This is a genomic window from Prescottella agglutinans (assembly GCF_004011865.1).
GTDB classification, from domain to species: Bacteria; Actinomycetota; Actinomycetes; order Mycobacteriales; family Mycobacteriaceae; genus Prescottella; species Prescottella agglutinans.
The window spans coordinates 170,970-226,775 of record NZ_RKLP01000012.1; the positions used below are offsets into that span (position 1 = coordinate 170,970).

60 protein-coding genes and 1 pseudogene (2 of these 61 running past the window's edge) are annotated in these 55,806 nt (G+C 69.7%); 22 read left to right on the plus strand and 39 right to left on the minus strand.

The features are described 5' to 3' along the window. The 3 genes from EGT67_RS21580 to EGT67_RS21590 form a co-directional block, all read right to left on the minus strand. A protein-coding gene (locus tag EGT67_RS21580) for a thioesterase family protein (RefSeq protein WP_127918150.1) crosses the window boundary here: on the minus strand, window positions 1-558 show its 5' portion. Its footprint begins 210 nt before the window's first position; 558 of the gene's 768 nt are visible here — the first part of the coding sequence; its start codon is at window positions 556-558; the stop codon falls past the left edge of the window. 163 nt (window positions 559-721) lie between these two features. Next, window positions 722-1,450 (minus strand): bactofilin family protein, encoded by a 729-nt coding sequence (locus EGT67_RS21585; protein ID WP_127918151.1) that lies wholly within the window; start codon window positions 1,448-1,450, stop codon window positions 722-724. Between the two features lie 53 nt (window positions 1,451-1,503). Then, entirely contained in the window at window positions 1,504-2,175 is a 672-nt protein-coding gene (locus tag EGT67_RS21590; RefSeq protein ID WP_127918152.1) for a TetR/AcrR family transcriptional regulator, read from the minus strand. A gap of 263 nt (window positions 2,176-2,438) precedes the next feature. Between EGT67_RS21590 and EGT67_RS21595 the strand changes: the two genes are divergently transcribed. Together EGT67_RS21595 and EGT67_RS21600 are read left to right on the plus strand one after the other, a co-directional pair. After that, window positions 2,439-3,695, plus strand: a complete 1,257-nt coding sequence (locus EGT67_RS21595) for an MCE family protein (RefSeq protein WP_127918153.1) — start codon at window positions 2,439-2,441, stop codon at window positions 3,693-3,695. A gap of 188 nt (window positions 3,696-3,883) precedes the next feature. Continuing rightward, complete coding sequence (locus tag EGT67_RS21600; protein WP_241566166.1) at window positions 3,884-4,060, plus strand: hypothetical protein; 177 nt, start codon at window positions 3,884-3,886, stop codon at window positions 4,058-4,060. Between the two features lie 39 nt (window positions 4,061-4,099). Here the strand turns inward: EGT67_RS21600 and EGT67_RS21605 are convergent, their stop codons facing one another. From EGT67_RS21605 to EGT67_RS21620, 6 genes are all read right to left on the minus strand, one after another. After that, on the minus strand, window positions 4,100-4,768 hold the full coding sequence (locus EGT67_RS21605) for a DUF3239 domain-containing protein (RefSeq protein ID WP_127918155.1): 669 nt from the start codon (window positions 4,766-4,768) through the stop codon (window positions 4,100-4,102). A 12-nt stretch (window positions 4,769-4,780) separates the two neighbouring features. After that, a complete protein-coding gene (locus EGT67_RS21610; RefSeq protein WP_127918156.1) occupies window positions 4,781-6,439 on the minus strand; it encodes a DNA repair helicase XPB in 1,659 nt (552 codons plus the stop codon). 134 nt (window positions 6,440-6,573) lie between these two features. Next, window positions 6,574-6,735: a hypothetical protein gene (locus tag EGT67_RS25170; RefSeq protein WP_164877632.1), complete on the minus strand. Its 162-nt coding sequence runs from the start codon at window positions 6,733-6,735 to the stop codon at window positions 6,574-6,576. Then, window positions 6,732-6,968: a hypothetical protein gene (locus EGT67_RS21615; protein WP_127918157.1), complete on the minus strand. Its 237-nt coding sequence runs from the start codon at window positions 6,966-6,968 to the stop codon at window positions 6,732-6,734. Before EGT67_RS21615 ends, EGT67_RS25170 begins: the two co-directional genes overlap by 4 nt. 11 nt (window positions 6,969-6,979) lie before the next feature. After that, a complete protein-coding gene (locus tag EGT67_RS25505; protein ID WP_277750166.1) occupies window positions 6,980-7,105 on the minus strand; it encodes a hypothetical protein in 126 nt (41 codons plus the stop codon). 92 nt (window positions 7,106-7,197) lie between these two features. Then, window positions 7,198-9,498: a helicase-associated domain-containing protein gene (locus EGT67_RS21620; protein ID WP_127918158.1), complete on the minus strand. Its 2,301-nt coding sequence runs from the start codon at window positions 9,496-9,498 to the stop codon at window positions 7,198-7,200. A 60-nt stretch (window positions 9,499-9,558) separates the two neighbouring features. Here EGT67_RS21620 and EGT67_RS21625 point away from each other — a divergent pair, with 60 nt between their 5' ends. Continuing rightward, window positions 9,559-9,747, plus strand: a complete 189-nt coding sequence (locus tag EGT67_RS21625; RefSeq protein WP_031937314.1) for a hypothetical protein — start codon at window positions 9,559-9,561, stop codon at window positions 9,745-9,747. A gap of 76 nt (window positions 9,748-9,823) precedes the next feature. On the opposite strand, the gene EGT67_RS21630 is transcribed toward EGT67_RS21625, so the two are convergent. The 3 genes from EGT67_RS21630 to EGT67_RS21640 form a co-directional block, all read right to left on the minus strand. Continuing rightward, entirely contained in the window at window positions 9,824-10,465 is a 642-nt protein-coding gene (locus tag EGT67_RS21630; protein WP_127918159.1) for a resuscitation-promoting factor Rpf1 domain-containing protein, read from the minus strand. 486 nt (window positions 10,466-10,951) lie between these two features. Then, the gene (locus EGT67_RS21635) at window positions 10,952-11,356 is read right to left on the minus strand and encodes a YccF domain-containing protein (protein WP_127918160.1); all 405 of its coding nucleotides are present in this window, start codon (window positions 11,354-11,356) and stop codon (window positions 10,952-10,954) included. Between the two features lie 11 nt (window positions 11,357-11,367). Continuing rightward, the gene (locus EGT67_RS21640) at window positions 11,368-11,607 is read right to left on the minus strand and encodes a hypothetical protein (protein ID WP_127918161.1); all 240 of its coding nucleotides are present in this window, start codon (window positions 11,605-11,607) and stop codon (window positions 11,368-11,370) included. 115 nt (window positions 11,608-11,722) lie between these two features. Between EGT67_RS21640 and EGT67_RS21645 the strand changes: the two genes are divergently transcribed. Further along, window positions 11,723-12,346: a hypothetical protein gene (locus EGT67_RS21645; RefSeq protein WP_127918162.1), complete on the plus strand. Its 624-nt coding sequence runs from the start codon at window positions 11,723-11,725 to the stop codon at window positions 12,344-12,346. A gap of 291 nt (window positions 12,347-12,637) precedes the next feature. On the opposite strand, the gene EGT67_RS21650 is transcribed toward EGT67_RS21645, so the two are convergent. Further along, window positions 12,638-13,234, minus strand: a complete 597-nt coding sequence (locus EGT67_RS21650) for an alternate-type signal peptide domain-containing protein (protein ID WP_241566167.1) — start codon at window positions 13,232-13,234, stop codon at window positions 12,638-12,640. 88 nt (window positions 13,235-13,322) lie between these two features. Continuing rightward, a complete protein-coding gene (locus EGT67_RS21655) occupies window positions 13,323-13,526 on the minus strand; it encodes a hypothetical protein (RefSeq protein ID WP_127918164.1) in 204 nt (67 codons plus the stop codon). A 94-nt stretch (window positions 13,527-13,620) separates the two neighbouring features. On the opposite strand from EGT67_RS21655, the gene EGT67_RS21660 reads away from it, so the two are divergent. Continuing rightward, window positions 13,621-14,409 (plus strand): hypothetical protein, encoded by a 789-nt coding sequence (locus EGT67_RS21660; RefSeq protein ID WP_164877633.1) that lies wholly within the window; start codon window positions 13,621-13,623, stop codon window positions 14,407-14,409. Window positions 14,410-14,446: 37 nt separating this feature from the next. On the opposite strand, the gene EGT67_RS21665 is transcribed toward EGT67_RS21660, so the two are convergent. The 7 genes from EGT67_RS21665 to EGT67_RS21695 all read right to left on the minus strand — a co-directional run bounded on the left by EGT67_RS21665 (window position 14,447) and on the right by EGT67_RS21695 (window position 20,063). After that, entirely contained in the window at window positions 14,447-14,905 is a 459-nt protein-coding gene (locus EGT67_RS21665) for a signal peptidase I (RefSeq protein WP_421958153.1), read from the minus strand. A 134-nt stretch (window positions 14,906-15,039) separates the two neighbouring features. Continuing rightward, window positions 15,040-15,633: a SipW-dependent-type signal peptide-containing protein gene (locus tag EGT67_RS21670; RefSeq protein ID WP_164877634.1), complete on the minus strand. Its 594-nt coding sequence runs from the start codon at window positions 15,631-15,633 to the stop codon at window positions 15,040-15,042. Window positions 15,634-15,646: 13 nt separating this feature from the next. After that, window positions 15,647-16,285 (minus strand): signal peptidase I, encoded by a 639-nt coding sequence (locus tag EGT67_RS21675; RefSeq protein ID WP_127918168.1) that lies wholly within the window; start codon window positions 16,283-16,285, stop codon window positions 15,647-15,649. A gap of 1 nt (window position 16,286) precedes the next feature. After that, window positions 16,287-16,832 carry a hypothetical protein gene (locus EGT67_RS21680; protein ID WP_241566168.1) on the minus strand — a complete coding sequence of 182 codons (546 nt, stop codon included), beginning with the start codon at window positions 16,830-16,832 and terminating at the stop codon, window positions 16,287-16,289. Between the two features lie 4 nt (window positions 16,833-16,836). Further along, on the minus strand, window positions 16,837-17,358 hold the full coding sequence (locus EGT67_RS21685; protein WP_127918169.1) for an alternate-type signal peptide domain-containing protein: 522 nt from the start codon (window positions 17,356-17,358) through the stop codon (window positions 16,837-16,839). 291 nt (window positions 17,359-17,649) lie between these two features. Further along, entirely contained in the window at window positions 17,650-19,290 is a 1,641-nt protein-coding gene (locus EGT67_RS21690; RefSeq protein WP_127918170.1) for a thiamine pyrophosphate-binding protein, read from the minus strand. Further along, window positions 19,287-20,063: a cyclase family protein gene (locus EGT67_RS21695; protein WP_127918171.1), complete on the minus strand. Its 777-nt coding sequence runs from the start codon at window positions 20,061-20,063 to the stop codon at window positions 19,287-19,289. The genes EGT67_RS21690 and EGT67_RS21695 overlap by 4 nt, the downstream gene beginning before the upstream one ends. Window positions 20,064-20,313: 250 nt before the next feature. On the opposite strand from EGT67_RS21695, the gene EGT67_RS21700 reads away from it, so the two are divergent. Then, the gene (locus tag EGT67_RS21700) at window positions 20,314-20,727 is read left to right on the plus strand and encodes a cold-shock protein (RefSeq protein WP_127918172.1); all 414 of its coding nucleotides are present in this window, start codon (window positions 20,314-20,316) and stop codon (window positions 20,725-20,727) included. A gap of 78 nt (window positions 20,728-20,805) precedes the next feature. Here the strand turns inward: EGT67_RS21700 and EGT67_RS21705 are convergent, their stop codons facing one another. The 3 genes from EGT67_RS21705 to EGT67_RS21715 form a co-directional block, all read right to left on the minus strand. Beyond that, window positions 20,806-21,303, minus strand: coding sequence for a DUF2771 family protein (locus EGT67_RS21705; protein ID WP_241566169.1), 498 nt, complete (start codon window positions 21,301-21,303; stop codon window positions 20,806-20,808). A gap of 27 nt (window positions 21,304-21,330) precedes the next feature. Then, the gene (locus tag EGT67_RS21710; protein ID WP_127918174.1) at window positions 21,331-23,073 is read right to left on the minus strand and encodes an MFS transporter; all 1,743 of its coding nucleotides are present in this window, start codon (window positions 23,071-23,073) and stop codon (window positions 21,331-21,333) included. Between the two features lie 90 nt (window positions 23,074-23,163). Beyond that, window positions 23,164-23,982: a glutaminyl-peptide cyclotransferase gene (locus tag EGT67_RS21715; protein ID WP_127918175.1), complete on the minus strand. Its 819-nt coding sequence runs from the start codon at window positions 23,980-23,982 to the stop codon at window positions 23,164-23,166. Between the two features lie 51 nt (window positions 23,983-24,033). On the opposite strand from EGT67_RS21715, the gene EGT67_RS21720 reads away from it, so the two are divergent. Genes EGT67_RS21720 through EGT67_RS21730 form a run of 3 tightly spaced genes read left to right on the plus strand, consistent with a single transcriptional unit; the run spans window position 24,034 to window position 28,234 of the window. Beyond that, entirely contained in the window at window positions 24,034-24,912 is an 879-nt protein-coding gene (locus EGT67_RS21720; protein ID WP_241566176.1) for a DUF3027 domain-containing protein, read from the plus strand. After that, a complete protein-coding gene (locus EGT67_RS21725) occupies window positions 24,909-27,674 on the plus strand; it encodes a sacsin N-terminal ATP-binding-like domain-containing protein (protein ID WP_127918217.1) in 2,766 nt (921 codons plus the stop codon). Before EGT67_RS21720 ends, EGT67_RS21725 begins: the two co-directional genes overlap by 4 nt. A gap of 5 nt (window positions 27,675-27,679) precedes the next feature. After that, window positions 27,680-28,234 carry a phosphatase PAP2 family protein gene (locus EGT67_RS21730; RefSeq protein WP_206612462.1) on the plus strand — a complete coding sequence of 185 codons (555 nt, stop codon included), beginning with the start codon at window positions 27,680-27,682 and terminating at the stop codon, window positions 28,232-28,234. 46 nt (window positions 28,235-28,280) lie between these two features. Here EGT67_RS21730 and EGT67_RS21735 read toward each other — a convergent pair whose 3' ends face one another. Next, window positions 28,281-28,529, minus strand: coding sequence for a DUF2530 domain-containing protein (locus EGT67_RS21735; RefSeq protein ID WP_127918178.1), 249 nt, complete (start codon window positions 28,527-28,529; stop codon window positions 28,281-28,283). A gap of 81 nt (window positions 28,530-28,610) precedes the next feature. Here EGT67_RS21735 and EGT67_RS21740 point away from each other — a divergent pair, with 81 nt between their 5' ends. Together EGT67_RS21740 and EGT67_RS21745 are read left to right on the plus strand one after the other, a co-directional pair. Continuing rightward, window positions 28,611-30,101 carry an NCS2 family permease gene (locus EGT67_RS21740; protein ID WP_127918179.1) on the plus strand — a complete coding sequence of 497 codons (1,491 nt, stop codon included), beginning with the start codon at window positions 28,611-28,613 and terminating at the stop codon, window positions 30,099-30,101. A 35-nt stretch (window positions 30,102-30,136) separates the two neighbouring features. Then, a complete protein-coding gene (locus tag EGT67_RS21745; protein ID WP_127918180.1) occupies window positions 30,137-30,565 on the plus strand; it encodes an Rv0880 family HTH-type transcriptional regulator in 429 nt (142 codons plus the stop codon). A gap of 65 nt (window positions 30,566-30,630) precedes the next feature. Here the strand turns inward: EGT67_RS21745 and EGT67_RS21750 are convergent, their stop codons facing one another. The 3 genes from EGT67_RS21750 to EGT67_RS21760 are packed head-to-tail and all read right to left on the minus strand — an operon-like array spanning window position 30,631 to window position 34,412. Next, on the minus strand, window positions 30,631-31,635 hold the full coding sequence (locus tag EGT67_RS21750) for a winged helix-turn-helix transcriptional regulator (RefSeq protein ID WP_241566170.1): 1,005 nt from the start codon (window positions 31,633-31,635) through the stop codon (window positions 30,631-30,633). Window positions 31,636-31,643: 8 nt separating this feature from the next. Beyond that, window positions 31,644-33,176: a carotenoid oxygenase family protein gene (locus tag EGT67_RS21755; protein ID WP_127918181.1), complete on the minus strand. Its 1,533-nt coding sequence runs from the start codon at window positions 33,174-33,176 to the stop codon at window positions 31,644-31,646. 18 nt (window positions 33,177-33,194) lie between these two features. Beyond that, window positions 33,195-34,412 carry an acetyl-CoA acetyltransferase gene (locus EGT67_RS21760; RefSeq protein WP_127918182.1) on the minus strand — a complete coding sequence of 406 codons (1,218 nt, stop codon included), beginning with the start codon at window positions 34,410-34,412 and terminating at the stop codon, window positions 33,195-33,197. 101 nt (window positions 34,413-34,513) lie between these two features. Between EGT67_RS21760 and EGT67_RS21765 the strand changes: the two genes are divergently transcribed. Together EGT67_RS21765 and EGT67_RS21770 are read left to right on the plus strand one after the other, a co-directional pair. Further along, window positions 34,514-35,704: a thiolase family protein gene (locus tag EGT67_RS21765; RefSeq protein ID WP_127918183.1), complete on the plus strand. Its 1,191-nt coding sequence runs from the start codon at window positions 34,514-34,516 to the stop codon at window positions 35,702-35,704. A 55-nt stretch (window positions 35,705-35,759) separates the two neighbouring features. Continuing rightward, a complete protein-coding gene (locus tag EGT67_RS21770; protein WP_127918184.1) occupies window positions 35,760-37,514 on the plus strand; it encodes a class I adenylate-forming enzyme family protein in 1,755 nt (584 codons plus the stop codon). Between the two features lie 73 nt (window positions 37,515-37,587). On the opposite strand, the gene EGT67_RS21775 is transcribed toward EGT67_RS21770, so the two are convergent. Then, window positions 37,588-38,130: a hypothetical protein gene (locus EGT67_RS21775; protein ID WP_127918185.1), complete on the minus strand. Its 543-nt coding sequence runs from the start codon at window positions 38,128-38,130 to the stop codon at window positions 37,588-37,590. 69 nt (window positions 38,131-38,199) lie between these two features. Between EGT67_RS21775 and EGT67_RS21780 the strand changes: the two genes are divergently transcribed. From EGT67_RS21780 to EGT67_RS21790, 3 genes are read left to right on the plus strand one after another with little or no spacing between them, the layout of a single operon-like run. Beyond that, window positions 38,200-38,805: a TetR/AcrR family transcriptional regulator gene (locus EGT67_RS21780; RefSeq protein ID WP_127918186.1), complete on the plus strand. Its 606-nt coding sequence runs from the start codon at window positions 38,200-38,202 to the stop codon at window positions 38,803-38,805. Between the two features lie 30 nt (window positions 38,806-38,835). After that, window positions 38,836-39,642, plus strand: a complete 807-nt coding sequence (locus EGT67_RS21785) for a TrmH family RNA methyltransferase (protein ID WP_127918187.1) — start codon at window positions 38,836-38,838, stop codon at window positions 39,640-39,642. Beyond that, the gene (locus EGT67_RS21790) at window positions 39,639-39,917 is read left to right on the plus strand and encodes a DUF2537 domain-containing protein (protein ID WP_127918188.1); all 279 of its coding nucleotides are present in this window, start codon (window positions 39,639-39,641) and stop codon (window positions 39,915-39,917) included. Before EGT67_RS21785 ends, EGT67_RS21790 begins: the two co-directional genes overlap by 4 nt. Window positions 39,918-39,923: 6 nt before the next feature. On the opposite strand, the gene EGT67_RS21795 is transcribed toward EGT67_RS21790, so the two are convergent. The 4 genes from EGT67_RS21795 to EGT67_RS21810 form a co-directional block, all read right to left on the minus strand. Continuing rightward, window positions 39,924-40,679 (minus strand): DUF6928 family protein, encoded by a 756-nt coding sequence (locus EGT67_RS21795; RefSeq protein WP_127918189.1) that lies wholly within the window; start codon window positions 40,677-40,679, stop codon window positions 39,924-39,926. A 5-nt stretch (window positions 40,680-40,684) separates the two neighbouring features. Further along, window positions 40,685-41,581 (minus strand): septation protein SepH, encoded by an 897-nt coding sequence (gene sepH / locus EGT67_RS21800; RefSeq protein ID WP_206612458.1) that lies wholly within the window; start codon window positions 41,579-41,581, stop codon window positions 40,685-40,687. 279 nt (window positions 41,582-41,860) lie between these two features. Continuing rightward, window positions 41,861-42,979 carry a phosphoserine transaminase gene (gene serC, locus EGT67_RS21805; protein ID WP_127918191.1) on the minus strand — a complete coding sequence of 373 codons (1,119 nt, stop codon included), beginning with the start codon at window positions 42,977-42,979 and terminating at the stop codon, window positions 41,861-41,863. Between the two features lie 44 nt (window positions 42,980-43,023). Next, window positions 43,024-44,151: a citrate synthase 2 gene (locus EGT67_RS21810; RefSeq protein ID WP_127918192.1), complete on the minus strand. Its 1,128-nt coding sequence runs from the start codon at window positions 44,149-44,151 to the stop codon at window positions 43,024-43,026. Window positions 44,152-44,426: 275 nt separating this feature from the next. On the opposite strand from EGT67_RS21810, the gene pdxH reads away from it, so the two are divergent. The 6 genes and pseudogenes from pdxH (at window position 44,427) to EGT67_RS25390 (ending at window position 49,389) form a co-directional block, all read left to right on the plus strand. Next, a complete protein-coding gene (gene pdxH / locus EGT67_RS21815; protein ID WP_127918219.1) occupies window positions 44,427-45,077 on the plus strand; it encodes a pyridoxamine 5'-phosphate oxidase in 651 nt (216 codons plus the stop codon). Beyond that, window positions 45,077-46,357 carry an MFS transporter gene (locus EGT67_RS21820; protein ID WP_127918220.1) on the plus strand — a complete coding sequence of 427 codons (1,281 nt, stop codon included), beginning with the start codon at window positions 45,077-45,079 and terminating at the stop codon, window positions 46,355-46,357. Before pdxH ends, EGT67_RS21820 begins: the two co-directional genes overlap by 1 nt. After that, window positions 46,350-47,270 (plus strand): carbohydrate kinase family protein, encoded by a 921-nt coding sequence (locus EGT67_RS21825; protein ID WP_127918193.1) that lies wholly within the window; start codon window positions 46,350-46,352, stop codon window positions 47,268-47,270. The genes EGT67_RS21820 and EGT67_RS21825 overlap by 8 nt, the downstream gene beginning before the upstream one ends. Window positions 47,271-47,327: 57 nt before the next feature. Beyond that, window positions 47,328-48,626, plus strand: coding sequence for a citrate synthase (locus tag EGT67_RS21830; protein WP_127918194.1), 1,299 nt, complete (start codon window positions 47,328-47,330; stop codon window positions 48,624-48,626). Between the two features lie 37 nt (window positions 48,627-48,663). Next, window positions 48,664-49,014 (plus strand): annotated as a pseudogene (locus tag EGT67_RS25385) (FKBP-type peptidyl-prolyl cis-trans isomerase); the annotation flags it as partial. Further along, window positions 49,009-49,389: an FKBP-type peptidyl-prolyl cis-trans isomerase gene (locus tag EGT67_RS25390; protein WP_277750167.1), complete on the plus strand. Its 381-nt coding sequence runs from the start codon at window positions 49,009-49,011 to the stop codon at window positions 49,387-49,389. The pseudogene EGT67_RS25385 and the gene EGT67_RS25390, both read left to right, overlap by 6 nt. A 59-nt stretch (window positions 49,390-49,448) precedes the next feature. On the opposite strand, the gene EGT67_RS21840 is transcribed toward EGT67_RS25390, so the two are convergent. From EGT67_RS21840 to EGT67_RS21865, 6 genes are all read right to left on the minus strand, one after another. Then, complete coding sequence (locus EGT67_RS21840) at window positions 49,449-49,904, minus strand: nitroreductase family deazaflavin-dependent oxidoreductase (protein ID WP_127918196.1); 456 nt, start codon at window positions 49,902-49,904, stop codon at window positions 49,449-49,451. 141 nt (window positions 49,905-50,045) lie between these two features. Further along, on the minus strand, window positions 50,046-51,131 hold the full coding sequence (locus EGT67_RS21845) for an alpha/beta hydrolase (RefSeq protein ID WP_127918197.1): 1,086 nt from the start codon (window positions 51,129-51,131) through the stop codon (window positions 50,046-50,048). Between the two features lie 154 nt (window positions 51,132-51,285). Then, a complete protein-coding gene (locus EGT67_RS21850) occupies window positions 51,286-53,676 on the minus strand; it encodes a lysylphosphatidylglycerol synthase transmembrane domain-containing protein (RefSeq protein WP_127918198.1) in 2,391 nt (796 codons plus the stop codon). Next, window positions 53,666-54,973 carry a sensor histidine kinase gene (locus tag EGT67_RS21855; RefSeq protein ID WP_127918199.1) on the minus strand — a complete coding sequence of 436 codons (1,308 nt, stop codon included), beginning with the start codon at window positions 54,971-54,973 and terminating at the stop codon, window positions 53,666-53,668. The genes EGT67_RS21850 and EGT67_RS21855 overlap by 11 nt, the downstream gene beginning before the upstream one ends. Continuing rightward, entirely contained in the window at window positions 54,970-55,710 is a 741-nt protein-coding gene (locus EGT67_RS21860; protein ID WP_127918200.1) for a response regulator transcription factor, read from the minus strand. Before EGT67_RS21860 ends, EGT67_RS21855 begins: the two co-directional genes overlap by 4 nt. Before the next feature lie 5 nt (window positions 55,711-55,715). Continuing rightward, on the minus strand, window positions 55,716-55,806 hold the end of the coding sequence (locus EGT67_RS21865; RefSeq protein WP_241566171.1) for a MarR family winged helix-turn-helix transcriptional regulator. 365 nt of this gene lie beyond the right edge of the window; 91 of the gene's 456 nt are visible here — the last part of the coding sequence; its start codon lies off the right edge, out of view; the stop codon is at window positions 55,716-55,718.

Consider the following 55,806-nt stretch of genomic DNA (forward strand, 5'->3'; position numbering starts at 1 on the left):
GTTGGCGAAGTCGAACATTCCGACCGCTCGCGCCAGGGGGCCGACCGGTTCTCCCTCGACCAGTGGCTGCGGGGTGCGGATCCAGAACGCGGCCCGGCCGGGCTCGGTCTGCTCGCGACGCACCTCGATGCTGGCAATGCAGTCTCCGGCCCAGACCTCGGTGGGGTCCCAGGGTGCCATCTCTTCGGGCCCCGGGATCCGGGGGAACGCAGTTCCCTGCAGGTTGCCGGTCTCGCCGGGTTGCATCAGCCAGGCGCGCATCCGTACGGCCGGGCGGCCGCCGTTGACGAGTGTGGCCTCCACCAGTTCGATGGTGCGCCCGGGTCGGACGACGTCCACCGAGGTCTCGACGGTGTCCATCGGCAGGGTGCCGAGGATGTCGAAGGAGAGTCGCCCGATCACGAGGCCGTCGTCGCGTCGTCGATCGCGGTCGCGTTCGACGACGTGCGTCAGCAGGCCGATGGCGGGGGCGATGTGCTGTTCGTCGGTGTTCCAGGCGCCACTGACATGCGTGGTGGGGTGGAACGCGTCGGCGTTCTCCCTCTTGAAGTAGGCCATTTCGCCGCCTCCTGCTCGTACCGGGGGGCGTTCCGCGCACGTCCCGACCGGGACCGTAACACGAAAACTCGACCACAGGGACGCCAGATCGACCCTCAGTTTCAAAATTCGACCGGCGGGTCGAATAACGGTGCGGTGGTCGCCGGCGTGGATGGTGCGCAGGTCATCGGGTCTCCCATCCCGCGATCCGTGCCTCGCACAGTGCCCGCAGCGCCCGGTACTCGGCGCGCCACCGGTCGTGATCGGCGGGCGAACCACGCCAGGATTCGGATCGGCGTTCGACCTCGGCGTCGAGCTGGTCGATCGTGCGGTCACGCCAGCACCACACCGAGAGTTGGTGTCCGTCCCTGGTTCGCGTGAGGGTCGCGGCGGCGGACTCGGAGCCGATGGGGTGGACGACGAGAATGTCCTGGCTGTCGGTGACGACGGCACTGCCGGACACCCACGCGTTGCCGGACACGTCCGCGCTGCCGGACAGCTCGGCGTCGCCGAACACCCGCGCGTCGCCCGACACCTTCGCGTTGCCGGACACCTTCGCGTTGCCGGACACGTCCGCGTTGCCGGACACCTCGGCGTCGCCGGACACCCGGGCGTCGCCGGACACTCCCGCGTCGCCCGACACCCTCGCGTTGCCGGACACTTCGGCGTCGTCGGACACCTGGGCGTTGCCGGACACGTCCGCGTCGCCCGACACCTTCGCGTTGCCGAACACCCACGCATTGCCGGACACCCAGGCGTCGCCGGACAGGTTGTCGACCGTCTCCACCCAGCCACCGAGATCGCCTTCGCGGACTCCGTGTCGCGGGAGGGCCGTCGTGGCCCGGATGCGGTGCAGGGTGCGACCGACGTGGTCGTGACTTTCGTCGGTCAGTTCGAAATGCTTGTCGGTCATCGGGTCTCCTTCGGAGCGGTACAGCCACGCCCGTTCGCGCACATCGCGCGGCCCTAGACGAACAGGCGGAGGGCGCAGGCGACGACGGACGCGCGCACGTCCGCCGCGTCGCCGGCGTGCGCGTCCGGGCGCATCCAGACCGACGACTGGTTCAGGATGCCGTGCAGGCACTGCATCGCGACATCGATGTCCGGGCAGGTGAATTCGCCGTCGGTGACGCCGCGTTCGACCACGCGGCGGAAGACGGCGTCGTGGCGGCGCCGCATCTCCTTCATGGACTCCTGGAACGCGGGCGGCCAGGATCGGGGCCAGGAGAAGACGGTCGCGACCTCCGGTGCGGTCTCCGTCAGGATGCGGACCTGCTCGTCGACGAGGGCGCCGAGCAGGTCGGTGGCCGTCGCGTCCCCGACCTCGGCCGTGCGCTCCGCGAGTCGGGTCAGGACCTCCTCCGTGAGGATCTCCAGGGCGGCCGCGACAAGTTCGTCCTTCGAGCGGAAGTAGTGGTAGAGCGTGGCCTTGGCGATGTCGGTCTGCTCCGCGACATCCTCCAGGTTCATGCCCTGGTAGCCGGTAACGGCGAGGATGCCGATCGCGGTGCGCACGATCTCGGTCTTGCGGCGATCGCGCCGCCGCGCGACCCGGCCCGACCGCGCGGGGGAATCCGGGTCCGAATCGCTCTCCGCTGCAACGACACCGGCGGTGCTGTCACGCCCCCTGCCGGCCATTCGTCCTCCGTGCACGCCCGCGGCGTGTGTCGTCTCCCGTGCCGCCGTCGTCGATCGGCGAGGTTTGTCGTGCCAGCATAGCCAGCGCTGACCCGCGTGACGCGAAGGGCGATCACCTGGACATCTGTCCACTTTGTAACCCCGGTCACATTAATGTTACCCAGGGTAACGGCTAGCGGTAGCGTGTTGCCCGGGTTACAGCAGGGCGGTTCTCGTGATCTCGCCGACATGCTTTGGCGGCGAGCGGGGGAGGGCAGTCGGCGATGAACGCGGTGTCGAGGCTGGCCAGATGGCAGATCGGTGCGTTCGTCGTGCTCGCGGTCCTGAGCGTCGTCTTCGTCGGCGGCCGCTACGTGCGCCTCGACAACCTGCTGGGGTTCGGCCAGTACTCGGTGTTCGTCGACCTGCCGTCGTCCGGCGGCATCTTCACCAACGCCGAGGTCACCTACCGGGGCGTGCCGGTCGGGCGGGTCGGGGACCTGGAACTGACCGCCGACGGGGTGCGCGTCGAACTGCTGCTCGACGACGGATCGCCGTCCGTGCCGGCCTCGGCCGCCGCCGTCGTGGCGAACCGGTCCGCGATCGGTGAGCAGTACGTGGATCTGCAGCCGAGTTCGGACGGCGGGCCGTATCTCACCGACGGGTCCGTGATCGCCCGCGGCCGCACCGCCGTCCCGACCCAGGTGGAGGACCTCGTCGCGTCGGTCGACGCGTTCGCCCGATCCGTACCGGCGGACAGCCTGCGCACCGCGGCCACCGAACTCGGCAAGGCGTTCGACGGGCAGGGCGACAACCTGCGCGCGGTCGTCGACTCCCTGGGCGCCTTCACCCGGGAGGCCGCCGACGCCCTGCCGCAGACGCTGGACCTGATCGCCGATGGGCGCACCGTGCTGGACGGTCAGGCGGACCAGTCGTCGGCGATCCGCTCGTTCAGCGCTGACCTCGACGCCCTCGCCGCGCAACTGCGCTCGAGCGACCCCGACGTCCGGCGGCTGATCGGAAGCGGCACGGCCGCGAGCGACCAGGTGGGCGCGCTGGTGCGGGACAGCGGCGCGGACCTGACGGCGGTTCTGTCGAACACTCGGCAGATCACGTCCCTGGCCCCGGGACGCGAACCGTATCTGCGGGCGGCGCTGCAACTGTTGCCGGCGCTGCCGGTCGCGGCGCGTGCCGTCGCTCCGGGGGACGGCACGATCCACTTCGGACTGGTCCTCGAGACGAACAACCCCGCCCCGTGCACGTCCGGCTACGAGAGCACCTACCGCACTCTCGACGAGATGAAGCAGCGCGACCCGGACTTCGACGACAGCCGCGACGACTTCCCCTTCTCCACCGACGTCCGCTGCCTCGTCCCGCAGGGCAATCCCACCGGCGTCCGCAGCGCCGAACGGGCGACCCTCGCCGACCCCGCCGTGCCGCAGACGTGGGACGACAAGCCGAAGCAGGCGCCGGATGCCTTGAACCTCAACCCGATCGCGACCCAGATCGCCACGATCATGGGCGTCGCGCCGCTCCGGTGAGGTGACCGATGCGCGAACACGACACAGCGGGCAATGCGGAACCTGCCGGGAACCGGGATGCGAAACCCGCTGAAGTGCGAGAGACTGGGGCGACCCCTAGCAGGAGGTCACCAGGAATGGAACTCCGAACGAACGGGTCGATTCCCCAGTCGATGCCCACCGGTATTCGGTCGAGTGGGTTGCAGGACTTGGATCTTGGTAAGTCGAACTCCCTCTGGACCGTGCTGTGTTGGTCCACCCTGATACTCGTGGTCGCGGCGGTCCCCGCCTTCGCGGCGTTCGTCCTGATGGGGTCGGTTCCCCTCGCGGTCATGACCGGTCTGATCACCGTCGGTGGCATCGGCCTTGCGGCACTGATGATCTGACGAACCAGTCGCCGCCGCGGTGGGCAACGGCGGATGCCGTCAATGCAATTCGTCGGGCAACTCGGCCGGATCGAGCAGGACGAACTGCTTGTCGGACGTGCGCACCTTCTCCGACATCGAGATGTTCTTGCGCAGCAGATTCCACTCGGCGTCGCCGATCCTCGCGGTCGCCTGCGTGAGCACCTTGCTGTCGCGGGTGCCCCACGAGATCGGCATGAAGCTGACCATCTGCCACGTCTCGCCGTCCGAGCGGGACGTCCGGTCGCCCAGCACCGACACCGACGGAATCTTGTTGCCCACCGAGTGCCCCTTGCCGGGCAGCGCGCGGACGGTGCGTGTCGCCAACGCGTAGTGCGGTTCGGCGGCGTCCGGCTTGGCGACGTTCACCAGTGCCAACAGCGTGTAGCCGCGGGGATGGGCCTCCGCGACCACGGCCGGCACCAGGTCGCCCTTGGCGTACAGGTCCTCGATGCTGCCGACCTTCCGGGGCGTCCACACCACCATGAACAGCGACGTCAACGCGAACAGCGCCAGCACCACGCCGAGGATGTACGACCAGGGCTGGGCGAGGTAGAACAGCCCCGCCGCGCCGGCGCCCAGGACGACGGCCATCAACATCGCCGACCACTGCAGCCGTCGGATGTCGGAGAGCGTCTCGTTGACGGCCTTGGCGTGAAGCTTGTCGACCGGGAACTCGAAGGGTCGCACGGGTGTGAAGTCCTATCCGATGGTCGGGCCGAGCAGGTCGTCGGCGTCCGTGATCCGGTACGCGTAGCCCTGCTCGGCGAGGAAGCGTTGGCGGTGGGCGGCGTACTCGGCGTCGAGCGTGTCCCGAGCGACCACCGAATAGAAGTGTGCCTGACCGCCGTCGTGCTTGGGACGCAGGAGTCGGCCCAGGCGCTGCGCCTCCTCCTGCCGCGACCCGAACGTGCCCGACACCTGGACCGCCACCGACGCCTCCGGCAGGTCGATCGAGAAGTTCGCGACCTTGCTCACCACCAGGGTCTGGATCTCGCCGGCACGGAACCTGTCGAACAGGGCCTCGCGCTCCTTGTTTCGCGTGGAACCCTGGATGACGGGGGCGTCGAGGGCCTGCCCGAGTTCCTCGAGCTGGTCCAGGTAGGCGCCGATGATGAGGGTCGGCGCGTCCGGGTGCCGGTCGAGGATCGACTTCACGACGGCGATCTTGGTGTGCGCCGTCGAGCACAGCTTGTAGCGCTCGTCCGGTTCGGCCGTGGCGTAGGACATCCGTTCGGCGTCGGTGAGCGTCACCCGCACCTCGACGCAGTCGGCGGGGGCGATCCAGCCCTGCGCCTCGATGTCCTTCCACGGCGCGTCGTAGCGCTTGGGCCCGATCAGCGAGAACACGTCGCCCTCGCGGCCGTCCTCGCGGACCAGCGTCGCGGTGAGCCCGAGGCGGCGGCGGGACTGCAGGTCCGCGGTCATCCGGAACACCGGCGCCGGCAGCAGGTGGACCTCGTCGTAGATCACCAGACCCCAGTCGCGGGAGTCGAACAGCTCGAGGTGCTTGTACTCGCCCTTCGACTTGCGGGTGATCACCTGGTAGGTGGCGATCGTGACCGGGCGGATCTCCTTCTTCTCGCCCGAGTACTCGCCGATCTCCTCCTCGGTGAGCGACGTGCGGGCGATCAGTTCACGCTTCCACTGGCGTCCGGCCACGGTGTTGGTGACCAGGATCAGCGTCGTCGCCTTCGCCTTGGCCATCGCCGCCGCACCGACCATCGTCTTTCCGGCGCCGCAGGGGAGTACCACCACACCGGACCCGCCGGCCCAGAACGAGTCGGCCGCCATCTCCTGGTAGTCGCGCAGTTGCCAGTGGCCCTCCTCGAACGCGAGATCGATCGGATGGGCCTCGCCGTCGACGTAGCCGGCGAGGTCCTCGGCCGGCCAGCCGATCTTGAGCAGCATCTGCTTGAGGTGGCCGCGCTCGCTGGCGTGCACGATCACGGTGTCGTCGTCGATCTTCGCGCCGAGCATCGGGGCGATCTTCTTGTGCCGCATCACCTCGGTGAGCACCGCGCGGTCGAGGCTGACGAGGGTGAGCCCGTGGACCGGACTCTTCACCAGCTGCAGGCGGCCGTAGCGGGCCATGGTGTCGACGATGTCGACCAGCAGCGGTTGCGGCACCGCGAAGCGGGAGAACGAGACGAGCGCGTCGACCACCTGCTCGGCGTCGTGCCCGGCCGCGCGCGCGTTCCACAGCGCGAGCGGGGTGATCCGATACGTGTGCACGTGTTCGGGGGCGCGTTCCAACTCCGCGAACGGCGCGATCGCCTGCCGTGCCTCGTCGGCACGCTCGTGCTCGACCTCGAGCAGCAGGGTCTTGTCGGACTGGACGATCAGCGGGCCGTCGGTCACGTACGCCTCCTAGCAACGGTAACCAGACCATTGTCCAGACGACGGCGACATGACGCCATGTGACGTCCGTTCGTGCGGGCGGAGCGATCGTGGAGGGTTGCCGCCGGCAACCACGGAAACCCTCCACGATCGGGTCAGCGGGGGGTGAGGGATTTCTTTGTTTCCATCACCTGCATGAGCGCCTCGGAAATTCCGGCGCGATAACCGACCTCCCTTTCGGAGAGTCCGGCGGTGGTGTCGAGTTCGTTTTCCAGTCTCGCCTGAATTCGGTCCAGGGCGAGCAGGGTCCGCTTCACTGTCGGGTCCTTGTCGTTTTCTGCTCGGGATTTTTCGGTGAGACGGTATCGATCGGAATTCCGGAATGCTGCGCGCGTTCGTCGAGGACGAAGATCTTCGCGGACGTGATTCCGGACCGGTAGCCGTCGGACCGGGGTTCCGGCAGGGTGCCGCCGGGCAGCAGGCGGTCGAGTTTGCGGTGCAGGCGGTCCAGGACGTCCGGGGTCGCGGGTGCGACCGACTCGCGTGTCATGGTGCGTCCGCTCAGTGGCGCTTACGCTTCTTGATCAACTCGCCGGCCTCCGCGGCGCGCTCCCTTTTTTCCGCACGCTTTTCCTTGATGGACTGTGAGGATTTTTTCAGACTCTTGCCGGGTTTTCGTTCGGCCATTGTCGCTCCTGAAATCGAAGTGGCAATCACTGATTCGAGACCATAGCCCATTTTGAGAAAAAAGCCAGTCGTGCAGTTCGTGACGCCGCGCTTCAGTCCCCGAGGGCGACGGACGTGATCCGGTGCAGCGTGAACCGCTTGACCTCGCCGGTCGCCGGATCCAGCGCGTCGAGCTGCCCGCCGCCGACGCTGATCGGTTGCACGATCCGGTGTGACGCGATGCCCTGCGCGTCGACGTAGCCGATCGTCACCGCCCGCCGCACCTGCGCGGCGGTCTGCAGCAGCGTCATCGTCGCCGCGGTGGAGGCGCGGGTGCCGTCGCTGCGCAGGCCGACCCCGCTCGACGCGGCCGCGCGGTCCCCGGCGCGCAGCGACCGCACCAGCGTCCCGAGCTGCTCGTCGGTGGGGACCGCCGGCACCCGCAGGCGGGGAGCGCGGGCTGCGGGGACACGCGCCCCGCGCGGGCGCAGGTCGACGATCGTGCCGCTGGAGTCCTCGCCGGCCGGGGCGAACCCGACGGCGCGCAGCTCGGTGAGGACCTCCTTGAGCGGGGCCTGCGAGATCACCACCGTCGGGGCGAGCGCCCGCAGCGCGAGCTGGTCGGCGATGGGGGAGGAGAGCACCTCCGCGAGCAGGGCGGGGTCCTCGCAGCGGATGAACGACGCCGCGACCCCGGCGCGGAGCCGGCCGTGGCGGCGGGCGACGTCGTCGATGAGGTACGTCAGCGACTGCGGGACCGGGGTCTTGGACCGGGTGGCGAACAGGGTCTGCAACTCGGACGCGGTGAGCCCGGCGTCGAGCGCGCGCCGGATGCTGGCCTCGCTGATCCGGTACATCGACGCCGCGCCCGCCGACTCGATGTCGGCGACGAGCGTGATCTGCTCGAGCAGATCGGGGATGAGGGGACCGGGCGCGACGACGGTGAGGTCGGCCTGCACGAGTACGTAGTCGATCGGCTCCGGCAGCGCGGCGTCCATCTCCGCCTCGGGGTCGCCGCCGTGCAGCAGCGCCTTGCCCGGGGAGCTGAGGACCCCGTGCGCGACAAGACCGAGCGCGCGGGCCTCGTCGAGTGTTCGTTCGACGACGTGCGGGGCGAGCCGGCCCGCCCAGCGGGGCCGGCGCCACGCCAGCAGCCGCCCGGCCTCCGGCGCCGACACCGTCCGGCCGCCGGCCTCGGCCAGCAGTTCCAGCAGCAGCCGCCGCTCCTGCGGGGCGCCCGGGGCACGCACCTCCTCCGACAGCGCCGAGATCGGCTTGTCCGCGGCGTCGCGGCTGCCGATGATCCACGGCCGGCGCGCCAGCGTCAGCCAGGCGCCCGCGAGCGTCGCCCAGCGGCGGGAGGTGCCGGCGTTGAGCCAGCCGTCGACCGCGACGGTCGGAGCCCAGTAGTCGTCGATGTCGGTCAGCGGTGCCGGGTCGGGGGTGCCGCTCGCGATCAGCCCCGCGCCGGCGAGCAGCTCGAGCAGCAGCCCGATTCGCGCCTCGTCGACCCCGACCGTCTTCGCCAGCCGCCGCAGTTCCCGGACCCCGAGACCGCCGGCCTTGAGCGCGGGCGCGGGGGCGTCGCCCAGCGCCGCCACGAGGTCCTCGCAGTGCCGGACCAGTTCCAGCGTCTCGCCGGCCGCGGCCGCGTTGACGTCGGCGGGCTTCTGCTTGCGCCCGGACAGCGGGGGCGGCGTGGGCGACGCCGGATCGAACACGGCCTCCCCGCGCAGCACCTGGCCCACCTGTGCCGGCAGTTCCACCGTCTCGGCGTCGACCCAGAGCAGCAGCCCGCTGGCGAGCAGGCGTTGGACCGGACGGTCCGGTGACGTGCCGGGCGCGGCGTCCCGGGTGCGGCCGATCGGCGACGACCGGGCCAGCGTCGTCAGCAGGTCCCGCTCGTTCGGTTCGATCCCATCGAGGGCGGACCGGATCTCGTCCTCCGTCAACGCGTCGGACTCGGCGTGGATGCGGCCGATGCGCCACGGGATGGCGTCGGACGCGGCGCGGACGATGCGGAGGTGCTCGTCGTCGCCCCACACCAGCGCGAGGCTGCGGAGGCGGGCGAGGGCCTTGTCGAGCGTCTTGGACGGCACCCGGTCGGTGAAGGCGTCGTCGAGGTGGCGTCGGGACACGGGCATCTGGTCGGCCTGCTCCAGCGCGAGGACCTCGAGCAGCCCGAACTCGAGCGTGTTGAGGGTGTCGGCGGCGCGCATCACGGAGGCGCGCTGTTCGGCCCGCCCGGCCAGCACCGCGCACGTCGCCGGCGGCGGCACCGCCAGGTCGGGGCGCAGTCGCAACAGGCCGGTCAGTTCGGCGTCCTTGCGGTCGGTCAGCCAGCCGGTCAGCGTCGGTGCTACCTCGGGGTTCGCCGTTTCGGGGGCGCCCTCGGTGCCATGCGTGGAGGTCATCGTCTATGAGATTAGTGACCTGGGCTGTACCCCGGCGTCAGCTCCTGCCAAAATGGGCGCGTGGCTAACAATTCGAAGAAGCGCTATGTCGATCCAGGGTGGCCGGAAACTGCGGATGGAGATCACGCGGTGACCGAGTTGTCGTCCAGTCGTGCCGGGAACCTCTCGCCGTTCGGCGAAGAGACCGAGTTCCCGCTCCCGGTGGACTCCCTGCCCTACGTGCACCCGCACACCGTGATCAACCGCTGACGCGCATACGACGAAGAGGGCCCCTCGCCATTGGCGAGGGGCCCTCTTCCTTGTTCGGGGTGCGAGCGGATCAGCTCTACGACAGGCTGCCGAAGCTCGGGAGGAGCGAGGGTGCCGCGATGTCCTGCACGCTCAGCTTGGTGAAGTCGTAGGACTTCGCTGCGTGGTAGGCGTCGAGGACGCCCTGATCGATGACGACGCCGCTGGCCTTGGCCTGGTCGATGAGCGCATCGAGACCACCGACGACGGCCTGGACCTCGGGCGAGAGCGCGGGAGCGGACGGGGTGGCGGCGGGTGCCGGAGTGACGGGCGCGGGAGCCTCGGCGGCCGGGGCGGTGCGCTCCGTGGGGGCGCTCGACAGACCCAGCTGCGACGAGCAGGACGGCCATGCGCCCCAGCCCTGCGCGGCGAGCACGCGCTCGGCGACGACGATCTGCTGCTCACGGGTGGCCTGGTTCGCAGTCGAGGCGAACTCGCCGCCGCCGTGCGCGGTCCACGTGGTCGGCGAGAACTGCAGGCCGCCGTGGTAGCCGTTGCCGGTGTTGATGCCCCAGTTGCCGCCGGCCTCGCACTGCGCGAGCCTGTCCCAGTCGGAGTCGGGGGCCGCGCTGGCAGTGCCGGCGAAGGCGACGCCGCCCACGCCCATGATGGCGCCGGTGACGGCGACCTTGGCGACGGTACGGCCGGTGGTAGTCGGCTTGCGATGGCGTCCGGTCATGTCGGTCGGTTCCTCTCCGTACGCGCCTGCGAGGTCAGCTGTCGGGTTCGGGCTGAGAGGTCGCCCGGCCTCGCCGCTCATGGCTGGAGCGGGTCTGGCTTCACCCCCAGGGAGATTGCTCTCCCGATGCCTGCGGGGCGTCCCTGTCGGGACTTGATTCCCCGGAGGACCTTTGGGTCCCCCGTCCCCGTCCATGGATGCTTCGTGGGTGCGTCCGGATCCACTGGACGGGGTTTGGCGCGGTGGGTCCGGATGTGGCCGAGGTGCCGGCCGGTCATGACCGTACGACGATCGGGCGCAGAACGTCACCAGTTGATAACGCGGCGCGTCTTGTGTTGTTCGAGAGCCGAATTCGACTGAAACGGCGTAGCCCCAGCTAGTCGGCCTGTCGACCTTTCGATCACGGTTCGACACCGCTCCGTTATCGGTGCGTTATGTGAGAGAGATCACAGTCGTATGGGGCGTCTGTCCCACTTTTCGGAACGGTCAGGGGGCGGTCCACTGCCCCTGGTCGCGGCTGCCGACGCTGACGATCTCCTTGCCGAGCGGCATCAGCGACACCGGGATCATCTTGAGGTTCGCGATCGCCAGCGGGATGCCGATGATGGTGATCGCCATCGCGATCGCCGTGACGATGTGGCCGATCGCGAGCCAGACGCCCGCCAGGATCAGCCAGATGACGTTGCCGATCAGCGACATGACCCCCGCGGTGGGCTTGTCGACGACGGTCTTTCCGAACGGCCACAGCGCGTAGACGCCGATGCGGAAGGAGGCGATGCCGAATGGGATCGTGATGATCAGGATGCACATCACCACACCGGCGACGAAGTACCCGAGCGCGAGCCACAGGCCGCCGAAGATCAGCCAGATGATGTTCAGCAGAATCCGCATGGTGGCCCCTTTCAGCGGCTCCGACGGCCGGAGCGGAGAGCGTAAGCGATGGCGAGGACGAATCCGAGCGGGCACGCCAGGGTGAGCAGATAGAGGACCAGGCCGGGATCACCCTCGGAGAGGGAGTGGACGAAGAAGATGGCGACGATCGCCGCGATTCCGATCAGGAAACTGACGACTGCCGCGTAGAACAGTCCCTTGCCGGGCTGGGTGGGGGCGCCGGCGTCGTTGCGGTTCGATTCGTTCGTCACAAGACAACGGTAGGCCACCCGGCCCGGCGTGGTGAACGGCAGTTCGGATCCGGAGGTCCGTCCAATGTTTCCGAATTGGACGCTTGACCGGGAGTGCTGCCCTAGGCTCCGCGCCATGATCGCTAACACCCGTGTGTCCGGGGGCCTGTCGCTGTCGGGCAAGGTCCTGGGCGCCGTGCTGCTCGCCCTCTTCCTGGCTGCTGTCGCCGTGATCGCCGGCCCCGCCGTCGCGCGCGCCGACGCGCCCGCGCCGACCGTCGAGTACTCGTCCGACGGCGGCGTCACGTGGGGTGGAGTCGAGAAGATCCAGTGGCGCCAGGGTGAACTCGTTCCGGGGCAGTCGTTGAAGACCACCTTCCGGGTGCGCAGCGCATCCGGTGCGGAGGGCACCGTCGGGTTCGCGGTGGGCGACTACGAGCTGACGCCGGGCATGATCGCCACCGCGCGCGTCGACATCGACGGCAAGGCCGGAAACCCGGTGACGCTCACCGAGGCTCGTGCGGTGGCGCCGGGCACGTCCGTCGGGTCCGTGCACCTCGCGGCCGGCGGTGTCGCAACCGTCGACCTCGTCGTGGGCATGCCCGCCGGCGCCGGCAACCAGGCGCAGTCCGGGTTCGTGAACCCGAGGTGGGCCGTGGGCTTCACGCCCGGCACGCTGCCCCAGCCCGGTTGCGTCGCCACCGGTTCGCTCGGCTCCCTGTCCTGCATGTTCGGCGGAACGGGCAGCCTGGCGTCCTGATCTCGCTGACCGGATCCACGAACGGGCGGTTAGTCGGACTCGGCTCTCGGTCGATGTTCCGGCAGCCGCCCGTTCGGCATTTCGGTAGGGGCACAAACGACGCGGCACCGGTTGCTCTCCTCTTGGAGAGGGCAACCGGTGCCGCATGGCGTGCATGACCCGGGCACGCTCGGGCCCGTTCCCCGTGTGTGTTGCTCACCCGACTTCCGGTGTGGGATCGGGGAGTTGGGGAAGTGGGAATCAGGGCCACCGGCTGGGAGGGGGGACCGCCGGTGGCCCTGCGCTGGGGGGCTAGTCGAGTGTCTGTTCCAGGCGAACCCTGAAGTCGGCGAAGTTCGCCGAGTCCGACTGCCCGACGACACCCGACGTCTGCGGATCGAAAGTGAACTTGGCTGCCACGTCCACGATCGCGTTGTTCTGGGCGGGTGTGACGACGATGCCGGTGGACCCGCCGGGGACGACGGTGCCGCCGATGGTGGCGGTCACCTGAGGCTGCAGTTGGCCCTTGAGCTGGCCGCCGCCAGTGAAGCTGATGTTGTCGACGGTGAGTTTAGCCGTCAGATCCGTTCCCGTGAGGGTGATTCGGTAGCTGCCCATGTAGGTGAGGACATCGCCCGGGACGATGCGGAACGTCGCAATGTCGATCGGGCCGTTCCGGTCGTTCCACGTGGGTGCGGTGACCTCGGTCAGCGCGAGTGAGCCCGAACCGTTGCCGCCGCCACCGATCGTGGTGGGCGGGGCGGTGGTGGTCGGTGCGGTCGGAGTGGTGGTAGAGCCGCCGGCGCTACCGCTGCCGAGGCTGCCGAAGTCGCAGGCGGTCAGCGTCAGCGTCGAGCCGAGCGCCGCCGCGGCGACCGCAACCTTGAAGCCCTTGGTCTGTTTCTTCATCGGACTGTCTTCCATTCCCCTCGCGCGAGATTCCCCGGACTCGACGGTGATTGGGCGGCACCCACACGAATGCGGGTGCCGCGTGGCGTTATTCGACCAGCGCTGCGATGTCGGCCGGCACATCGCTGGACGACGGATCGACGGCGGTCTTGGTCCAGCTGCCACCGGTTGCCTTGTAGAGCTGGCCGCTATCCACAATCCACAGGGTGTCTGTGGATGAATCCCATTCGTACCGAGCCGAGGCCGACGCCGGAATCCGCTTCAGCTCTTCGCTGTTCGTATTCTCGATCACGATGGCGGTCTCCGCTGTGGCGGACGATGACTGCAGGGTGGCGGTGTAGCCACTCGGCGACGTCTGCGTGATGCCGAGCGCGGTGTCGGCCTCCGTGGTCGTTGTGGTTGTCGTCGCCGTCGTGGCGGATGAAGTTGTGGTGGTCGGCGTTGTCGGCGTCGCTGTGCTGGTGCTGGTGCTGGTGCTGGGCTGCGGTGATGCAGTCGTCGTGGTGGTAGCCGACGTCGATGTGGTGGTGCTGGTCGGCGCCGAGGTCGTGGTTGTCGGCGTGGTGGTTGTGGTGGTTTCAGACGGCGCCGCCGCTCGGGCGTTCATCGAATCGGGGTTGACGGGCAGGCTTGCGCCGCTCACACCGCCAACATTGGAAACGGCGGATCCGCAGCTGACGTTCCACGAGCTCGCGCCTTGCCTGGTCACGGAGTATCCGCGCCAGTCGGACCCCTCTTCGCCGGTGTACCGGTTTACGGTGTGGATCTCCACGTTGTACGTCTGGCCACTCCCGGCGGCGTTGGGGGTGTTGTCTCTCCAGACATCGGTCGAAACCTGCTGTCCCACTGCAATACTGTCGGCCGTAGGGTCGACGAACCAATTGTTGGATGTACCTCTGACGATGACGTGGTACTTGAATGCGGAGTTTGTGTGTATCCAAGTCAAATGGCACTGCTTGATGTCAGATAGTGCCCAGCGCCACGTTGTCGTCGCCCCTGTGGGGCTTGCTATTGCGGGCAGGACGTTCGGTGCCACGGTCAATCCGCCGCTGGTGGCGGTGTTGTTGGTGTCCTGCCAGGCTGCGCTGGTTCCGCTGACCTGGGAGAGCCCGAAGACGGACAGCGCGACGGCGCTGAGTGCGAGCGCTGGGCGAATGGACTTCAGTGTCACCTGACGAGTGGTTCGCTTGGAGTCGCGTGGAATCTGAGTGGTCACGGCGTCTGAGTCCTTCCCCCGTGGGGCGTTTCGTCGTCCAGGTCGGTGGATTCAGGGTGATCGGCGGTGTCGAGGCGACTCGACGGCCTCGCGACGATCACGAGTAGGGCGCCTACCAGTGCACCGCCTAAGAAGATGGCCGTCGAACTCGACAGCCACGCGGCGACGTACCCGAGACCGCCAGCACTCCAGAAGACGCGGTCTGCCTCAGTGATCGAATACGGTTCGACGTCGGGATCGGCGTTGGCATCGCCCTTCAGCGTGACCACGGCGGCAGCGCCATCCTGGGGCTGAATCGCATATACGCGGTGGGTGATCCGGGTGCCCTGGGCGTTGTCGATGCTGACGATGTCGCCGATTGCAAGGTCGCCGGCAGGAACCGTGCGCGCGAGCGCGAGCGACCCGGTAGTGATCTCGGGTGACATCGAACCCGACCGGAAGATCAGCGGCTTCACGTCGAACAGCAGTGCCGCGACGGTCGCGACGATGCAGATCAGCCCGGCGATGGCACCGACAGTGAGCGCGACTTCGCGGGCCGTGCGAGCTGCGGACGACGATCTGGTCATGGTGGACTCGGACATGGCCGGCCTCACACCGAAGTGGCCGTGAACGTGAAGACCACGTTGATCGACTGGCTCTGCATCGCCTTGTAGAGAGAGTCTCCTGCCGTTGCCTTCACGCAGATGGTATCGAAGCCGCTCAGAGCACCGACCGGGCCCTTGTCGGTGATCATCGCCTGGTCCGACGTAGACATCGTGACGCTCTTGATTGCCGTTCCGGAGCAACTTCCGTTGCCGAATACAGTGAGCGTGATCTGGCCTGCGACGGTGGTGTTTCCGGTGGCCTTTGCCGTCATCGAGTAGTTGAAGGCCATGTCGCCCTTGTTTCGCACATCGAGGGGTGCCTGGACCGAACTTCCGGGTAGCAGACTGGATCCGCTGAAAGCGCTGAAGGTGTAGTTGTCGGCGCCCGGGTCTTGTCCCAGTTTCAGGTCCACGACCCCAGTCTTGAAAACGTTGGAGGTTGCGGTGGCGGTGTCGCTCCACGCCGCCAGAGTTCCGACTGAGCCGAGACCGAGCACGATGCCGAGGGAGAGGGCAGCTCGCACCCGGCCGCCACCCAGCGCCTTGCGCATACGTGCGCCGACCGTGGGGGTCGAGTTCGAGATCTCGTCGCGAGACATGGAGAGGCCCTTCTTACTTCGTTGTGGCCGATGCGTCGGCATCGACCGCAGGGATGACGGCGGTGAACTCCTCGTCGTCACCGGTCGCTGCGGTTGCCGCCGGTGCGCGTCGTTTGTCGCGGCTCGAGCTGACGAACATGGCCACCGCATAGATCAGGAGACCGCCGACAACCACGACCAGGAGCGCTGACCGCTGTTTTCCGGTGATGAAGTTGTTGACGTACCCGACGTACGGAACCGAATACCAGACCTTGCCGCGCACCTGTTCGGGCACAACGGGTCTCTCATCGGGCACGGGGTTCGCGTCGCCCTGCGTGGTGAACCGCAACTCACCCTTCGCCGAGTACTGCACCGAAATGATGCGGTGCGTGACGACATCGGTCTTGCCGGACTCCCACTGGTAGGTGATGGCGTCACCGACTCCAAGGGATCCAACGTCCGTCGGCTTGACGACGACGAGTGTTCCCGGCGGATAGGTCGGCTCCATCGAACCCGTCAACACGGTGAACGGCGTCGAACCCGTGACCCGAGGAATGACGATCGTCAGTGCCAGGATCCCGACCATCACGATCAACAGCAGCCAGGACACGACAGACTTGACCCACCACCACACGGTGGTCGGCTGGTCGTCGGGTTCGGCTGTTGCGCTCACGTCAGACTTGGCTCGCGTCGAACTTGAACTGGGTCGTCGAACTGACGCCTGCCCCAGCTCCTGTGCCAACAGTGCCGCGCAGACAGAGCACCTCGGCGGCGTTCGGTTGCACCGTCTGCCATGCTGCGATGCTCGCGCCGTTCATGTTGCCGGAATACAGCGACGTGCCCGTCGGCGTTCCGGTTGCGGCGCATGCTGCTTCGTTCGCGACCCGCCACACGTCCAGCGTCAGTGGAAGTGTGGTGTTCGATTGCGTGACGCCGGACAGCCGGTACTTCATCGGCACGTTGCCGGAGTTCTTGACCGTCAACGGGGTCTGCGAGAAGCCGCCCTCGACCAGCCCGGTCTTGCCGAAGTTGCTGAGGGTGTAGGCAGAACTCGTCGTGCCACCGGACCCGACGCCGATGTCCAGGGTGCCGGCGGTGATGGTTCCGCCAGAGAGGCTCTCGGTGTCACTCCACAGGGCGCCGGTCTGCTGGGTCGAGAAGAAGATCAGCCCAACGACCGGCACCGCTGCGAGTGCCCACCAACGGTGGTTCTTGGACAAGGCTCTACTGCTGCTGGAGCTTCAGCTGGACACCGTTCAGAGCTGCGGTTGCGCCCTGCGACGTGGTGCCGTCAGTTGCGCTGTCGAACGTGACCGTGGTCTCGACGGTCGCGGGACGCGGGCCCGCCTGCGAGGAGATGACGCCAGTGGTGGAGTCGACGCCCGACGCAGTCACGGTGGGCGTGCCCCAGGTCAGGCCGGTGAACGTGCCTGCGGTGCCCGGCACGAGCGTCAGCTTCGCGTTGAGGTTGTTACCTTCGGCGATGAACTGGGTGGTCGCCTTGTAGACGAGCGTGTCGCCGGGAACAACCTTGAAGGTCGTCAGGTCGATCTCGTTCCCGGCAGTCGCGGTTCCCTTGTACCAGGTGCCGCTCGTGGTGCCGTCGACGAACTGCAGCTTGCCTGCGGTGATGGTTCCGCCGGTGAGGTTCTCACTGTCGTTCCACGCGGCGAACGTGCCGGCACCACCGGCGAGGAGCAGAGCCGCTGCGCCGGCTGCGATGGCGCCCTTGGTCTTCTTGTTCATGCGGGTGTTCTCGTTTCTTCTAGCCCCGCCTTCGGGGTCGCGACAAGAGTGGTGCGTCGGCACGAGACACCTCGACCAGTCGAACCTTTGTTTCACGCGAGCATCTGGTCGGCGCTTGTCCGGCGCGGTAAAGCTGGTGGAAGCGTGTCGCAGCCCCCGTGCTGCGCCGAACAATTTGTAGCACTTTCGTGACCTGATTGAAGGTAAAACTGGTCAATCGTCCAATAGGAAATTCGTCCCGGATCGGTTCAGTCGCGGGGGTGCGCGCCACCGCGATCGAAAACGTGCACCTCAGTGCCCCTTGAACGCTTCCGCCAGCCACCATGCGCCGCCGTCGGAGCTCACCTTCGCGTCGATCAGCAGTGGCCGAATCCGCGGGCCCACCACCCAATCCCGGACGCCGTCGAGATCGCGCACAGACCGTACCGTGACGGCCTCCGCGCCGTAACCGCGGGCTATCGCGGCGAGGTCGGTGTCGGGAAACGTGACCGCCGAGTGGTCGGTGCCGGGGGCGTCGAAGTGGTGGACCTCCGCGCCGTACGCGCTGTCGTTGTAGACCACCAGCACCATCGGCAGTCCCAGTCGGACGACGGTCTCCAATTCGGAGATCCCCATGAGGAATCCGCCGTCGCCCAGCGCCGCGACCGGCAGTCGGTTCGGCTGGGCCAGCGCCGTCCCGATCGCGGTGGCCAGTCCCAGGCCGATCGACTGGAACGCCTGCGTGAAGCAGAAACCGAATTCGTCCGGCACCGACAGGTACGCGCTCGGGTAGCCCATGAAGTTGCCCGAGTCCACCGACACCGTCCGCTCCCGGGGCAGGATCGCGTCCAGTTCGCGCGACAGCACCCGCGGGTCGATGGTCTCGTCGGTCGACAGGTCGTGGAGGACGACGTCGTTCCAACGACCCTGCGCGGCAATACGAGTCCGCACGTCGTCGGTGCGATAGCCGACGCGCGTCGGCCCGACCGCCTCCAGCGCGGCCGCCGCGGTCTCGCGGCAGTCGCCCAGCACGCCCAGGTCGATCGGACGGTTCGCGCCCAGTGCCGCATCCTCGACGTCCACCTGCACGACGGTGGCGTCGGCGCCGATCAGCGAGCCGTGCCGCATCGTCCACATGTTCAGCGCGCAGCCCCAGCCGACGATCAGGTCGGCGTCGGCGATCAATTCCGCGGTGAGCGGGCACGAGAACCCGCCGGAGATGCCCAGCGAGAACGGATTTCCCTCGAACAAACCATTGGCCACCGCCGACGTCGCGACCAGTGCGCCGGTCCGCGCCGCCAGCGCGGCGAGCTGCGGCCCGGCGTCCCGGGCGCCGCGACCGGCGACGAACACCGGGCGCTGCGCGCGTTCCAGCAGCGCCACCAGCGAGGTCAGCGCGTTCGCGTCCGGGCGCACCCGCTGCGCCGGCGGCAGCAAGGGAACGGCCCACGACTCCGGGGCCGGCTGCTCCTGCACGTCCAGCGGCAGGCTCAGCACCACGGTGCGGCGCTCGCGGACCGCCGTGCGGTACGCGCGGACGGTGTCGGCCACCGCCGACGCCGCCGAATGCACCCGCTCGGCCACGGCACCGACGCTGCGCGCCAACGCGTCCTGGTCGATCCGGAAGTTCGAGCGCACCGCCGCGCCCGCGGTGTCGGCGGTCAGCACGATCAGCGGGGTGCGGCTCTTGGCGGCCTCCCCGATTCCCGTCGCCGCGTTGGTCAGCCCACACCCCTGGTGGGTGGTGACGACCGCCGGCAGGCGCGACATGCGGGAGTAGGCGTCGGCCATGGTGGCCGCCCCGCCCTCGTGCCGCGCCGCGACGAACGGCACCCCGGCCGCGATCAGCGCGCCCGTGACCGCGAAGTTGCCGCTGCCCACCACCCCGAACGCGTGCCCGACACCGAGGTCGGCGAGTGTGCGGCCGACCAGTTGCGCGACGGTGGCACTCATGCGTGCTCGACCAGGGCGAACACGCGGGCCGGGCTGCCGGTGCCGCCGACGATCGGCAGCGGCGACGCCACCAACATCGCACCGAGGGTCGGCAGCTTGTCGACGTTCCGCAGCTGCGTCAGGCCGTACTTGTCGTTGCCGAGCAGGTAGTAGTGGGCGGGGAACATCGGGTCGAAGCCGCCCGCGATGCCGGCGTCGATGCCGACCGTCTCCACGCCGAGGCCCGTGATGGGGCTCGACTCGGCCAGCCACTTGGCCGCCGCCACGGACACGCCGGGGGTGTGCGGGCCGTCGGCGTCGGCGTTCGCGAACCGCGCCGGATCGGAACCGCGCTCGGCCCACCCGGTGCGCAGGATCAGCCACGCGCCGTCGGGCAGCGGGCCGTTCTCCGCCTCCCACTGCTCGAGGTGCTCCACCTCGAGCACGAAGTCGGGGTTCTGCTCCACCTCGGCGGTGACGTCGACGACCGCGATCGGGCCGATCAGCCGCTCCGGCGGGATCTGGTCGACGCTGGCGCCGTCCCGCCCGGTGATCCAGTGCGTCGGCGCATCCAGATGGGTGCCGGTGTGCTCGCCGGTGTGCAGGTTGTTCCACGCCCACGCCGGACCGTCGTCGTCGAAGTTGCTGACGGTCTCCAGTCGCGCCGGGATGGTGTTCGCGAACGGCTCCGGCAGGTGCAGCACCGGCGTCTCCGCGCTCAGCGGCGCGGTGAGGTCGAGCACCTCGATGCTCTTGGAGCCGATCTTGGTGAGCAGGTCGGTCAGCGTCGTCACGGTGTGGTCCTCCTGTCGTAGGGATGGTCCAGCACCGGATCGCCGACCATTGCGACGAGTATCGGTCCCGGGCGAACCGACCGCCTGGTCGGGGCGCCTGCACGCCGGGAAACGAGGATGCCGGGCACCGGTTCCGACGGGTACACTCGGGCATTCACGCGTCCCGCACTCCACGTGGGGCGCGTTGTTTTGCATTATCCACGCGCGCGCTCAACGGAGAGCGCGGCAGGCAGATGAGCAGGTGAACGCGGTGCCTACCGGCAAGGTGAAGTGGTACGACGTCGAGAAGGGGTTCGGCTTCCTGTCGCAGGAAGAGGGGGAGGACGTGTACGTCCGCGCGGCCGCGCTGCCCGACGGTGTCGAAGGACTCAAGGCCGGCCAGCGCGTCGAGTTCGGCATGGCCGCCGGGCGCCGTGGACCGCAGGCGCTGAGCGTCAAGGTGCTCGACCCGGCGCCGTCGGTGCGCCAGGGCGGTGCCCGCCGCGATGCCGCCGTGCCGCGCAAGCACACCCCGGACGAGCTGCACGGCATGGTCGAGGACATGATCACGCTGCTCGAGGCGAAGATCCAGCCCGACCTGCGCAAGGGCAAGTACCCGGACCGCAAGACCGCCCAGCGGATCTCCGAGGTGGTGCGCGCCGTCGCGCGTGAGCTCGACAGCTGAGTCGCCGACCGCACGAACGAGAAAGGGAGCCCCCCGGTGTCACCGGGGGGCTCCCTTCGTTCGTGGTTGCCGCGCTGCTTACGACGCGGGCGCGACCACGCCGCCGCCCGGCAGCGGCATCGTCTGGATCGCCCAGATCGGGGCGAGTCCGCCCTTGGCGGGCAGCTGGATGATCGCGCTGATCAGCTGCTCACCCTCGTTGCCGGGGACCGTCACCGCGTACGCCTCACCGGGCTTGTAGTCGCGGTAGCCCTCGAAGATCTCGCCGGTCTTGGGGTTGCCGATCTGGACGTTCAGCCGCCAGTCCGAGTCGGCGACCTCCTTCGGCAGCGACAGCTGCAGCGGGTAGCCCTCGGGGACGTGGAGTTCGACGATCTCGAGCCCGGCGCACTGCAGCGACGGATCGCAGAAGCCGGGCTGGACCTCGGCCGACTCCTGGTGCGCGTACGCGGTGATGGTCGGCAGCTTCTCCTTCGACTCACCGACCAGGTAGGCGACGACCCCGGCGAGACCGGCCGCGACCACCACCACCGCCGCAGCGATCAGCGCAACAATCTTCTTCGTCCGGGCTTCCATCATCGATTCCGTTTCTCGCTCGGTGGATCAGTCGGCACGAGGGCTGTGGCCGACGGTGGTCTCGGGGTTGACGTGCTCCGGGCGCCTGCCGCCCAGGCCCGGGAGCAGGGTTGCTCCGCGGGACGTCAGGATCGTCTGAACCAAACCGATCGTAAGCACCACCGACACGACGGTGAAACCGATCCACAGTTCGGTGGGCAGCAGGACACCGAGCGCACCGCCGATGACCCAGCTCAGCTGGAGGACGGTCTCGGAGCGGCCGAAGCCGGACGCGATGGACTCCTCGGGCAGGTCCTGCTGCAGCGAGGCGTCCAGCGACACCTTCGCCAGCGCGCTCGCCCCGGACGCGACCAGCGCCGCGAGCGCCGCCGCCAGGAGATTGCCGGTGATGGCCACGAGGATCGCGACGACCGTCACCGCGATCGTGCAGCGCACCACCACCACCGCCGGGCGCCCCAGTTCGAGGCGGGCACCGGTGGCGTTGCCCGCGAAGTTGCCGATGCCGGCGGCGGCGCCGACGAGACCGAGCATCGCGGCCTGCATCAGGGCCTCGTGGTTGGTGTTCGCCTTCGCGACGAACGCGATGTACAGCGTCAGGAAGCCGGTCAGCACGCGGATGGTGCCGTTGCCCCACAGGCCCGTGACCACCACACGCCCGAGCGGTTGACGGCGCTTGGTCGCCTTGCCCTCACCCGCCGCGACGCGCCCCTTCCCGCCGACGTCGATCAGTTCGGTGGGGGAGTCGTCGCCGTGGAACGTCAGCGTCGCCGGGACCTCGCCCTCGGTGACCTCGACCCACGCCGGGATCCGCATGCTCAGGTAGGCGCCCAACGCGGTGATCACCGCGGCCAGCCACAGCGCACCCGTCGACCCGGTCACCAGTGCCAGCGCTCCGGCCAGCGCGCCGGCCCCGATGGTGCCGCCGATCAGGCCGAACACCGTCAGCCGGGAATTGACCCGCACCAGGTCGATCTCGGGTGGCAGCACGCGCGGCGTCACCGCACTCTTGAGCACCGAGAACGACTTACTGAGCACCATCATCCCGAGCGCACACGGATACAGCGCCCAGCTGTCGAAGTTGAAGACGAGCACCACCGCCAGCACCGTCCGCAGCGCGAACGACGAGGCCAGCGCGATCCGTCGGCCCCGCTGCAGTCGGTCGAGGGCCGGCCCGATCAGGGGTGCGATCACCGCGAACGGCGCGATCGTGATCAGCAGGTACAGCGCGACCTTGGTCTTGTCCTCGCCCGTGGCCGCCGAGAAGAACAGCGTGTTGGCCAGCGCGACGGCGATCGCGGCGTCGGTCGCGAAGTTCGCCATCACCGCGTACGTCAGCGCCGTCAGCCCGGACTTGTCGGCGCCGTCGGCGGTCGCGGCGCGGCGGAACGTCGCGATGCCCTTGTTCGTCAGTTCGCGACTGCGCATGGCCGCGACCCGCGTGACGGTCAGCTTGCGGGGCATCGGCGGCGGCTTCGGGGCGCCGCTGGTGGCGTCGGTCCCGCGGGCCGCGTCGCCCCCGCCGGTGTCCGGTTCCGGGATCGGCCGCGTCGGCGGCGCGATGCGCTCGGTGGGCGCCGCCCGCTCGGTGGGTGCGACCCGTTCGGTGGGCGCGGTCCGGTCCACCGGGTGCAGCGGCGGCAGCGGTGACCGGCGCGCAGCAGCGCGCTGGGACGGCGGGTAGTTGTCGTAACCGGGATGTCGCCGGGACGCGGGATCACGCGGTTGCTGCCCACGCCCGGAGGCGTCGTGGGGTTCGCGGGGTCCGGTCACTCCTCAATTCTGTCCTAGTCGTCGGACAATGCACGACACGGGCGGTCCGTTCCTGCTCGCCCGGACGTGTCGGATCCGTGCGGGACGCACTCAGGCGACGAAGCGCACCTCGAACATCCGCGGCCACAGCTTGCCGGTGACGAGGAACCGGTCGGTGCCGGGAATCTGCGCGATTCCGTTGAGGACGTCGATGTCGTCGCGCTCGTCGGCGGGCAGCGCGTCCTTCAGATTGCCGGCGTCGATGCGCCCCACCACGGCCCCCGTCGCGGGGTCGATCTTCACGATCAGGTCGGTGGTCCACACGTTGGCGTAGACGAAACCGTCGCTGCTGCATTCGAGTTCGTTGAGCCGGTCGAGCGGTCGGCCGTCGAGCGTGACGTCGACCGACCCGGTCGCGTCGAACGTGGCCGGATCCCGGAACGTCAGGGTGTCCGAGCCGTCGCTCATCACCAGGCGGTCGGCCTGGGTGCACAGCCCCCAGCCCTCGCCGTCGTACTCGACCTGCCGCTGCGGCGCGAGGGTGTCGCGGTCGCGGGCGAACGCGACGCCGTCCTTCCACGTGATCTGCCAGACGGTGTCGCCGACGACGGTGATGCCCTCCCCGAACATCGGCCGCGCCAGGTCGGCGTGCGCGACTTCGGTGCCGGTGTCGACCGACGTCGCCCGCACCCAGGACCGGCCGACCCGGCCGGTGCTCTCGTAGAGCGTGCCGTCGGAGATCTCCAGGCCCTGCGTGAACGCGCCCGGGTCGTGCGGCAGTTCCCGGACGATCTCCGGCTGCAGATGCTCGGCGATCACCGCACCTTCCGGCGGGGCGGTCGAGGTGCTCGAGGAGCAGCCGGCGAGCAGTGCGACGGCGAGAACGGACACTCCGATCGCGGTGGGTTGCGGGGTGCGACGCCGATTCACGGGACCAGCATGACAGCCCGCACGCGCACACACGGGACCGAGTGCGGCAAGATGGACAGCGTGAGTGTTGCGTCGTCTCCAGAGAGCGCCGTTGTGCGCCCGGTCCTCGCTCGAGCCGTCGACCGTGCCCGCGAGGCGCTCGTCGAACTCAATGAGGGCGGCGTGGGTAAGCACCTGGGTGTCACCGCGGAGGACGACTGCTCCGCCACCCACCGGTTCGCGGCCGACCTGCCGGGCTACCACGGCTGGCAGTGGGCCGTCGTCGTGGCCGCCGCCCCCGATTCCGATCACGTGACCATCAGCGAGCTCGCGCTGCTGCCCGGCCCGGACGCGCTCGTCGCGCCCGAGTGGTTGCCGTGGGACCAGCGGGTCCGGCCGGGTGACCTGTCGCCGGGCGATCTGTTGGCGCCCGCGCCGAACGACCCGCGGCTGGTGCCCGGGTACGTCGCGACCGGCGACCCCGAGATCGACGAGGTCGCCTACGAGGTGGGCCTGGGCCGCAAGCAGGTCATGAGCCGCGAGGGCCGGGTCGAGTGCGCCGAGCGCTGGCACGACGGCGACTACGGACCCGACTCGGATATGGCGAAGGCCGCGCCGTCCACGTGCGAGCTGTGCGGCTTCTACCTGCCGCTGGCCGGTTCGCTGCACGCCGCGTTCGGCGTGTGCGGCAACGAGATGGCGGCCGACGGGCACGTCGTGACCGCCACCTACGGCTGCGGTGCGCACTCCGACACGACGCTGCCGACCGGCGCCGGCACCCCGCGCTACGACGCCTACGACGACGCGGCGGTCGAGGTCGTCGAGATCACCCCGCCGCCCGCCGCCCCGGCCGAGGGCACCGACGCGCCGGCCGATGCACCGGAGGCGCAGACGGAGCCGGCGGCGCCCACCGATCCCGAACCCCCGCTGGATCCGGCATCGGACAGCTGACGGACCCCTTCGACACCGCCGCGCTGCGCGAGGGAACGCTCCTCGCCTGGCGCAGCTCTCCCACGCGTCTGCGGGAGGACGCCGCCGCCGAGGCGGACCTGGTCCGTGCCGGCTACCGCGACCGGCTGCTGACCGAGCTGGCCCAGAACGCGGCCGACGCCGCCGCGAAGGCCGGGGTGCCCGGGACGCTGCGGGTGCAACTGCACGGCGACGTGCTGCGCGTCGCGAACACCGGTGCCCCGCTCGACCGTGAGGGCGTGCACGCCCTGACCGCGCTGCGGGCGTCCGGCAAGACCGGAACATCCTCGGGGGTGGGGCAGTTCGGCGTCGGATTCACCTCCGTCCTGGCCGTGAGCGACGACGTCGAACTGCGCTCCACCAGCGGCTCGCTCCAGTTCTCGGCCGACCGGACGCGCGACGAACTCGCGTCGGCCGGGCTCGACGTGCCCACCGTCGGCACGCCGGTGCTGCGGTTGGTGTGGGCCACCGAGGAGCGTCCGCCCACCGGCTTCGACACCGAGGTGGTGCTGCGGCTGCGCCCGGACGTGCACGCCGCCGGCGCGGTCGCGCTCCTGACCCGGTTCGCGGCGGAGGCCGTCGACCTGCTGCTCGAGCTGCCGGCCCTCGAGACCATCGAGATCGACGGGACGGTGCTGCGCCGCACCGAACGCGACCTCGGGGACGGACTCGTCGAGATCACCGTCGGCCACACCACGTGGTGGCAGTACACGACCGGGTCCGCGCGCTGGCTGGTGCCGGTGTCGGACGGGCACGTGCAGCCGGTGACCGGTGACGTGCTGCGGGCGCCCACCCGCTCCGACGAGGAACTGTCCATCCCGGCCGTCGTGATCGCGAACGTCCCGATGCAGCCCGACCGGCGGCGCGTCCTGCCCGGTGCGCCGCTGACCGACGTTGCCCGGGGCTACGCGCGGTTCGTCGCTGCCGTGCCGCCCGACCAGCGTCTCGGGCTCGTGCCGCAGCCCGGCTTCGCCCGCAGCGAGGTCGACGCCGCGCTGCGGGAGGCGCTGCTGCACGAACTGCGCACGCAGCCGTGGGTGCCCGCAGCCGAATCCGACGGCGACGACCTGGTCCCGACCCGGGCCACCGTCGTCTCCGGGCTCACCCCGGAACTGGCCGACGCCCTCGCCGACGTCGTCCCCGACCTCGTCGACCCGCAGCTGTCCGGGCCGCGGTTCGCATCGGCGCTCGCGGCGGTGGACGTGCACCGGATCGGGCCGGCGCGTATCGCCGAACTGCTGGCCGGGCACGAGCGGGAACCATCGTGGTGGCACGCGCTCTACACCGCGCTCGAGCCGCTCGTCGTCGACGCGCTGGCCGCGGAAGAGCTTGCCGCCATTCCGGTTCCACTCGCCGACGGGCGGACGGTCACCGGCCCGCGGACCACCGTCGTCGGCACCGACCTGGGCCACGTGCTCGGCGACGCCGCGCCGGCGCTCGACTGGGTGCGGCTGGTGCACCCCGACGCCGCGCACCCGCTGCTGCACCGGCTGGGCGCCGAGCACGCGACCGCCGGCGACCTGCTGTCGGATCCGGCGCTGCGCGCGCGGATCGAGGACGTCGACTACGACGACCCCACCGCGGCAACCGAATTGGCGTCGGTCGTGCTCGCGCTCGTCGGCTCGTCCGCGACCGACGTGCGGCCCGCGTGGCTCGGCGAGCTGCCGCTGCCGGACGCCGACGGCGAACTGCTGCCGGCCGACGAGTTGCTGCTGCCGGGGGCACCGCTCGCCGACGTCCTGGTCGAGGACTCGCCGTTCGGCACCGTCGACGCGGGACTCGTCGAACGGGTGGGGGAGGACCCGCTGCGCGCGCTCGGCGTCGGCTGGGGCTTCGCGGTGCTGCGCGCCGAACTGCCCACCGGTCCCGAACACGACCTCGACGACGAGGACGCCTGGTGGGGCACCCTCGCCGACGATCCCGAGACGCTGATCGCCATCCGCGACCTGGACCTGGTCGATCCCGCCCGCTGGCCGCAGGCCCTGACGCTGCTGGCGGACGACCCGGACACCGCGGCCGCCCTGGCCGACCGCGACGGCTACACAGCGTGGTGGCTGCGCCGACACGCCGAGATCGACGGCCGCCGCCTGGGCCTGCTGCGGGCGCACGACGACGACACGTTCGCCGGCCTGCTCGACGTCCTCGACCACCCGGCCGCGCCGGCGCTGGCCGCGGCGATGGCGCCGACGTCCGTCGACGACACCGACCTGGCCGGGGTGCTGCTCGGCCGGCTCGCCGACCCGGAGCGCACCGTCACCCCCGACGTGGTCACCCGCACGCACCGGTTGCTGGCCGCGTCCGCCGCCCGCGGGGTGCTCGACCTCGACGAACTCGCACTGCCCGCGCGGGTCCGCAGCCTCGCCGGCACCGTCGCGGAACCGGACGTCGCGCTGGTCCTCGACTGCCCGCACCTCGGGGCCGTCGTCCCGCCCCAGCGGGTCGTGCTCGGCGCGTTCGACACCGCCGCCGCGCTCGCCGACCTGCTGGACCTGCCGCTCGCGTCCGCCGCGATCCACGCGGAGGTGCTCGGCGACGGCGACGTCAGCGCGTGGGACCGGGAACCCGGCGCGGTGCTCGCGTGCACGGCGCTCGGCCTGCCGCTGCCCACCGGTCCGGTCGTCGTGCACGACGACCTCGTCGTCCGACTGACCGGCGCGGTCGACGGCGACGTCGCGGTCCCGTGGTGGGTGGACGACACCGGCCGCACGCACATCCGTCGTCGCCGGATCGGGGGAGGCGCATGACGAGCGTGAACGTCGACCAGTCGGTGCTGCAGTGGATGCTCGACCGGCGCACCCCGTGGCTGACCGACATGTTCACGGTGATCACGCACAGCGGCGGCACCGTCGCGGTGTTCCTGATCGCCACCGCCGTCACGATCGCGCTGCTGTCCCGGCGCCGCACCGCGGAGGCGGTGATGATCGCCGGGTCGATGCTGTCCGGGTGGGCGGCGATGAGCCTGCTCAAACATTTGTTCGCGCGTGAACGTCCGCCGGTGCCGGACCGGCTGGTGGCTCTGGACTCGTACGCGTTCCCGTCCGGGCACGCCATGATGACCGCGATCCTCGCGTGCGTGCTGGGCGCCGTGGTGGTGCGGACCGTCGGCCCCGGCATCCGCCGGACCGCTCTGCTCGTGCTGCTCGCGTGCTACACCCTCGCGGTCGGGATCTCGCGGGTGTATCTCGCCGCGCACTGGCTCACCGACGTCCTCGCCGGATGGGCGTTCGGTGTGGCGTGGGCCGCACTGTGGATCTGGGCGATCACCCGCCGAACTGCGCGCACAACACGCACGAACAGCGTGTGAAATCCATCACCGGCCGGGTTCGGGGCGGGTGACCAGGGCGTCTCCCTCAGTCGAGTCCGCGCTGCGCGCCGCGCTTGCCTCGCCTGGCCGCGCTGCGCTGAACCAGGAACAAGCCGAATCCCAGGAGGCCCAGGGCGGATCCGGCGAAACAGATCGGCAGGGCGTCGCTCCAGCGGTCCCCCGAGAGGAGGACGACGACGGTCGCCACGACCCAGGCCGCGGTGCCCACCGCGAGCACCGGACGCGGGTCGGACAGGCGTTCCACGAGCGTCGGCGTGCTATGGATTTCGGTCACACGATTAAGTTACCCGCGCGTCGGTGGCCTAATCTGCCAGGTGCGAAACCCCCCTTCCCGGCGATTGGACCGAAATACGACATGGCGGTTACCGAAAAAGCCCCCGAGCCCACAAGGCAGTCGGCGCCCTCGCGGATGCTCGACACGTACTTCAAGATCGCTGAGCGGGGTTCGACCGTCAGCCGGGAGGTCCGCGGCGGTGTGGTCACGTTCGTGGCCATGGCGTACATCGTCGTCCTCAACCCGCTGATCCTCGGTAGCTTCTCGGCCGACGACGCGGCCGCCAAGACCGACGTGCTCGGCAACATCCTGCCGGTCAGCCAGGTCGCCGCCGTCACCGCGCTCGTCGCGGGCCTGATGAGCATCGCCTTCGGCATCATCGCGAACTATCCGTTCGGTATCGCCGCGGGCCTCGGTATCAACAGCCTGCTCGCGGTGTCGATCGCACCGCAGGTGACGTGGCCCGAGGCGATGGGTCTGGTCGTCATCGACGGCATCATCATCGTCGTGCTCGCCGCGACCGGCTTCCGCACCGCCGTGTTCAACGCCATCCCGCGGGAACTCAAGGCCGCGATCGCCGCCGGCATCGGCATGTTCATCGCGTTCATCGGTCTCGTCGACGCCGGTTTCGTCCGCCGCATCCCCGACGCCGCCGGCACCTCCGTCCCGGTCGGCCTCGGCATCAACGGTTCGATCGCCGCGTGGCCGACGGTCGTCTTCATCTTCGGCGTCCTGCTCATGGGCGTCCTGGTCGTGCGCAAGGTCCGCGGCGGTCTGCTGATCGGCATTGTCGTCACCACCGTGCTCGCCGCGATTCTCGAGGCCGTCTTCGACATCGGCGCCTCGAAGGGCGTCGACCCCAAGGGCTGGAACCTCAGCGTCCCCGCGATGCCCGACGTCGTCGCCCAGTTGCCCGACCTGAGCCTGGTCGGTGACGTCAGCATCTTCGGTGCGTTCACCCGCATCGGCGTCCTCGCCGCGAGCCTGCTCGTCTTCACGCTGGTGCTCGCCAACTTCTTCGACGCGATGGGCACCATGACCGGCCTCGGCAAGGAAGCCGGTCTCGCCGACAAGGACGGCAACCTGCCCGGCATCGGCAAGGCCCTCATCGTCGAGGGTGCCGGCGCCGTCGTCGGTGGTGGCGCGTCCGCGTCGTCCAACACGGTGTTCGTCGAGTCCGCGTCCGGCATCGCCGAGGGCGCCCGCACCGGCCTCGCCAACGTCGTCACCGGCGTGCTGTTCCTGGCCGCGATGTTCCTCACCCCGCTCTACTCGGTGGTCCCGATCGAGGCGGCTGCACCGGCCCTGGTCGTGGTGGGCGCGTTGATGATCGGCCAGCTGCGCGACATCGACTTCGGCAAGTTCTCGATCGCCCTGCCGGCGTTCCTGACGGTCGTCACGATGCCGTTCACGTACTCGATCGCCAACGGCATCGGCGTCGGCTTCATCTCCTACGTGGTCCTCGCCGCCGCGGGTGGCAACGCCAAGAAGGTGCATCCGCTGCTGTGGATCGTCGCGGCGCTGTTCGTCGCGTACTTCGCCGTCGGCCCGATCACTGACGCCGTTACGTGATTGACAGGGCGCGAGTTCCCGTATTGTTTGGTTCTGTGACATCGGATACTCGCGCCCTGGCCAGCGACCTGTCCCTTGCGGTGGTGCGACTGACGCGCCACCTGCGGGGACGGCGAAGCGAGGCTCAGGTGTCGCTGACACAGCTGTCGGCGCTGGCAACGCTCAGCGCCGAAGGCTCCATGACTCCGGGTGCGTTGGCCGCGCGGGAGAAGGTCCAGCCGCCGTCGATGACCCGGGTCATCGCCTCGCTCGCGGATCTCGGACTGGTCGATCGCACACCGCATCCCACCGACGGGCGGCAGATCATCGTGTCGCTGTCCGACGCCGGCCACGCCCTCATGGAGAGCGAGACCCAGGCCCGCGAGGCCTGGATGACCGAGAAGCTGTCGCACCTCGACGGCACGGACCTCGAGACCCTGCGTGACGCCGTCGCCATAATCACCTCACTGGTCGAGAACGACTGAACGACAACCGAAACCTGGGTCCGAACGCGTTCGGACCCAGGTTTTTTCGTTCGCGATCGGCGAGGTCAGAAGGTGCTCGGAAGATCGGTCGGGCGGGTGTCCGGGGTGCGTGACTCCACCGACACCGTTCGTGATTCCAGTTCCGCACCGCACTCGCTGCAGGCGAAGCGTGGGGTGAATCCGTCGCCACATGTGGTGTGCGTGAACGTGATCGCATCGCCCTCGGGGGCGGGGAACCACCGCTGGCCCCACGCGATCATGGACACGACCACGGGGAAGAAGGCCCGGCCCTTCTCGGTCAGGTGATAGGTCATCCGGTCGACCCGTTCGGTGCTGGGGGATTCGCTCAGAACACCGAGTTCGGTGAAGGTGCGCAGTCGGTCCGCCACGATCGTCGGCGACGACTGCATCCGCTCGGCGAACTCGCTGTAGCGCCGGGCGCCGAACAGCGCGGAACCCAGCATCGCGGCCGACCAGCGGTTGCCGATGAGTTCCATGGTCTGCGGAAGCACGTGCGGCGAACGCGCGGCGCCGCTAGATCGCCGTCGGCTCGAGGCCGCGGGGACACTGCGGGTCCAACCGCCGCTCGGCCCCATCTCGGCGACGACGTCGCGGGCGCCGGCGGGACGCCCGCACGAGACGCACTCGAGGCGCGGGGTGAAGTGCCGGTCGCACGTAGTGTGGCGCATCTGCGGGAGCACGCCCTGATCGGGCGCCCACTGCAGTTCCCAGGACCACACCGACAGCAGGATCGACCACAGTTCCTGACCGCACGCGGTTCGTCGGTACTCGTAGCGGGGCGGCTTCTGCTGATACTGGATACGGTCGAACAACCCCGCGTCGGTGAGCGCGGCCAACCGCGAGGACAGGACGGCGTGCGAGATTCCACCGGCGCCCATCCAGTCGCGGTACCGCTTGGCGCCCTGGAAGGAATGGCGGAGGATCCACAGGTTCCACTCGTCTCCGAGCAGTCCGATGGCCACCGCGATGGCGTTGTCTCCGCCCGGGGCGAGCATGCGCCCGGCGGTCGGAGTCGCGGACTCCACGTCGGGTGCATGCTCGTCGGACATCTCGAAAACTATAGTCCCGGGCGGTCGAGACCCATCGCCTCCGCGGGGTCGTCGCTCGTCCGCCACCGGGGGAGCGCGGAACCCGGTGCCCACGTCGAATGCGTGCCGCTGGAGATGCGCTCCGGCAACCGGATCCGGGCCACCGGGCCGTCCGCGACCCGGGCGGCGTCGAACACCAGGCACTCCGACAGATCCTCCTGGACGTTCGAGACGATCGTCACCAGGTATCCGTCGTCCTCGCTGTCGGCGCCGACGCGGGGGGCCATCGCGGTCTCGCTGCCGAACACGCCCTCGCCGAACGCGTAGCGTTCCTCGCTTCCGGTGACGGTGTCGTGCTTGACGAGGCCGTCGAACAGGAACCAACCGGGGAGACCGGTTGCGGCGTAGGTGTAGCGGTGGGGCCGACCGCCGTGACGGGGGTTGATCATCCCGAACTCGGTCACGGTCTCCGAGAGCCGCTCCTCCCGGACCTCCCCGGTGCGCAGGTTCAGCCGCCACCGGTGCAGGTGCGTGCCCATCCGGTCGAGTGCCAGGAAGCGGAACATCCGCTGGTAGACACCGCCCTCGCCGGTGTCTTCGGGTTCGGGGTTCTCCTGGTGGAACCCCTCGAGGACGATCTCGTCACCGGCCTCGTACGCGTTGGTCCAGTGCAGGACGTACGTGGGATCGGCCTCGAACCAGCGGATCTGGTCGGAGGTTCCCCGGCGCGGGATCACCCCCAGCCGCAACGGGATGTCCGGGTGGAAGCGAGAGACGTACCGGCCGGCCTCGAGCGCCTCGGGCAGCCAGAACAGCGGGCAGTCGTTGAGGATCGCGTAGTTCTCGGTGAAGGCCATGTCGTGCGGCAGGCGCGGCCCGGGCAGTTCGATGTCCACGTAGTGGGCGAGGCGGTCGTCGGAGTCGACGACGCCGTAGTGCATGTACGGGGCGTCGGTGCTGTAGTTGAAGAACAACAGTTCCCCGGTGCGGTCGTCGACCTTCGGATGCGCCGAAACCCCGAGGGACGTCGGGAACTGTCCGTTCCACGTCGCCTTGCCCACCGTCTCGAGCGTCGCCGGGTCGAGCTGGTACAGGTCGCCGCACTGCCAGAAACTGCTGAGCGCCATGCCGTTGTGCACCACGACGTCGGTGCTGGACGCGTCCTTCATCCGGCCACGGGCGCCCCAGCCGTCCTGGCGGATCGAGCGTTCCGGGTGTTCGGCGATGCCCGCCCACAGTGGACCGCCCGCCGCCTGCTCGGCCAGGAAGCCGTCGGTCCTGACGAAGCGGTTGCGGTAGAAGGCCTTTCCGTCACGGAAGCCGACCGCATGGATCATGCCGTCGCCGTCGAACGGGTGGTAACGGCCCTCCAGGGCCGGGTGCACCGGATTCTCGGTGTTGCGCAGGTAGACCCCGTCGAGGTCGGCGGGCAGTTCGCCGACGACGTCCAGATCGTCGGCACTGCGCTCGACGGTCTGCGGGCGCCACGCGCCGGTGCGGTAGGGATGGTCGTCGTCCGCGGGCAGTGTCGTCAGCGCGCGCCCGAGCACCTCGATGTCCATGTTCTCCTCCTCTTCCGATCAGTGTCCGACGACGAAACTTGCTGTCGTCGAGGTGCTTCCGCCGAAGTTCAACATCGCCGCGCGGCGGGCGCCGTCGACCTGGTTCGCGCTCGCCCGGCCGGTCACCTGGCGGTGGCAGTCCAGCAGCATCCGCACCCCGGTCGCGCCGACCGGGTGCCCGACGCCGAGGAGGCCGCCGCTGGGATTCACCGGGATGCGGCCGCCGACCTCGAGATCGCCCGCCTCGACGGCCCGCCAACTCTCGCCGGGCGGCGTGATGCCGAAGTGGTCGATGGCGAGATACTCGCTGACGGTGAAGCAGTCGTGCGTCTCGATGAGATCGAGGTCGTCGACGCCGGTGATCCCGGCGCGGGCAAAGGCGTCGCCGATGGTGTCGCGCACGTGCGGGAACACGTACTCGTCACGCGCGCTGCGCGAGAACTTCTCCGCCAGGGGCAGTGCCACGGTCCGGTGGCCCCAGCCGAGGATGCTCGACTGCCGCGCCGGGTCGCGCTGCACCGCCGGGTGGTCGGCGCGGACCAGGACGACGCCGGCGGCACCGTCGGTGAGGGGGCCGCAGTCCGCCTTGCGGAGACGGCCTTCGACCGGCGGGTTGGCCACCGGATCGGCGCTGAACGACGCCGCGTCCCGCGCCCAATCCCGCGTCTGTGCGAGGGGGTTGCGGGCGGCGTTGCGCGCATTCAGTTCCGCGATGGCCCACAGGTGCCGGTCGTCGAGACCGTACCGGCGGTCGTACTCGTCGGCGACCTTGCCGAACATGTACGGCCACATGAACTTCGCGTCCGTCCCTTCGCGTCCGGCCCACGCCGCGGTCCCCATGTGCCGGGCCCCGAGGTCGCCCGGCACGGTCTTCTCGAGTTCGGCCCCGATGACCAGGGCGCAGTCGTAGCGGCCGGACTCGAGGTCCGCCATCGCGGCGAGCACCGCGAGTGATCCCGACGCGCAGGCGCCCTCGTGCCGGGTGGCGGGGACGCCCCACAGGCCGGGGACCACCGTCGGCGGCATGGCGCCCAGGTGCCCCTGGCCGGTGAAGAGTTGACCGAAGGCGTTGCCGACGTGGACGACGCCGATGTCGCCGGCGTCGAGTCCGGCATCGGCCAGGGTGCCCTCGACCACCTCGCGGACCAGGTCCGTGACGTCGAGCCCCTCACGGGGGAAGTTGCGTGCGAAATCCGTTTGGTAGCCGCCGATTATTCGAATCGTGTCGGTAGTCATGTAAGCCGCTCTCTGCTGAGGGTCTTGCGGTTCTGCGGGGTCCAGACTACAACTAGCAGAGTGATGCAGACCACTCAACCGTTCGGAAGGCCGGTGGTGACATGACGCGGGCGTTGGTCTTCGACGCGGTCCGGCTGCCGCGGGGGCGGGTGCGCCGGGACGGCGGGACCCTCGCGCAGATTCCGCCCCACGCGCTGTTCGCGCAGCTCCTCACCGCGCTCGAGCGGCGCGGTCTGCGGGCCGCGGACGTGGACGACGTCGTCGTCGGGATCGCCACGGTCACGGGGGAGCAGGGCGGCAACCTGGCCCGTGCCGCCGCGCTGTCCGCCGGGTGGCCCGACACCGTCGGTGGTGCCGTGGTCTCGCGACTCTGCTGCTCGGGAATCGAGGCGATCGGCACGGCCGCGGCGAAGGTCGTTGCGGGGCAGGCCGACGTCGTCGTCGCCGGCGGTGTCGAGTCCATGTCGCGAGTGCCGATGCTCTCCGACGCCCCCGCGATCGCCACCGACGACGACCTGGGCGAGCGCACCGGATTCGTCACCATCGGCGTGTCCGCGGACGCCACGGCCGCCGCGTTCGGATTCACCCGTGACCAACTGGACGAGTTCGCGGCCGAGTCGCATCGGCGGGCGGCGGCCGCTCCGGCGTCGGATTCGGTGGTGCCCGTGACACGGTCGGGCGAGGTCGTCCTCGCGGCCGACGAGGGCGCTCGCCCCGACGCGACCGCGCGACAGTTCGCCGAGCTTCCCGCCCTGTTCGGCGACGATCCGGCGTGGGAGCGAGTGCTCCGACGCCTGCCGCAGTCGGCGAAACCCGAGCGCGGTCTGCACTCGATCGCGACGGCGCCGCAGCTGGCCGACGGCGCCTCCGCCGCCGTGATCGCTTCCCCCGACGCCGCGAACGACCGGCTGAGCGGCCGGGAACCGGTCGCGGAGATCCTCGCCGTCACGCACCGGTCGGTCCGCTCGCCGCTGCTGAGCGCGCCCGTCGACGCGGCGCGAGATGCGCTGCACCGTGCGGGCATCGGGGTCGGTGACCTCGACGTCGTCGAGGCCAACGAGTCCTTCGCCGTCAGCCCGCTGCTGCTTGCCCGCGAGCTCGGTCTCGACCCGGCCCGAGTCAACCCGAACGGCGGCGCGCTCGCCGTCGGCCACCCGCTGGGCGCAACCGGCGGCAACCTCCTCGTCTCCGCCCTCGACGAACTCCGCCGCGCCGACGGCGAGCACGCCCTCGTCACGATCCCGGCCGCACTGGGACTGGGCTCCGCGCTGGTCCTGCGCCGGTTGCGCTGACGCGTCCCCTACCTCGACCCCCTCCAGACACCCGTCCGCCTCCAGGAAGGTAGCCATGTCCGAAGTGTTCACCGCGCCCGGGGTTTCCGACTCGAACCCGCGTCGTGCCGTGCTCTGCCACCCGGAAGACAAGATCCGCGACTACGTGGCCCGGGGGTGGTGGCGGGAGACCACCCTGCTGGACGCCTTCGACGGCTGGGTCCGCGCCCGGCCCGACCACGACGCGGTGTCCGATCCGACGAACCTGCCGGACCTGACGGGCATCGACGCCGAGACACTGAGCTGGAAGGCGTTGTCCGACCGCGTCGAGCGGCTCGCGGCCCGGTACCACGAGGGCGGGATCCGGCAGGGCGACGCGGTCGTGGTCCAGTTGCCGAACTCGGTCGCGCTGGTCGCGACGTACCTCGCGCTGTGGCGCCTGGGCGCCGTGGTCAGCCCGGTACCGGTCGCGTACCGGCAGCACGAGCTGTCGAACATCTGCCGCACCACCGCGGCCAAGGCGATCGTCACGGTGTCGCGCTTGCAGGACCGCGAGATGGCCACCGAGGCACTCGCCCTCGCCGACCCGGCCGACGGTGTGGAGAGCGTGTTCGTCTTCGGGCCCGACCCGGATCCGCGCGCCGTTGCGGCGGACCTTCCGGCATCGTCGGTCGCCGCGGAGGAGGCGCGACGCTACCTGGGCGAAGTGGTCCTCACGATCGGTGACCGAATCACGATCTGCTGGACCAGCGGCACGGAGGCCGCCCCCAAAGGTGTGCCTCGGTGTCACGCCGACTGGTTCGCGAGTGCGCAGGCCGCCCAGGACGGTCTCGAGACCGACGAGTCGTCCGTGATCCTCAACCCGTTCCCCATGGTGAACATGGCGGGATTCGCAGCCGCGTTCCTGCCGTGGCTGGTCGGTGGCGGGCACCTCGTCCAGCACCAGCCGCTGGACCTGGCCGTCTTCCTGGGGCAGATCGCGCGGCACCGTGTCACGCACACCTCGATGCCCCCGGCGATCCTGGCGATGCTGCTGCAGCAGGACGCGCTCCGGGAATCGGTGGACCTGTCGTCGCTGCAGCGGGTCGGCTCGGGTGGTGCGCCGTTGCCGCCCAGCGTGGTTCGTCGTTGGCAGGAAGAGTTCGGTATCGAGGTCCTCAACTTCTTCGGTTCCAACGAGGGGGTGTGCCTGCTCGGTGCGCCCGCCGACATTCCGGATCCGGCCGTCCGTGCCATGCACCTGCCGAACTACGGTGCCCCGGACCGGGAATGGGCGACGCGGGTCGCGAAGATGACGTCGGTGCGGCTGGTCGACCCGGTGACCGGCGCCGACGTCCACGCGGTCGGTGAGCGGGGCGAGTTGCGACTGAAGGGGCCGAGCGTCTTCGGTGGCTACCTCGAGGGCACCGCGGCGTCGAGCCCCTTCGACGACCAGGGCTACCTGTGCAGCGGCGACGTGTTCGAACTCGGCGGCGAGCACGGCGAGTACATCGTCTTCGTCGACCGGATCAAGGAGATCATCATCCGCGGCGGCATGAACATCGCGCCGGCCGAGATCGAGGGCCTGCTGATGGAGCATCCCGGGGTGAGCGATGTCGCGGTGATCGGCTACCCGGACGAGGTGCTGGGGGAGAAGTGTTGTGCGGTGGTGGTTCCGGCTGCGGACGCCTCGATCGAACTCGCCGACCTCGTGGACCATCTGAGGGCGAGGCAGGTGGCGTCGTTCAAGCTGCCCGAACGGCTCGAGATCGTCGAGAGCATTCCCCGTAATCCGGTGGGCAAGATCGTGCGCCGGGACCTGCGCGAGGCCCTGAGGCCGCAGTCGGCCTGAGTGCGGTGCCCTCGAACCGGGCCCGGCCATCGCCGGCCGGGCCCGGTTCGGGGCTGTCGTCGCCTGCCGGGGACTACCCGGCCGACCTGGCGCGGGCCGGGAACACCGTGTAGCTGAGGGCGATCACGCCCCACACGCCGAGCGCGACACTCAGCGTCCGGATCCAGTTCGCCAGCGCCTCGGTGCGGGACGGATCGTCCACCATGACGATCGCGGCCAGCAGCAGTCCGCACGCGATTCCCCACGCGACCACGGCCTTGCCGAACTCGCGCCACTCGCGCACGGCGCGCGCCATCCCGTGCCGGGGCGGTTTCACCGGCGCGGGCCCGCCCGCGAACCGATGGGCGAAGTGGGTGTCCGCCCACCGAATGATGCTGTGCCCGAACGCCACCGAGAAGCCGATGTAGGCGGCGGCCAGGCCGTGGCTCCAGGACGCGACGCTGCCGCTGCGGAGGTCGACGGTGGTGGCGACGAGTAGCACGACGTCGACCAGGGGAGCGCCCACGAGCAGCGCGGCACCGAGGGTGGGGCGGCGCAGCAGGTAGCGGGCGGCCAGGCCGGCCCCGAGGAACACCCAGAACAGCACCTCGCACACGACGATCAGCTGGACGATCATGCCCGCACCTTTCTAGTACGACTGTGTTAGCAATTCGGAAACTAGCACAGGTGTGTTAACTTTGGCCACGTGGTGAAACGACCCGACCCCGAGCAGCGACGCGAGGAGATCGCCGACGCCGTGCTGCGGGTGATCCGGCGCGACGGCGTCGGGGCGGCGAGCGTGCGCACCGTCGCCGACGAAGCCGGCATGTCCACCGGTTCGCTCCGGCACTTCTTCGGCACCCAGTCCGAGTTGCTGCTGTTCGCGATGGAACTGGTGACCCGGCGCGTGTACGACCGCATCGCGGGCATCGAGTTCAGCGGCGACCTGCGCGCCGACGTCCGGGTCCTGACCGAGCAGTTCGTCCCCCTCGACGACGACCGCCGCGGCGAAATGGACGTCTGGCAGGCGTTCGTGGTCGCGGCCCGGACCGAGCCGGCCCTCGCGGAGGTCCGCGACCGCACCGATCGGGAGATGTACGGCGGCTTCCTGCGGTCCACGACCGCCCTGAAGGAGGCGGGCCTGCTCAGGCCGGGAGCGTCCGCGGAGGTGGAGGCGATGCGGCTGCACGCCCTGGTCGACGGCCTCGCCGCGCACGGCGTCAACCACCCCCACCGCATGAGCGCCGACCGCATCCGCGCGGTGCTCGACGCGCACTTCGCCTCGCTGCTGACCGCGGGGAGCGCGCGCTAGGCGCCCACCGGCATACGGCACGATGGATCCGTGGTTCACGTCATCGACATCGCAGACCCCGCCGATCCTCGGCTGGACGACTACCGCGACCTCAACGCGTCGGACCGTCGGCCCGACCTGCCCGACGGCAAGGGCTTGGTGATCGCGGAGGGCGTGCTGGTGGTGCAGCGCATGCTCCCGTCCCGGTTCGCGCCGACCAGCCTGCTCGGTGTGGACCGACGGCTGGGGCAGCTGTCCGAGGACCTCGAGGGCGTCGACGTGCCCTTCTATCGGACGTCGGCCGAGGTCATGGCCGAGGTCGTCGGGTTCCACCTCAACCGCGGCGTGCTCGCCGCGGCGCACCGCCCGCCCGCGCTCGACCTCGACGACGTCCTGCGCGACGCCCGGACCGTCGCCGTGCTCGAGGGGGTCAACGACCACGAGAACATCGGCTCGATGTTCCGCAATGCGGCCGGTCTCGGCGTGGACGCGATCCTGTTCGGCACGGCCGTGGCCGACCCGCTCTACCGTCGGGCCGTGCGGGTGTCGATGGGTCACGTGCTGCGGGTGCCGTTCGCGCAGGTGCCGGACTGGCCGCGCGGGCTGAACATTCTGCGCGACAAGGGCTTCCAGCTCATCTCCCTCACTCCGGATCCGTCGGCCGTGCCGCTCGCGCGGGCCATGACCGGAGAGAGGGTCGCGGTGCTGCTCGGCGCGGAAGGCCCGGGGCTCACCGAGCACGCGATGCAGGCCACCGACGTGCGCGCGCGGATCCCGATGGCACCGGGCACCGATTCGCTCAACGTCGCCACCGCGGCCGCGATGGCGTTCTACGAGCGCATCCGGACGGCGTCGTGAGCGCCGCCGCCGCGCCCGCGCCGACTCCGTGGTCCACGGGTCTGCTCGTGAGCGGGTTCGCGGCGGTCTTCACGCTCGTCGCGGTGGTGGCGTTCGGATCCGCCCTGGGCAACATCCACCCACTGCTCGCGGTGGGCTTCAACCTCGTGGTCGTCGGCGGTGCCGCACCCACCGTGTGGCGCTGGCGGAACGCTCCGGTGTGGCGCTGGGTGGTGTACGGGGCGACGGCCGGCGTTGTATCCGGCTGGGCCGCACTGGTTTTCGGCGCCTTCTGAGGCCCGTCAGTTCTCCCTGCGGAACAGGCGGGCGAACAGCGACCGCCGGTGCGGACGCTCCTGCTCCCGTTCCGGCACCCGCTGCTGTCCTTCCGGTTCGGCCCTACGTTGCTTGTCGAGTCGCTGTACCGACTCCGGGACCTGTCCGGCCGGATAGACGGCGAACCGCGACACCGTGATCGATGCCGGGTCGAGGTCCTCGCCCAGCCAGGCGTACGGCGCGGCCTCGGCGAACTCGCCCGGACTGAACGGCAACGTCTGGGGGTCGGGCAGCACGTCGAGGAAGGGGCGTGCCGGGTGCTCACCCGCCCAGAAGGGGCGCTCCCACACCTCCGGCAGTCCCGTGTTCTCGATGATGTGCACCGGCGTCGCGCTGAACGAGCGCTTCAGTTCCGCGCCGTCCCAGTGTGCGAAGGCACCCCAGGAACCCGCCTTCGTCACCGGACTGGACGAGGACAGGTAGGTGTGCCGAAAACCGGTCGGGTGGATCCAGTGCTCCACCAGCGATGAGGGAACCGGCGGCAGCGACTCTCCCGTGCGGACGATCGACACCCCGGGAAAGCATCCGACGGCGACCTCGCCGTCCTCGAGCGATGTTGCCTCGGAAAGTGGTTCGTCACCCAGATGCGTCGCGACGAGACCCGGGTGCAACTGGACGACGAGCGCCTGCGCGGCGTCGCGGTCGGGCGCCGCGTCCCGCAGTGTCGCAGCGGGATCGGCGGCGTCTACGTACCAGAGCGTGGAAGCGTTGACCCCCGACACCGGCGTCAGCCGCGTCCGTTGCTCCGAACACCCAGCAGAACGTCGTCCCATGACGGCAGTGCCGGCTTACCGCGCTTGTCCTTGCCGGGGGTGTGCTGCGGTGCCGGCCTGGGCTCGTACGCATCGGGCTGATCGAGTTCGTCGAGTTCGTCGACCTGGTCGCTCTCGATGAACTCCGTCGAGAGATCGTCGATTTCGTTGTCCGTCAACAGAATCGACGAATCCTCGACCGTGTAGGGGTCGTGCTCGTGGTCCTGCTCGACGTCCGCCGGGCCGTACACTCCCTCGCTCGGCACGGGAGCCAGACCGCGGAGCGGGCGACCGTGGTCCGGATCGACGAGCTGAGACGCGGTGTCGTCCAGCGCGGTGATGGTGCCGCCGTGCGCGTCCGGCTGGTAGCGCCAGTGTGCGGCATTGGTGGTGCGCCCGGCCTGCCACTGCAGCTGCGCCACCCAGTGGCCGTCGTCGTCCTTCCAGGCGTCCCACGTGGCGACGTCCAGGTCGTGGCCGCGGGCGCGGAATGCCTGCGTCACGATCTCGGCGAGGGTGTCGACGGTGGGGCCGTCGGGGCGGACCGGGTGACCGGCCTGCGCCATCTCCGCCGCCCGGGAGCGCTCCAACAGCACCGGATACGCGAAGCGTTCCACCTTGGACAGCGGAACGCCCGCCTCCTCGGCGACCTGCTCCACTGAGGCGCCGGCACGGATCCGGGCCTGGATCTCGCGGGGCCGCATCTGGCTGTCCGTCTCGATCTCGATCTGGCCCAGCCTCGCGATATCGCCTCGGGAGGCGGCGCGGAGCTTGTCGTCGGCCGGGATCCGGAACTTCTCACCGGTATCGGGATCCGAACACACCACATGCGCGCCGCCAGGCTCGAGACCGATCACTCGCAGCTCTCGCACGTTGTCCTCCTCATCGCGCCGAATCGCGATCATGTCAAGATCGACTGTAATTCATCCGTGACCCGTGCGCCCGGAAAGACACGCGCGCCATATATCACCCCTACTTCGCGTTCTGCGCACTTATCGCGAGGCGACGGGTGTGATGCGCGCGACAAGTGCGCGAAACGCGCAGGGAGAGGCGCGGGGTCGACGCGCGAGATGCACCGAATGCGCCCGAGGGCGGGCACGCCTGCGCGCGCCCGCCCTCGGGTACGGAATCTCCGTGAGCTCGGTGGAGAACTAGCCGAGCTGCGAGACGACCCAGTCGATGCTCTTGGTGAGCTGGCTGATGTCCTCGGGATCGATCGCCGGGAACATGCCGATGCGCAGCTGGTTGCGGCCCAGCTTGCGGTACGGCTCGGTGTCGACGATGCCGTTGGCGCGCAGGATCTTCGCGACCGCTGCGGCGTCGACCGAGTCGGCGAAGTCGATGGTGCCGACAACCTGCGAGCGGTACGCCGGATCGGCGACGAACGGCGTCGCGTACTCGGAGGCCTCGGCCCACGAGTACAGGCGCTCCGACGAATCCTTGGTGCGCGCGGTGGTCCAGTCCAGGCCGCCGTTGGAGTTCATCCACGAGATCTGGTTCTCGAACATCAGCAGCGTCGCCAGGGCCGGGGTGTTGTACGTCTGGTCCTTGGTGGAGTTGTCGACCGCGATCGGCAGCGACAGGAAGTCCGGGGTCCAGCGGCCCGAGTCCTTGATCTCGGCGACGCGCTCGAGCGCGGCCGGGCTCATCAGCGCGATCCACAGGCCGCCGTCGGCGGCGAAGCACTTCTGCGGTGCGAAGTAGTAGACGTCGGCGTCGGCGGCGTTGACCGGCAGACCGCCGGCACCCGAGGTGGCGTCGATCGCGATGAGCGCGTTCTCCGAACCCGCCGGGCGGGTCACCGGCACGGCGACACCCGTCGAGGTCTCGTTGTGCGCCCAGCCGATCAGGTCGACGGAGCCGTCCGCGACGATCTCCGGTGCGGTGCCCGGCTCGCTCGACACGACGATCGGATCGCCGATGAACGGGTTGTTCTTCGCGACCGACGCGAACTTCGACGAGAACTCGCCGTACGTGAAGTGCTGCGAGCGCTCACGGATCAGGCCGAAGGCGGCCGCGTCCCAGAACGCCGTCGAGCCGCCGTTGCCGAGAACGACCTCGTAGCCCTCGGGCAGCGAGAACAGGTCGCGCAGACCCGACCGCACACGCGCGACGACGTCCTTGACAGGCTTCTGCCGGTGGCTGGTGCCGAACACCGAAGCGCCGACGTCGACCAGGGACTGCAGCTGCTCGGGGCGGACCTTCGACGGTCCGCAACCGAAGCGGCCGTCTACGGGCTTGAGGTCGGCGGGGATGATCGGAGTGCTCATCGGTGCGAGGTGTCCTTCTCGGTTGTGGTGACGTCCAGCTGTTTCTAGCTGTGCGAGATCTGGTCCCAGCCCTCGACCGAGTCGGGGGTGCGGGGCTCGGGGCCGGTGTAGATGGCGGCGGGGCGAACGAGCTTGCCCAGTCGCTTCTGCTCCATGATGTGCGCGCACCAGCCGGCGGTGCGGCCGCACGTGAACATCGCGGGCATCATGTGCGCCGGGACCTCGGCGAAGTCGAGGATCACCGCCGCCCAGAACTCGACGTTGGTCTCGATCGCGCGGTCGGGGCGACGCTCGCGCAGCTCGGCGAGCGCAGCCTGCTCGAGCGCGGCCGCCACCTCGAAGCGGGGCGCGTTCAGGCGCTTGGCGGTGTCGCGCAGCACCCGGGCACGGGGATCCTCGGCCCGGTACACCCGGTGACCGAAGCCCATGAGCTTCTCCTTGCGGTCGAGGATGCCCTTGACCAGCGCGCGGGCATCGCCGGTGCGCTCGGTCTCCTCGATCATCGGCAGCACGCGGGCCGGGGCGCCGCCGTGCAGCGGACCCGACATCGCGCCGATCGCGCCGGACAGCGAGGCCGCGACGTCGGCGCCGGTGGAGGCGATGACGCGGGCGGTGAAGGTGGAGGCGTTCATGCCGTGCTCGGCGGCGGAGACCCAGTAGGCGTCGATGGCCTCGATGTGCGCGGGGTCCGGGTCGCCCTTCCAGCGCGTCATGAAACGTGCTGTGACGGTGGGGCATTCGTCGATGATCTTCTGCGGAACGGCCGGCTGGTGGATGCCGCGGGCCGACTGTGCGACGTACGACAGTGCCATCACCGATGCGCGGGCGAGGTTCTCGCGGGCGGTCTCGTCGTCGATGTCGAGCAGCGGCTGGTAACCCCAGATCGGCGCGAGCATGGCGAGGCCGGCCTGCACGTCGACGCGGACGTCACCGGTGTGGACGGGGAGCGGGAACGGCTCGGCGGGGGGCAGGCCTCGGCCGAACTTGCCGTCGACCAACAGCGCCCACACGTTTCCGAAGGTGACGCGGCGTCCCACCAGGTCCTCGATGTCGACGCCGCGGTAGCGCAGTGCACCGCCGTCCTTGTCCGGCTCGGCGATGTCGGTGGTGAAGGCGACGACGCCTTCGAGACCGCTGACGAAATCCTCGGGTACTACAGCGCTGGGTGCCATTGCTCCTGGACTCTCCTCATCCGAGTGCCGCCCGTCGGAGCAGCACGTTCTTGCACTGATTGAGCCTTCGACTACTCGATCCTTCGATCCGTCCGACTTGTCCGCGCGCGTGGGCGCTTCGTCCGTGCTCGGTCCGCGGAACTGCCGCCGGGTCCGCCACCCAAACTCTAGCCGGTCGCACCGGCCACCTGGTCAGCGCATACCCGGTAGTAGCGTCTGGACCTGTGTCGTCAGATTCCCGCCGCTGGGGCTCCCGGAACTCCGATCTCTCCGCGATGCGCGTGAGCTACGGCGAGATCGGGCCGCAGCGACCCGTCGTCGAACCCGATCTCGAACCGTCCTGGCTCGACGACGGCTGGGCGGCGTTGGCGCGGAAGTGGGTCGAGGACGCCGTCGAGGCCGCCCTGCCCGAGCCCAACGCGATGGTGCTCGGCACCGTCGACGCCGACGGGCACCCGTGCACGCGGACCGTCCTGTGCAAGGGGCTGAGCGAGGACGGTGTGCTCTTCTTCACCAACTACGAGTCCGACAAAGGGCGACAGCTCACCGCGACGCCCTATGCGTCGGTGACGTTCGCGTGGGTCCCGTTGGCACACCAGATCACCATCCGTGGCCCCGTGGAGAGGACGAGCGAGGACACGACGACCGACTACTGGAACAGCCGCCCGCGCGGATCGAGGCTGGGGGCGTGGGCCTCGCACCAGTCGCGTCCGATCGCCTCGCGCGCGGACCTCGAGGCCCAACTCGTGGACGCGGGGCAGCACTTCGCGGTCGACGGCGACGTCCCGGTCCCGCCGCACTGGGGCGGTTTCCGGATCCGGCCCGAGTCGGTGGAGTTCTGGCAGGGGCGCCCCAACCGCATGCACAACCGGATCCGCACCCGTCTGGTCGACGGCGCGTGGATCGTCGAGCGTCTCCAGCCGTGATGCGCGGACTACTCGCCGACGTCACCCCGCTCCGCAACCCCGACTACCGCCGCCTGTGGACCAGCGGCATCGTCACCGTGATCGGTGGCCAGCTCACGGTCGTCGCGGTGCCGCTGCAGATCTTCGCGATCACCCAGAACTCCGCGTACGTCGGGCTTGCGGGCCTCTTCGGGCTCGTGCCCCTCGTGGTGTTCGGCCTGTGGGGCGGCGCGCTCGCCGACGTGATGGACCGCCGCAAGCTGATCATCATCACGACGCTGGGGCTGATCGGCACGTCTTTGCTGCTGTGGCTGCAGGCCGCCGCGAACGCGAACAACGTCTGGCTGCTGCTGTGCCTGTTCTCGCTCCAGCAGGTGTTCTTCGCGGTCAACTCGCCGACCCGCAGCGCGATCATCCCGCGGCTGCTGCCGCTGAAGGACCTGCCCGCCGCGAACTCGCTGAACATGACGGTCATGCAGTTCGGTGCCATCGCCGGGCCGCTGCTCGCGGGCGTCCTCATCCCGGTGGCCGGGTTGTCCACCGTGTATTTCCTCGACTCGGTCGCGCTGCTCGCCACGCTGTGGGCGGTGATCAGGCTGCCGGCGCTGCCGCCGACCGGCCCCGCCCGCCGCGCCGGACTACGCGTCGTGGGGGAGGGCTTCGCCTACCTCGCCACCCAGAAGGTGTTGCTGGCGTCGTTCGTCGTCGACATCGTCGCCATGGTGTTCGGCATGCCGCGGGCGCTGTTCCCGGAGATCGCCCACGACTCGTTCGGTGACCCGCTCGACGGCGGTGTCGCGCTCGGCCTGCTGTTCGCGGCGATGTCGGCCGGTGCGGTGCTGGGTGGCGTGTTCTCCGGGTGGCTGCCACGGATCCGCTACCAGGGCCGGGCGGTCGTGATCTGCATCGTGCTGTGGGGCCTGGCGATGGTCGGCTTCGGCGTGGTCGTCGGGGTGGCGAATCCCGGCGGTCCGGCGGTCCTGCTGTGGCTCGCGCTCGCGTTCCTCGCGTTCGGCGGTGCCGTCGACATGGTCTCGGCGGCCCTGCGCAGCACGATGCTGCAGCAGGTGGCGACCGACGACATGCGCGGACGGCTGCAGGGTGTGTTCACCGTCGTCGTGGCCGGTGGCCCCCGCATCGGTGACGTCCTGCACGGCGCCGCGGCGTTCTACTTCGGGACCGCGGTCGCGTCCGCGGGTGGCGGCATCCTGGTGGTGATCGGCGTCGTCGTCTCGGTCCTCGCCTTCCCGGCGTTCGTGCGTTACCGCGTCGGACGGACGGGGGCGCCCGAACGTGTCTGACCCGCGAATCCTGGTGTGCGGCGAGGCTCTCGTCGACCTCGTCCCGACCGGAGACACCGCATTCGACGCGCGCCTGGGCGGCGGCCCGTACAACGTCGCGGTGACGCTCGGACGCCTCGGCAGCGCGGTGGGGTTCTGCTCCCGCATCTCCACCGATCCGTTCGGGGAGCGGCTCGTCGCGGCCCTGACCGCGTCGGGTGTCGACGTCGGGCTCGTCCAGCGCGGGCCCGAGCCGACGACGCTCGCGGTCGCGGGACTCGGACCCGACGGGGGTGCCCGGTACAGCTTCTACGCCGACGGCACCGCCGACCGGCTGGTCACCGATCCCGGGCCGCTGCCGGCGTCGGTGGCCGCAGTGTCGTTCGGGACGTTGTCGCTCGTGTTCGAGCCCGGCGCGAGCGTCTACGCGGACCTGCTGCGCCGCAGCCACGACGAGGGTCGGCTGACGGTCCTCGACCCGAACGTGCGACCGGCCGCCTTCCCCGACAGCTACCGCCGCCGGTTCACGGACCTGCTGCCGTCGATCGACATCGTCAAGGTCTCCGACGAGGACGTCCACTGGTTGGGACAGGGGGTGGACGGCTCCACGCCCGAGCAGTGGCTCGAGGCGGGTGTCTCGGCCGTCGTCACCACCCACGGCGCCGACGGATCGAGCGTGCGGACGCGTCGCGTCCACGAACACGTGCCGGGGCGCCGGGTGGCCGTCTCGGACACGATCGGTGCAGGTGACACAGTGCACGGCGCGTTGCTGCACCGGCTGGGTGCGCGCGGACTCCTCCGACGGAGTTCGGTTGCGGCCCTCGAGGGGGGACAATGGCGAGAGGTTCTGGAGTTCGCTGTTCGCGCGTCGGCCGTCACGGTTTCGCGGCCCGGGGCGGACCCTCCGTGGGCAGTGGAGCTCACGGGCGACTAGTTTCTACTTGAATGTTACGAAGTTACTCACTGGTCTGAGTTTGAGAGGGATCCTTCCGTGCCCGCTGAGAATGACAACAAGCCCACACTCAGCTACCCCGGTGGCGAGCACACGATGTCGATCGCCAAGGCGACTGAAGGCAACGACGGTATCGAGCTTGGAAAGCTCCTTGCCAACACTGGTTACACGACACTCGACCCGGGTTTCGTGAACACTGCGTCCACCAGTTCTGCCATCACGTACATCGACGGCGAGAAGGGCATCCTGCGTTACCGCGGGTACCCGATCGAGGAACTCGCCGGTCGCTCGACGTTCATCGAGGTCAGCTACCTGCTTATCTACGGGGAGCTGCCGACGCAGGCCCAGCTGGATGTGTTCACGGACAAGATCCGTCGCCACACGCTGCTGCACGAGGACCTGAAGCGGTTCTTCGACGGCTTCCCGCGCAACGCGCATCCGATGCCGGTGCTGTCGAGCGCCGTCAACGCGCTGTCGGCGTACTACCAGGACTCGCTGGATCCGGACGATCCGGAGCAGGTCGAGCTGTCCACGATCCGTCTGCTCGCGAAGCTGCCGACGATTGCGGCGTACGCGTACAAGAAGTCGGTCGGTCAGCCGTTCCTGTACCCGGACAACTCGCTCAGCCTGGTCGAGAACTTCCTGCGTATGACGTTCGGCTTCCCGGCCGAGCCGTACGAGGTCGACCCCGAGGTCGCCAAGGCCCTCGACATGCTGCTGATCCTGCACGCCGACCACGAGCAGAACTGCTCGACGTCGACGGTCCGCATGGTCGGCTCCTCGGACGCCAACCTGTTCACGTCGGTCTCCGCCGGCATCAACGCGCTGTGGGGCCCGCTGCACGGCGGCGCCAACCAGGCCGTGCTCGAGATGCTCGACGAGATCGCCGCCGGCGGCGGTGACGTCAACGAGTTCGTCCGCAAGGTCAAGAACAAGGAAGACGGCGTGAAGCTCATGGGCTTCGGTCACCGCGTCTACCGCAACTACGACCCGCGGGCCGCGCTCGTCAAGCAGACCGCGCACTCGGTGCTCGGCAAGCTGGGCGGCGACGACAAGCTGCTCGACATCGCGATGAAGCTCGAGGAGGCGGCGCTCACCGACGACTACTTCGTCGAGCGCAAGCTGTACCCGAACGTCGACTTCTACACCGGCCTGATCTACCGCGCGATGGGCTTCCCGACGCGCATGTTCACGGTGCTGTTCGCGCTCGGTCGCCTGCCCGGCTGGATCGCGCACTGGCGTGAGATGCACGAGGATCCGGCCACCAAGATCGGTCGCCCGCGTCAGATCTACACCGGCTACACCCAGCGTGGCTACGTGGACCTGTCGGCCCGCTGACCCGTTCTGCCCGACTACTACTGATCGGACGAAAACCATGAGCACCAAGCCCGAGATCGAGTTCCAGGAAGGCCCCGCGCCTACCGAACTCGTCATCAAGGACATCGTCGTCGGTGACGGCCCCGAGGCCACCCCCGGCGCCAAGGTCGAGGTCCACTATGTCGGCGTCGAATTCGACTCCGGCGAGGAGTTCGACTCCTCGTGGGGCCGTGGCGAGTCCATCACCTTCCCGCTGCAGGGCCTCATCGCCGGCTGGCAGGAGGGCATCCCCGGCATGCGGGTGGGCGGTCGGCGTCAGCTGACGATCCCGCCGGAGCTCGCGTACGGCCCGGCCGGTGGTGGCCACCAGCTGTCGGGCAAGACGCTGGTGTTCGTCATCGACCTGCTCGATGTCGTCGTCCCGCCGGAGCCCCCGGTCATCGAGCCCGCCCAGGGCCCGGCCCCGGCCGAGCTCGTGATCGAGGACATCACCGTCGGCGACGGCCCGGAGGCACAGCCGGGTTCGGTCGTGGACGTGCACTACCACGGCGTCGAGTACGACACGAACCAGGTGTTCGATTCGTCGTTCCTGCGCGGTGATTCGGTGGCCTTCCCGCTGAACCGGCTGATCCCCGGCTGGCAGGAGGGCATTCCGGGCATGAAGGTCGGCGGTCGCCGCAAGCTGACGGTTCCGCCGGAGCTCGCGTACGGCCCGGCCGGTGGCGGCCACCAGCTGTCGGGCAAGACGCTGGTGTTCATCATCGACCTGCTCGGCACCAAGTAGTCTGCAGCACAACAGCATTCAGGCCCCGCACCGACATCCGGTGCGGGGCCTGAATCGTCTCAGGACCGTCGGCTCAGCTCGATGACCGGGAGCTCCCGATCGGTCTTCTGCTCGTACTTGGTGAATTGCGGTGCCGCGGTCGTGATCGACGCCCAGGCGTCGTCGCGCTCGCTGTCGTGGAGTTCGCGTGCCGTCACCGGAATCGACTCGCCGCCCACCTCGATCGTCACCCGGTCGGGGTGCGCGGCCAGGTTGAGGTACCAGGCCGGGTTGGAGCGGGCCCCGGCCGCCGATGCCACGATGAACCACTTGCCGTCCGGTCCCGTGAACCAGCCGACCGGAGTCGAGCGCCGCTCCCCGCTCTTGCGGCCGATGGTGGTCAGGACCAGCGTGTCCATGCCCATGAACTTGCCGCCGCGTCGGACCCGGCCCATGGCGAACTTGTTCACCCAGCGCACCATGCGTCCGTGCGGTGGCCGCGCGCCACGGGTGCCTCGAGGGTGGCTGAAGGTCATGGCCGCGTCTCCTCGTTCCGGGTCGGTGGGGGACACGATCAGTATGAACCGATTCGACGGTGCGCCGGGACGAGAAAGGGCGCCCCGACCGAAGTCGGGGCGCCCTCTGCTCAGCGTGATGGTGTGACTACCGCCGGGAAATTACCGCGGAGTGCCCATCGCGTCGGCCAGCATCGGCCACGAGTTGTTCAGGTCGTCACGCCAGTAGCCCCACGAGTGGGTGCCGGCCGGCTTGAAGTCGAACGTCGCCTGGCCGCCCATGCCGTTCTCGTTGACCGCGTTGAACAGACGGTGGGTGCACTCGTTGGTCGCGGCCTCGATGATGCCGCCGACGATCACCTGGTTGGCCAGGGTCTTGACGTCACCGTTGATGCCGTCGCTCTCGAGCGTGTCGTGCGGGCCGGGCAGGCCGGACGCGTTGGAGACGTACAGCTTCGGGCCGTCCTTGAGCTTGCCGATGTTGAGGATCGGGTCGTGCGCGATCCAGTCCTCGCTGCCGATCGGGCCCCACATGTTCTCGACCTCTGCGCTGCCGCGGGCGGCGATCACGATCTGGATGTAGGTCTGGCCGACCGGGGTCGCGGTGTCCGCGCAGCCCGAGTACGCGCCGACGGCCTTGTACAGCTGGGGATCCTTGAGCGCGAGGTTGAACACCGAGGTGCCCGACGTCGAGATGCCGGCGAGCGAGTTGACGCCGGTGGTCCCGAGGGCGGAGTCGATGACCGGCGGCAGCTCCTGGGTCAGGAAGGTCTCCCACTTGTTGGCGCCGTGCAGCGACTCGTCCGGCTTCTGCCAGTCGGTGTAGTAGGTGAACGCACCCTGCATCGGGGTGACGACGTTGACCTGCTTCTCCTTGAAGAACGTGCCGATGTCGGCCTGCTTCTGCCAGGACGCCGAGTCCTCGCCGCCGCCGGCGCCGTTGAGCAGGTACAGCGTGGGAGCAGGCTTGGAGGTATCGGCCGGGCGGATCACCTCGAGCGGGATCTCGCGGCCCATCGACTCCGAGTAGACGCGCAGCGACATCTTGTTGCCCTGGCCGGCCTTGGCCGACACCAGGTAGGTGCCGCCGTTCTCCTTGGCGGCCTCCTGGATCTTGGCGGCGTCGGTCTGGCCCGGCGTCTCGGCCGTTGCGGTTCCGACACCCACGAAGACGGGCAGCGCTGCGACCGTCGCCGTCGTGGCGCCGATCAACGCTTTGAGCCGGCGGGACTTCCTGGTTACACGCATGCTTACTCGCCTTCGGTGGTCGGCCGAGGAGTGGGTCTCAGCTCCTCGGTGTTGATCGTGTGTATATCACTTTCGCTATCGGTGCTACGTCTCGCTTTGCTACCGGTTGGCCCAAAATTCTCGGAGACGTACCAGAATTATCGGGCATAAACAGTCAGACCATGTCGTTTTTCTGCAACCAGCGCAAGGTCGGCCAGCCGCAGAACACCGGCAGCCAGCAGGTCAGTACGCGGTAGAGCAGCACTGACGGTACCGCGATGCCCACCGGCAGCCCGAACGCGGTCAGGCCGCCGATCAGGGCGGCCTCCACCGCGCCCACACCGCCCGGTGTGGGCGCCGCCGAGGCCAGGGTGCCGCCGATCATCGTCACGATCGTGACGGTCACGAACGTCGTTCCACCGCCGAAAGCCTCGACCGAGGCCCACAGCGCCAGCGCGGCGCCGAGCGTGGTGCCGGCGCTGCCGAGCACGATCAGCATGAAGCGGCCCGGGCTGCGGGCCAGTTCGCCGAGCGACGCCAGCACCTCGGTCAACTGCGGCCGCACCTCGTTGCGCAGCCAGCGGCGCGCCTTCGGGATGAACATGAACGTGCCGACCGCACCGAGCGCCACGCCCGCGATGAGATAGAGGATGGTGCCCTTCGGGACGAAGTGCGACAGGTCGGCCTCCCGTCCGGCGGCGACGCTGAAGAAGATCAGCAACGCCACGTGGGTGACCACCTGGACCGTCTGTTGCAGGGCCACCGCGGCCGTCGCGCGGACGGCCCCGAGACCGCCCTTCTGGAGGAACCGCACGCTGAGCGCGAGTCCGCCCACGCCCGCGGGTGTCGTGGTGGCGGCGAAGGTGTTGGCGACCTGCATGATCAGCAGGTGCCGGTACCGCACCAGTTCGGACGCGCACGCCCACAGCGCGGCCGCCGCCCCGACGTACGTGAGCGCGGAGACGATCAGCCCGGCCAGCGCCCACCACCAGTTCGCGGTCTTCAGTTCGGTGAGGAAGGCGGGGACCTGGCTGATGAACGGGTACGCGACGTAGACCAGGCCGATCAGCAGCACCAGTTGGATGATCTGGTTGCGGGTGAAGCGGGTGACCTGTTCCGGGGCGATCTTCTCGATGTCGGTCTGGTTGCTGACCTCGTCGCGGATCGACGCGAGCAGCCCCGCCGACTCGGGCGCCTGCTTGCGCAGCCGCGACGGCATCGCGGACTTCGTGAGGCGGCCGGATGCGGCCAGGATCCGGTCGCGTCCCTGCGCGGCGAGCGCGGCGCGGACCGCGGGTCCCACCCCGAACAGCGACGCGGTGGTCAGCAGCATCTGCGCGGTGTCCGACTGGATCTGCGCCTCGGACGGGCCGAGTTCGGCGAACGCGAAGCCGTCGAACAGTGCGCGGCCGTCGTCGATCCGGATCTCCGACGCCCGCAGGTCGCCGTGGGTGATCTGGCTGGCGTGCAGTTCGCCCAGCGAGGCCCACACCATCTCGAGGAGGGTGTCGCGGGGGTGCGGGTTGTCGGTCGCGAGGGTGGCGATCGGTGCGCCGTGCGAGGCGGGGCGGGCGTACAGCTTCCATCCCCGGTCCAGTGCGGTGACGGCCATCGGCTTGGACGCGGCGAGCCCCAGGTCGGCGACGGCGATGCCCATGAGCGCCCGGTGTTCGACAGCACGACCCAGCGACGCGTGCACCGGTGCACTCTCGCTGCTGCGCAGCGCCAGCCACTGCGAGAACTGGCGGATCGCGCCACTGCTGCGCTGATTCTGTCCGTACAGTTCGACGATCATCTCGGGCTCGCCGTCGCGCGCCGCGCCGAGGATCAACGGGCCGCTGCCGGCCGGTGCGATCACCCGGAACGCGGTGATCCGGTGGCCCAGCCGCTGCAGCGCCTCGACCGCCGACTCGAGCGGCACCTCGAGCGCCGGTGTCCCGACGACGAGCACGATGATCGCGCCGACGAGGTACCCGACCGCCAGACCGAGCATCGAGCGGGCCGGCACGATCGAGCTGACGATCAGATGGATCGGCGCGAACAGGAGCAGCAGGGCCCACCACAGGCGCCGCCACCGTTTGGGCAGCCACGGTCCGGACACGGTCAGGACCGCGGCGAGCATCGCGATCCAGCGGGGATCGTCGAGGAACTGGGAGAGGAACGTGTTGAGACGGTCGGAGACGTCGAGGTGCCACTGCGGGGCAGCGAGACCGGTGCCGGTGAACGACAGCGCGACGCCCGCGATCAGCCCGGCCGCCGCGTAGCCCGCGAGCAGCTTCCAGCGCCGGCTGATGACGAGCTGGATCAGGATCGCGAACGGCAGCGCCAGGATCGCGATGCCGTAGAGCAGGTAGACGGTGTCGGAGACCTCCGGCGACAGGATGCCGACGATGTCGGACACCGACGTCTCGAGCGCGTCCCACTCGCTGCGGGTGATCAGCGAGCCCGCGATGACCGCGCCGAGGAGCAGCAGCGCGAAGACGACCCGCAGGATGTCGCTGGTCCGTCGGGCCAGCGGCTGCAGCAGGCTGCCGGTGACCGGGATGTCCCGTCCGTCAACTCTCAAGGGTCACCACCAGTCGAACGCCGCCGAGGTGGCTGTCCTCGAACGTGGCCAGGCCACCGTGGAGTTGGGCCTGCTGGGTGACGAGCGCGAGTCCCAGTCCGGATCCGCCCTTGGCGGCGCCACTGCCGCGCCGGAAGCGTTCGAACACCGCCGACCTCTCCGTGTCGGGGATGCCGGTGCCGTCGTCGTCGACGGTGATCGTCACCGCGCCGTCCGCCGCGCGGTGTGCGCCGATCGCCACGTGCCGGGCCTTGCCGTGCCGGAACGCGTTGGTGATCGCGTTGTCGAGCGCCAGGCGCAGGCCGACCGGCAGGCCGCGCACGACCAGTCCGGGCGGTGCGTCGACGGTGACCGACAGTCCCGGGTACAGGCGTTGTGCGTCCTCGGCGGCGAGGTCGCACAGTTCCGTCAGGTCGAGATCGATGTGGTCCTTCTCGCTGGACAGCTCGCCGGACGCGAGCCGCTCGAGCGCGGTGAGTGTCGCCTCGAGCCGGCCCTGGGTGCGCGCGAGGTCGGCGAGGATCTCGGCGCGCTGCTCGTTGGACAGGTCGAGCGTCGTGAGGACCTCGAGGTCGGTGCGCATCGCGGTGAGCGGGGTCCGCAGCTCGTGCGCGGACGCGGCGGCGAAGTCGCGGGCCGTGTCGAGGGCGGCGGCGGTGCGTGACTGGGCGTCGGAGACGTCCTGCAGCATGGCGCCGGCGGCCGCCGCGAGTTCGTCGGCCTCGCGGACCCCGGAGGCGGCCGGTGCGAGATCCCGGTCACGCCGGCTCACGCGCTGGGTGAGGTCGACGAGCGGCCGGACCGCGCGTCCGCCGAAGACCCAGCCGAGGCCGCTCGCGGCGACGACGGCGAGGACGCCGACGAGCGCGACCTGCTGCTGCTGTTCGGTGGTCGGGTCCTTCGCCTCGGCGAGCGGGACGGCCACCGACAGCAGCGACGAGGATCCGGGGGCGAGCGGGGCGGTGAAGGCGCGGAACGGGGTGCCGGCGACGTCGACGGTGTGGGACCCGGGATCGAGTTCGGGCAGCCGGCTGGAGGTGCTCGCGACGACCTGGTCCCCGGAGCGGATGGTCACCGCGAACGCGCCGGCGTCGCCGAGGACGTTCAGGAACGGTGCGGCGGCACCGGCATTGACGACGAGCACCCGGGACGCCGTCTCGAGGCGACGGTCGAGCTGCAGCAGGTTGTTGCGGGCGATCGCGAGCGCCAGGTACACGCCCACCGCGGCGACGACGATCGTCGCCCCCAACGCGGTGGCCGCGGCGACCCGGGCCTGCAGCGAACGCGGCCGGATCATGTCGGCCCCCGCAGGACGAAACCGACGCCGCGGACGGTGTGCACCAGCCGGGGTGTGCCGTCGGCCTCGAACTTGCGGCGCAGGTAGCCGACGAACACGTCGACCACGTTGGTGTCGGCGACGAAGTCGTACCCCCACACCAGGTCCAGCAGCCGTTCTCGACTCAGCACGACACCGGCGTTCCGGGCCAGCACCTCGATCAGTTCGAACTCCCGCTTGGTGAGCGGAATCTCGTTGTCGCCCAACCAGACACGTCGGCCGGCGACGTCCACCGACAGTGGGCCGACGACGATCGGGGGATCGGTCACCGTCCCGGCGGCCGTCGTCGAGCGGCGGCGGAGCATTGCGCGGATCCGGGCGACGAGTTCGGCGAGGACGAACGGCTTGACGAGGTAGTCGTCGGCGCCGGACTCGAGGCCCGCGATGCGGTCGTCGACCGAACTGCGCGCGCTCAGGACGCAGATCGGGACGTCGTTGCCGGCCGCGCGCAGCGACGTGACCACCCCGGTGCCGTCGAGGACGGGCATGTTCATGTCGAGCACCACGGCGTCGGGGGTGGTGTCGGCGACCACCCGCAGCGCGACCGCACCGTCGGACGCGGTCCGGACGGTGAATCCGGACAGCCGCAGGCCACGTTCGAGTGAGGCCAGCACATCCGGGTCGTCGTCCACGACCAGAACGGTTGCGGTTGCGGTCACGTGAGCATTGTGCCCGGTGAGCGGTCCGGATCCGTGCATGCTCGTCACCGATCCGCGTCCGGCGACGACTGCCGTCGTTGCCGCGTGACGATGACGTCGGCGACCCGGACGAAGGCGTCGAGGTCGGCCGCGGGG

Excerpts from the sequence above, each read along its gene's own strand:
- EGT67_RS21685 (WP_127918169.1), bottom strand. The coding sequence starts at position 17,358 with ATGAACAAGAAGACCAAGGGCGCCATCGCAGCCGGCGCAGCGGCTCTG.
- EGT67_RS21810 (WP_127918192.1), bottom strand. The coding sequence starts at position 44,151 with ATGGCACCCAGCGCTGTAGTACCCGAGGATTTCGTCAGCGGTCTCGAA.
- EGT67_RS21855 (WP_127918199.1), bottom strand. The coding sequence starts at position 54,973 with ATGATCCGGCCGCGTTCGCTGCAGGCCCGGGTCGCCGCGGCCACCGCG.
- EGT67_RS21585 (WP_127918151.1), bottom strand. The coding sequence starts at position 1,450 with ATGACCGACAAGCATTTCGAACTGACCGACGAAAGTCACGACCACGTC.
- EGT67_RS21690 (WP_127918170.1), bottom strand. The coding sequence starts at position 19,290 with ATGAGTGCCACCGTCGCGCAACTGGTCGGCCGCACACTCGCCGACCTC.
- serC (WP_127918191.1), bottom strand. The coding sequence starts at position 42,979 with ATGAGCACTCCGATCATCCCCGCCGACCTCAAGCCCGTAGACGGCCGC.
- EGT67_RS25505 (WP_277750166.1), bottom strand. The coding sequence starts at position 7,105 with ATGGCCGAACGAAAACCCGGCAAGAGTCTGAAAAAATCCTCACAGTCC.
- EGT67_RS21630 (WP_127918159.1), bottom strand. The coding sequence starts at position 10,465 with ATGACCGGACGCCATCGCAAGCCGACTACCACCGGCCGTACCGTCGCC.
- EGT67_RS21750 (WP_241566170.1), bottom strand. The coding sequence starts at position 31,635 with ATGTCCGACGAGCATGCACCCGACGTGGAGTCCGCGACTCCGACCGCC.
- EGT67_RS21705 (WP_241566169.1), bottom strand. The coding sequence starts at position 21,303 with ATGGAAGCCCGGACGAAGAAGATTGTTGCGCTGATCGCTGCGGCGGTG.
- EGT67_RS21595 (WP_127918153.1), top strand. The coding sequence starts at position 2,439 with ATGAACGCGGTGTCGAGGCTGGCCAGATGGCAGATCGGTGCGTTCGTC.
- EGT67_RS21770 (WP_127918184.1), top strand. The coding sequence starts at position 35,760 with ATGTCCGAAGTGTTCACCGCGCCCGGGGTTTCCGACTCGAACCCGCGT.
- EGT67_RS21755 (WP_127918181.1), bottom strand. The coding sequence starts at position 33,176 with ATGGACATCGAGGTGCTCGGGCGCGCGCTGACGACACTGCCCGCGGAC.
- EGT67_RS21615 (WP_127918157.1), bottom strand. The coding sequence starts at position 6,968 with ATGACACGCGAGTCGGTCGCACCCGCGACCCCGGACGTCCTGGACCGC.
- pdxH (WP_127918219.1), top strand. The coding sequence starts at position 44,427 with ATGCGCGTGAGCTACGGCGAGATCGGGCCGCAGCGACCCGTCGTCGAA.
- EGT67_RS21820 (WP_127918220.1), top strand. The coding sequence starts at position 45,077 with ATGCGCGGACTACTCGCCGACGTCACCCCGCTCCGCAACCCCGACTAC.
- EGT67_RS21620 (WP_127918158.1), bottom strand. The coding sequence starts at position 9,498 with ATGACCTCCACGCATGGCACCGAGGGCGCCCCCGAAACGGCGAACCCC.
- EGT67_RS21590 (WP_127918152.1), bottom strand. The coding sequence starts at position 2,175 with ATGGCCGGCAGGGGGCGTGACAGCACCGCCGGTGTCGTTGCAGCGGAG.
- EGT67_RS21740 (WP_127918179.1), top strand. The coding sequence starts at position 28,611 with ATGGCGGTTACCGAAAAAGCCCCCGAGCCCACAAGGCAGTCGGCGCCC.
- EGT67_RS21650 (WP_241566167.1), bottom strand. The coding sequence starts at position 13,234 with ATGAAGAAACAGACCAAGGGCTTCAAGGTTGCGGTCGCCGCGGCGGCG.
- EGT67_RS21645 (WP_127918162.1), top strand. The coding sequence starts at position 11,723 with ATGATCGCTAACACCCGTGTGTCCGGGGGCCTGTCGCTGTCGGGCAAG.
- EGT67_RS21775 (WP_127918185.1), bottom strand. The coding sequence starts at position 38,130 with ATGATCGTCCAGCTGATCGTCGTGTGCGAGGTGCTGTTCTGGGTGTTC.
- EGT67_RS21670 (WP_164877634.1), bottom strand. The coding sequence starts at position 15,633 with ATGTCTCGCGACGAGATCTCGAACTCGACCCCCACGGTCGGCGCACGT.
- EGT67_RS21845 (WP_127918197.1), bottom strand. The coding sequence starts at position 51,131 with ATGCGTGTAACCAGGAAGTCCCGCCGGCTCAAAGCGTTGATCGGCGCC.
- EGT67_RS21765 (WP_127918183.1), top strand. The coding sequence starts at position 34,514 with ATGACGCGGGCGTTGGTCTTCGACGCGGTCCGGCTGCCGCGGGGGCGG.
- EGT67_RS21635 (WP_127918160.1), bottom strand. The coding sequence starts at position 11,356 with ATGCGGATTCTGCTGAACATCATCTGGCTGATCTTCGGCGGCCTGTGG.
- EGT67_RS21760 (WP_127918182.1), bottom strand. The coding sequence starts at position 34,412 with ATGACTACCGACACGATTCGAATAATCGGCGGCTACCAAACGGATTTC.
- EGT67_RS21860 (WP_127918200.1), bottom strand. The coding sequence starts at position 55,710 with ATGCACGGATCCGGACCGCTCACCGGGCACAATGCTCACGTGACCGCA.
- EGT67_RS21720 (WP_241566176.1), top strand. The coding sequence starts at position 24,034 with ATGGACAGCGTGAGTGTTGCGTCGTCTCCAGAGAGCGCCGTTGTGCGC.
- EGT67_RS21840 (WP_127918196.1), bottom strand. The coding sequence starts at position 49,904 with ATGACCTTCAGCCACCCTCGAGGCACCCGTGGCGCGCGGCCACCGCAC.